This window comes from Burkholderia sp. Tr-20390 (genome assembly GCF_017104595.1).
Taxonomy (GTDB): Bacteria; Pseudomonadota; Gammaproteobacteria; order Burkholderiales; family Burkholderiaceae; genus Burkholderia.
Genome location: NZ_JAAGPC010000034.1, coordinates 1 through 57,671, shown reverse-complemented (window position 1 = coordinate 57,671; position 57,671 = coordinate 1). Strand labels below are relative to the sequence as shown.

The window sequence follows — 57,671 nt, the reverse complement described above, 5'->3', positions numbered from 1 at the left end:
CATCGTCATCCGTCAAAAACGGCCCGATTCCGGGCGGTTTCGTCGCGAAGCTTCGCGTTTCGCCGCCCCCGCGCCCCAGCCTCGATACGAGACACACGACGACCCATCATGAAACGATTCCTGCTGCTCCTTCCCGCCGCCCTGCTCGCCGCCTGCGGTTCCGCGCCCTCGTCCGACCCGGGCTCCGCCTCCGGTGCAGCGCCGATGATCTACGTGTCGTCGCAACGTCCGGCCTACGCGGTCGCCAACTGCCTCGACAGCCGCCTGTCGGGCACCGAGCAATCGCAGCACAACGGCGTAACCGACATCGCGGTCGGGTCGAACTCGTACTTCGTCACGTTGACGCCGTCGGGCAACGGTTCGGTCATCAAGGTCGTGCGCGGCTCGGGCAACGAGCCGGCCGAGGAAGCGATGCGCTTCGCGATCGCGCGCTGCGCGATCTGATTCGAACCCGCGGACGCCGGGCGCCCGCCCGGCTCGCGGCTGCGCGCCACCCCGCCGGCGCGCACGCCGAATATTTTCATCCGGGCAGCCGTCGATGAGAGAATCGCACCCACGATTCCCTTTCAACGGAGCCCGCATGAAGCACCTGCTGTCCCGCCTGTTCGTCAGCGCCGCGCTCGTCGCGCTTGTTCCGGCATTGCCGGCGCAGGCGGCCACGCCGCCCGGCATCTTCGTCGTCGCCACGCAGCTCGGCGAATTCACGACCCTCGACCCGAGCGGGATCTACGAGCTGGTGCCGTCCGAATACGTCGCGAACACCTACGAACGCCTGGTGCGCGTCGACCTGAAGGACCCGACGCGCTTCGACGGGCAGATCGCGCAATCGTGGACGGTCGGCGCCGACGGCGTGACCTACACGTTCAAGCTGCGCCCCGGCCTCACGTTCCACTCCGGCAACCCGGTGACCGCCGACGACGTCGCGTGGTCGCTGCAGCGCACCATCCTGCTCGACAAGGGACCGGCCGGCGTGCTCGCCGATCTCGGCCTCACGAAGGCGAACGTGATGCAGAAGGTGCGCGTGGTCGATCCGCAGACCGTCGTGCTCGAAACCGACCGCAAGTACGCGCCGAGCTTCGTGCTCAACGTGCTGAGCGCGTGCCCGGCATCGGTCTTCGACAAGAAGCTGCTGCTGTCGCATCAGCAAGGCAACGATTTCGGCAGCGCCTGGCTGCGGACCAACGACGCGGGCTCGGGCCCGTACCAGCTCGTCAAGTGGACGCCCAACGAGACCATCGTGCTGCAGCGTTTCGAGAAGTACCGCACGCCGTACCCGATGAAGCGCGTCGTGCTGCGTCACGTGCCCGAAGCATCCGCGCAACGCCTGCTGCTGGAGAACGGCGACGCCGACGCCGCCCGCAACCTGAGCCCCGACAGCCTCGCCGCGCTGACGAAGGCCGGCAAGATCAAGGTCACGTCGTGGCCGGTGTCCGCGCTGCTGTACCTGAGCCTGAACACGAAGAACCCGAACCTCGCGAAACCCGAGGTGCAGCAGGCGATGAAATGGCTCGTCGACTACGACGGCATCCAGCGCAACATCGTCAGCACGACCTACAAGGTGCATGAAACCTTCCTGCCCGAAGGCTTCCTCGGTGCGTCGAACGCGCGGCCGTACAAGCAGGACGTCGCGAAGGCGAAGGCGCTGCTCGCCAAGGCCGGCTTGCCGAACGGCTTCGACGTGACGATGGACATGCCGAACGACTATCCGTACCTCGAGATCGCGCAGGCGCTGCAGGCGAACTTCGCGCAGGGCGGCATCCGCGTGAAGCTGATTCCGGGCGATGCGAAGCAGGCGATCGGCAAGTATCGCGCGCGCCAGCACGACATCTTCGTCGGCGAGTGGTCGCCCGACTACATGGACCCGAACAGCAATGCGCGCGGCTTCGCGTGGAATCCGGACAACTCCGACCAGTCGCCGACCAAGATGCTCGCGTGGCGCAACAGCTGGGACATTCCGCAACTGACGAAGGACACCGAGGCCGCGCTCGTCGAGCCGTCGCCCGCGAAGCGCGCGCAGCGTTACGAAGCGCTGCAGAAGGCCGTACTCGCGAACTCGCCGTTCATCATCATGTTCGAGAAGGTCGTGCAGGTCGCGACGCGCCCCGGCGTGACCGGGCCGGAAATCGGGCCGATCAACGACCTCGTGTCATACCGCACGCTCGCGAAGTAATCGGGGCTGCCCGCGCGGCCGGCCCTGCCGGCGCGCGGGTAATCGCCGCCACCGCCGCACCGGCGCTAGGGCGTGGGGCGGCCGGCGATCTACAATGGCCGGCACCGCGGGGGCCAGCCGATCCCGGCGATGGCACCCACCACCGAATCCGGTTCGCGAAGGAAAACAGGATGCGCACGCTACAACAACTGAGAATGGCGTTTCTGCAGTACCAGATCGAACCGATCGGCTGGCTCGGCGACAGCCCTTCCCGCTTCGACTTCTATACGGAAACGGCGATCGGGTGCGACACCATCCTCGAGCTCGGCGTGTTCACCGGGCTGACCACGACGGCCTTCATGCTCGCGCAACCCAAGCGCCTCGTGTCGGTCGACATCTCCGACGAGCACTTCCGGATCCGGCACGAACTGGAGCAGGCCGCGAAAGACCTGTCGGTCGACTTCGAATTCAGGATCGCCGACGATCTGGCGATGGAGCCGCTGGCATCCGACCTGCTGTTCATCGACACCACGCACACGTACGAGCAGACGCTCGCCGAACTGAACCGCTTCGGCCCGCTGGCGCGCAAGAAGATCGTGCTGCACGACATGACCACGGCCGGCGTATATCAAGCCGTGTTCCAGTGGCTGTGGGACAACAAGCAGTTTCATATTACGTATCACGACAGCCGCGGCTGCGGCGCGGTCGTCTGCGAGCGCCACGTCGGCTACTGAGTCGGGCACGCCCACCGGGGAAAGAACATGCATTCGAGCGAGCACGCGGTCTGCGTGGCGATCAACGACAACAACCGCGCGTGGTACGAAATGCTCGTGCCGTTCCTGCTGTCGCTGCGGCACACCGGCTACGACGGCCGGATCGCGGTGATCGGCTACGGCCTCTCCGAACGCAAGCGGCAGATCCTGGCGAGCCAGTCGGTCGACGTGATCGAAGCGTCGGGCGCGTATGCGCTGCCGGTCGGCCGCTTCATCGAGGCGGCCGAGTATTGCGCTCGCCACCCGCAGATTCGCAAGCTCGCGCTGTACGACGCCGACATCTGGTTCTGCGCGCCGGGGTTCGACCTGTTCTCGCAGATCGGCGACGACCGGATCCACGCGTGCCCCGACCCGCTGTTCTGCACGTTCGTCGTCACGCCGCTGATCGGCGAGCGGCGCGACCATCACTGGCGTCTCGTCGTCGACGAAGTCTCCGCGCGCCACGGCGGCGCCTTGCAGGCCGGGCTCGTGGCCGGGACCGCCGATGCCTGGACACGCTACGCCAGCCACCTGCGCGACTGCATCGCCCGAATCGGCACCGATTTCCAGGAATGCTTCGGAATCGATACGACCTTCCTGCACCTGTGGAGCGCACAGGGTGAGACGGCGCTGCTCGATCCGGTCCAGAATTTCGTCAGCAAGTACGGCATTCACGAAGCGTTCGATGCGAGCACCGGCACGACGACGCTCCGGTATCACGGCGAGCCGATCCGCGCGCTGCACATGACCGGCGACATCCGCTTCCTCGACCGGTGGCGCTACTACCCGAACCACACCGACGCCGCGCTGCGCGACGGCGTGCCGTTCGCGCTGTCGGACGGCACACCGGCGCAATCCGACACGGTTGCCGCGCGCATCGCGGCGACCGGCTACGTCCGCTCGGCCGGGCTGACCGTCGCGGCCGCGGCGATCGAGGAAAGCACCGGCGCCTATCTGCAGGCGATCGACGAACCCGGCGGCACGATGCTGGTCGGCAGCGGAAACCACGAAATCGTGCTCACCGCGACCCGCGACATCGCGCGGTTGAACGTCTACGTCACGCATCCGTCCGGCTCGCCGTCGCCGCTGCTGTGCGAGGTGCTGGTCGACGGGCAGGCGCAACGCAAGGGCACCGAGCTGATGGCGCACTTCTGGTATCAGGTCGTGGCCGGCACCGTCATCACGCTGCGCTCGACGAGCCTCGGCGGCCAGCAATGCAACGTGATCTGGCGGCTTCGCGAGGCGCCGGACATGCAGCAGTAGGCGGCCGGCCCGCGGCCGTTCAATTGAAGGCCGCCCACACCAGGTACGCATTCAACCCGACGATCACGACCGTCGCCGCGCCGGCGACGATCCGCAGCGGCGGCCGCATCGCGTAGGCGCCCATCACGTCCGTGCGCGCCGACAGCAACAGCAGCGCGATCATCGGCAGCGGCAGCACGAAACTCAGCACGACCTGGCTCGCGACCATCGCGCGCGTGACATCGCAGCCGGCCGCGACCACCGCGAACGCGGGCACGACCGTCACCGCGCGCCGCACCCAGACCGGCATGCGGCGGTGGATGAAACCCTGCATCACGACCTGCCCGGCCATCGTGCCGACCACCGAACTCGACACGCCCGACGTCAGCAGCGCGACGAGAAACAGCGCGCCGGCCGCCGGCCCGAGCACCGGGATCAGCGTGTGATACGCGTCGCCGATGTCGGTCATGCCCGGCGCGCTCGCGTGAAACGCCGACGACGCCATCATCACCATCGCGAGATTCACGAACCCGGCCAGCCCGAGCGCGACGACGACCTCGCGGTTCGAGAAGCGCACGAGCCGCCGCCGCTCCGCGTCGTCGCGCGGCGCGGTGCGATCCTGCGTGAGACCCGAATGCAGATACAGCGTGTGCGGCATGATCGTCGCGCCGATGATCCCCACCGCGATCGTCAGCGCGGCGTGATCCGGAATCTGCGGGACGACCAGGTGGAACGCGGCCGCATGCCAGTCCTGCGGCGCGATCAGCAGCTCGCCGAGATAGCACGCGCCGATCACGCCGACCAGCGCCGCGATCGCGGCTTCCAGCGGCCGGAAGCCGCGCTTTTCGAGCGCGAGGATCGCGCCGGTCGCGAGCGCCGTCGCGATCATCCCCGCGAACAGCGACAGGTGGCACAGCAGCCCGAATGCGAGCGCGCCGCCGAGGAATTCGGCGAGGTCGGTCGCCATCGCGGCAATCTCGGACGCGACCCACATGCCCCACACGACCGGCGCGGGAAAGCAGTCGCGGCACAGCTCCGCGAGATTGCGGCCGGTCACGATGCCGAGCTTCGCGGACATCGCCTGGAACAGCATCGCGATCGCGTTCGCGGCCAGCACGACCCACAGCAGCCGGTAGCCGTACGCGGCGCCGGCCTGGATGTTGGTCGCGAAGTTGCCCGGGTCCATATAGCCGATCGACGCGATCACGGCCGGGCCGACGAACGGCAGCAGCGCGGCGACGCCGGTGCGGCGCCCTTCCAGCGCGGCGCGCGCCGCGCCGTCGGGGTGCCCGGTGGACAGGTCCGGCAGCGCGAAGCCGCCGGCAGGTTTGCTCGTGACGGGAATCATGGTGAGGTTCCGTTCGAATGAGGAAGGCTTCCTGAAGTTCGGGCGCCACGGCCGGCATGCCGCCTGCCGGCCACGGCGGCGGCGTTACAGCGGCACGACGCCGGGACGGTTGCGCGGAAACTGCGCGATCACGTCCGGTGCGACGTTCAGGTGCGCTTCGACGAGCTGCGGCGGCGTATGCGCGAGCCAGTCGGACAGCGACACTTCCGCATAGCGGTCGGTCTTGAAGATCTCGAGGAACACAAGATCGGTGCTGCCGGTGTTCTGCACGTAGTGCCCGAGGCTCTTCTTCACGTAGCCGACGTCGCCCGCGCGGAAGTCGGCCGTCTGCGCCTTCGGCCCCGTGTCGAACACGGTCATCCGTGCGTCGCCCTGCAGGTAGTACTGCCATTCGTCCGCGTTCGGGTGCCAGTGCAGCTCGCGCATGCCGCCCGGATGCACGGTGACGAGCGCCGCCGCGACCGTGGTCGACACGTTGAAGTTCGTGCTGTCCGCGATCCTCACTTCGCCGCCGCGGGTCTTCCTGACCGGCTTCATGTCGCCGAGCGAGAAGATGAACGGATGCGGCGGCGCCCCGGCCGACGACGCCGACGCGCGCTGGGCTTCCGCGAGCGGGCCCGGTTCGTCGCCCTGGAAGATCCACAGGTTGTCGAGCGGAATGTTCTTGAACGCGTCGGCCGGCACGCCGAAGTTGAGCGCAAGCACGTCGGGCGGCGTGTGCGCGATCCAGTCGGTCAGCAGTAGCGTGTTGAATTCGGACGCGCGGCCGTTATCGAACGCGAGCAGGAATTCGGCGCCGTCGGTACCGAGGCCCTGCAGCGAATGCGGCAGACCGGGCGGGAAATACCAGAGATCGCCGGTTTTCACGTCCTGCACCGATGGCCTGCCGAGTTCGTCGAGTACCGTGATCCGGCAGCGGCCGTCGAGCATGATGGCCCACTCGGCCTGCTGGTGCCAGTGCATCTCGCGAATGCCGCCGCGTGTGAGGCGCATGTTGACGCCGGAAATGGTTTCGGAAATCGCAAAATCGTCCTGCGTGACTTCACGTGCCCATCCGCCATTTTGAATGCGTTTATGGGCGTTATTGAATGACGCCCAGAATAATGGCATCCCATTGATATCGGTAGCCGGCGGATCCTGAAAGGACGGGAATTGATTGACGATTGCCGGGTTTTGGGGCCCCGGGTCGGTCAGGCTCTGGCGGTTGCGCGCATTCACCGCGCCTTCCGGCGGGCGGTCCGGATTACCGAACGAAGCAGCCTTGGCCGATACGGCGATACCCGCCGCGGCAATGGCGCCGGCCGTTCCAGCCAGCATCTTGCGTCGAGAAAGATTCGTCATGATTTCCTCTTCATGCCTGCGATTGAGCGAATTTCCATTTACGGAACACATGCCGTTTTTCGGATTATCGAAAATCGAACATCCCGTGACGCAAGTTAAATCCATATTCATCTAAAAATTAAATGAATTATTAACCTGAATTGATGAGTTAATCTGATTCGCTTTAATTTTGTAATGATTGAGGCGTGATGAGATGCGGGGTGCAGGCGGCCGATGCCGATGAATCGGTCGTGTCAGGTGGAGGTGGAAATGCGACCGGGCGCGGCGGCGACGCCCGGAATGGCGACAGGAAGAGGATGAAAAGTGTCACGCATGATCGCAATGCCGCGCAATCGCCATGGATCACTGATCATCTGAACGAAAGCGTGCGAATCCGAATACAACGAACGCCGGGTAACCCGTCCGGGATGCGTTTCATTCCCGCGGCATTTCGTCGAGCCGTTGCGCGGCGAACTGCAGTCCGCCCAGAATGCGTTCCGCGACCCGCGTCTGAAAACCGGCAGGCAGCGCCGCACCGACAGATTCGATCACCTGCGGCGTCATGGCGATGAGCCGCTCGACGATCGGCGTCGCGATATCACCGAGCAGGCAGTGTTCGGCCATCGCGCTGAAGTGCCGCCGCGTAATGTCGCGCATCGCGTAGTGCTTGCGTTTGCCGTGCACGGCCATCGCCAGCTTCGCCTTGTGCCATGACCACTGGTTCGCGCCGTCGCCTTCGACCGGCCAGATCGACATCACATCGTAGAGGGGCGTAAGGCGAAAGCGGCCGCCCGGCAGCAGGCGCAGACTGAAATTCTTCGCATGCCCGTCCGGCGCCGCGAGCATCCAGAAAACGATCAGCGCCGCGAACAGTGTGTCGAGGTCTTCCCGCGCCGTTTCCGAACGGCGCAGGAGACTTGCCAGGTCGGGCACGCCGGGGCCGCCGTGCGACTCGTACTTGAGGTGAGGCGGCACGCCGAGCGCCTGGCAGAAATCCTCCTGCGGCAACCGTAACAGCCACCCGCCGTCGCGATGCAACACGCGATCGAAACGCTCGACCGACAGCACCTTGTACGCGCCGAATTGCACGATTTCCGCATTGGCGGCCGGCAGGCCGAAGGCGCGCAGGATCGCAAGACACAGCCACTCGTTCTCGACTGAAGCCGTGAGGTCGGCCCGCTCGTTGCCAACCAGGCCGAGCGGCAACTTGAGAATGTGCGTCGTCGGTGTCGCGCCATGCGGGCGCATCCATCGCCCGTCGTGAAACAGCAGCGCGGTCTTTTCCTGTGCACCGGCCAGCGACAGCCGGAAATCGTCGTCGTCGCCGGCCGCGACCACCACGCCGCTGGCCTGGTCGAGCACACGTGCAACGTCGTCGTCCGACAACGGCGTGCCGTCGATACGATCCAGGCCGGTCGGCACGTCGTCTTCGCCGAGCAATTGCACCGCCCCGGCGCAGTCACGGCCGAGCGCGGCGAGAAGATCGAACGGCTCGGTCGTCGCTATGCCGAACCTTGCGGCCAAGCGGCGCCGAATGACGTCGCTGTCCGGAAGCAGGTTGTCGAAGTAGTGATTGATGCGTTCACCGCGCAGCGGCGCGTCGCCGACACCAAACGGCAACGACAGCGACAACGGGCGGCCGACGCTCGACTGCTTCCAGCCTGCGTCGTACAGCAGTTCCATGTCGCCGCGCGCGGGGATCCGCCAGGTGCCGACCCTCTGGCCATTTGCCCAGATCGACAATGCGCGAGTATGCGATTTGCGTCCCATCGCTTACCACTCGACGTCGGCGGAGCCGCGCCCGTCCTTCGTGCGGATGCTGAGCTCGAGACCGTACAACGCGGTCAGTTCGAGCAATTGGCTAAGCGACAGGCTTTCGGTACGCGTGGATTCGAGCAACGACAGGCGCGACTGGCCCACGCCGATCCGCATCGCTGCTTCGGCCTGCGTCAGGCCCTTGGCCTGACGCGCGGACGACAGAATCTCGCCCAGTTGCGCGGGCGTGTTGACGATGAAATTCACGGTGTGGATTCCTGGAGACAATAAACGCAGTATATTCCTGACAGGCATAAACGCAAATTATTCCTGTCAGACATAAACGCAAAATATGCCTGTCAGGAATAATCCGCCGCCCTGCTCATGCCCGCGCTCGCCCCTATCGCCTATCCTCACACCATAGTTTTTATCCGCTGGCGCAGATGATTTTGGCTTTGTTAGATGGATGACATTCGATCATCAGACGACAACGATCTAACAGCCGATGACCTGCGCGTTTGCCCGTACCGTCGAATCCCGCTATGCCGAGCTGACGCCGACCGCCAAGCGCATCGCGAGCTACATGCTCGCGAACCTCGACCGGCTCGGGCTCGAGACGGCCGACCAGATCGCGCAGCAGGCCGGCACCAGCGGCATCTCGGTCGGGCGCTTCCTGCGCAGCGTCGGCTACCGCAACCTCGACGACCTGAAGCGCGAACTGCGCGGCGGCGGCGACCGCCCGTGGATGATCACCGACCGGCTCGACGAATACCGCCGCGTCGCCGGCACGCATCCGGCCGAACCCGACGGCAACGGCCGCGAGCGGCCGCTCGCGTCGTCGCTCGAGCGCGAGCTCGATGCGATCCGCCACGTGTACCGGCTCGCCGAAGGCCCGGTGTTCGCGCAGGTGGCCGACCGGATCGCGCAGGCGGACGCCGTGTTCATCCTCGGCATCCAGTCGACGCGCGGGATCAGCAACGCATTCAGCAGCTACCTCGAATACCTGCGCCCGCGCGTGTTCTATTCGGACGGCCAGTCGGGCTCGTACGTCGATTCGCTGAACTCCGAATTCGAGCGGCCGTACTGCATCGTCACCGATACACGCGCGTATTCGCGCAGCGCGCGCCGCTATTGCCAGGCGGCCGCCGAGCGCGGGCAGCCGTTCGCGCTGGTCACCGATCTCTCGTGCCCGTGGGCGCGCGACTGGCCGGCCGACCTGCTGCAGGTGAAGACCGACGTCGGCCAGTTCTGGGATTCGCTCGCGCCGCTCACCTGCCTGTTCAACCTGCTGATCACGGCCGTGGTCGACCGCCTCGGCCCGGCAATCGACCGGCGCGTCGCGCGCAACCGCGAACTGCAGCGCACGTTCGATCAATTCGAATCCTGAATGCGAGTGCCTTCCGAACCGCCGATGAACGCTCACCGTCTCGTTGAAATCACGCCCGCCACGCATCGCGTCGACATCGATCTCGTCTACGCGACCGACCGCAACCTGACGGGCAAGCCGATCTACCGCCGCGCGCACTGCCTGCTGCTGGCGCCGGCCGAAGCCGCGCTGCGCCGCGCGGTGAACATCGCGGCGCAAGCCGGCTTCACGCTGCGCATCTACGACGCGTACCGGCCGCCGCAGGCGCAGCAGGTGCTGTGGGATTTCCTGCCCGATCCGAACTTCATCGCCGATCTCGGTCGCGGCTCGAATCACAGCCGCGGCACCGCGCTCGACCTGACGCTCGTCGGCGCGGACGGCGCGCCGCTCGACATGGGCACCGGCTTCGACGAGATGGTCGCCGCCTCCGGCCACTTCCACGCGGGGCTGCCCGAAGCGGTGCAGCGCAACCGCCTGCTGCTGCTCGGCGTGATGCACGCGGCCGGCTTCGCGCATATCGACAGCGAGTGGTGGCACTACGAATTGCCGGGCTCGCGCGCGCTGCCGCAGATCGACAACGCCGACAGCGGCCCGTGGCACCTGATGTGATGGCCCGACGTATTTCCCTCACCGTTCACGTTCGACGACTTCAACGATCTCAACGACAGATGGAGCGCACATGAAATTGCTGACATCCCGGCTCGTCGCGGCGCTGGCCGCCGCGTCCGTTCTCGCCGCCGTTCCGCTTTCCGCCGCGCGCGCGGAAACGCCGAAGGACATGTTCGTGATGGCCACGCTGCTCGACGAATTCACGACGCTGGACCCGGGCGAGATCTACGAGCTGGTGCCGGAGGAATACGTCGCGAACACGTACGACCGGCTCGTGCGCGTCGATCTGCGCGATCCGTCGAAATTCAACGGCGACGTCGCCCAGTCGTGGACGGTGAGCACCGACGGGCTGACCTACACGTTCAAGCTGCGCCCCGGCCTCAAGTTCCACTCGGGCAACCCGCTGACGGCCGACGACGTCGCCTGGTCGATCCAGCGCGCGGTGCTGCTCGACAAGGGCCCGGCCGCCGTGCTGACCGGCATCGGGCTCACGAAGGCGAACGTCGTCGCCAACGTGAAGAAGCTCGACGACCTGACGGTATCGGTCACGACCGACCAGAAGTACGCACCGACCTTCGTGCTGAACGTGCTCGGCTCGTGGCCCGCATCGGTGGTCGACAAGAAGCTGCTGCTGTCGCACCAGCAGGGCAATGATTTCGGCAACGCCTGGCTGAAGACCAACGAAGCCGGCTCCGGCGGCTACAAGCTCGTGAAATGGACGGCCGGCGACAGCGTCGTGCTGCAACGCTTCGATGGCTACCGTCTGCCGCTCGCGATGAAGCGCATCGTGCTGCGCCATGTACCCGAAGCGGCAAGCCAGCGCCTGCTGCTGGAAAACGGCGACGTCGACGCGGCGCGCGACCTGAGCCCCGACGATCTGGCGTCGGTCGTGAAATCCGGCAAGGCGAAGGTGTCGGCCTCGCCGCAGGCGACGCTGCTGTATCTCGGCCTGAACACGAAGAACCCGACGCTCGCGAAACCGGAGGTACAGGAAGCACTGAAATGGCTGGTCGACTATGCGGGCATCCAGGGCAACGTGGTGAAGACGACCTACAAGGTGCACCAGACCTTCCTGCCCGAAGGCTTCCTCGGCACGCTGAACGCGAACCCGTACAAGCTCGACGTCGCGAAGGCGAAGGCGCTGCTCGCGAAGGCCGGCGTGCCGAACGGTTTTTCGGTGACGATGGACGTGCGCAACGACTATCCGTACACCGAAATCGCGCAGGCCGTGCAGGCGAACTTCGCGCAGGCCGGCATCAAGGTGCAGCTGATCCCCGGCGACAACAAGCAGACGCTCGCGAAATACCGCGCGCGCCAGCACGACATCTACATCGGCGAATGGTCGGCCGACTACATCGATCCGCACAGCAACGCGCAGGGTTTTGCATGGAACCCGGACAATTCCGACAAGTCGAGCTATAAAATGCTGGCCTGGCGCAACAGCTGGGACATCCCGCAACTGACGAAGGAAACCGACGCCGCGCTCTCCGAACCGACCACCGCGAAACGCGCGCAACGGTACCAGGCGATGCAGAAGGAGATGCTCGCGCGCTCGCCGTTCGTGATCATGTTCGAGAAAGTCGCGCAGGTCGCGACGCGGCCCGGCGTGAGCGGGCTCGAAGTCGGGCCGATCAACGATCTCGTGTCGTACCGCAACCTGAAGAAGCAATAAGATTCGCCGCATGTCGACACCCGCCTCCTCCCTCGAAGCACTGCGCACGCTGCCCGCGCGGCGCCCGGCCGTGCGCTGGGCCCTGCGCGTGCTGCGCTGGGCACTCACGCTCGCCGTCACGTTCGCGGGGCTGCTCGCGCTGACGTTCGTGATCGGCCGCAAGGTGCCGATCGACCCCGTGCTCGCGATCCTCGGCGATCGCGCGTCAGCCGACGCGTACGCGGCCGAGCGCATCGCGCTCGGCCTCGACAAGCCGCTCGCCACGCAATTCCTGATCTATGCGCGCGACGTGCTGCACGGCAATCTCGGCATGTCGCTGCTGACCGCGAACCCCGTGCTCGACGACATCAAGCGCGTGTTCCCGGCCACGCTCGAACTGGCGACGATCGCGACGCTGATCGGCATCGCGATCGGCGTGCCGCTCGGCGTCGCGGCCGCCGTGAAGCACAACCGGCCGATCGACCACGTCGCGCGCTTCGTCGGGCTGATCGGCAATTCGGTGCCGGTGTTCTGGCTCGGGCTGATGGGGCTGCTGCTGTTCTACGCGCGGCTGCACTGGGTCGGCGGGCCCGGCCGGCTCGATCCCGTGTACGACGGGATGGTCGACACGCGCACCGGCAGCCTGCTGATCGACGCGGCGCTCGCGGGCGAGTGGGACGTGTTCCGCAACGCGGTGTCGCACATCGCGCTGCCGGCCGCGATCCTCGGCTACTACTCGGTCGCGTACCTGAGCCGGATGACGCGCTCGTTCATGCTCGACCAGCTGAGCCAGGAATACATCGTCACCGCGCGCGCGAAGGGCTTGTCGGAACGGCGCGTGATCTGGCGGCATGCGTTCGGCAACATCATGGTGCCGCTGCTCACCGTGATCGCGCTCACGTACAGCAACCTGCTCGAAGGCTCGGTGCTGACCGAGATCGTGTTCGCGTGGCCCGGGCTCGGCTCGTACCTGACCGGCGCGCTGCTGAACGCCGACATGAACGCGGTGCTCGGCGCGACGCTCGTGATCGGCGCGATGTTCATCACCGTCAACCTGCTGACCGACGCGCTGTACCGCGTGTTCGATCCGCGTGCGCGCTGAGGGCCGCCACGACATGACCGCTTCCACTCCGCTTCTTTCATCGCCCATGCCGAAGGTCGTCCAGTCATGAATGCCGAGCGTCTCACCCTGCGTGCGTGGCTTCTCTCCGACGCGCCCGCATCGCGCTCGCAGGCCGCACTCGGCCTCGCGTACCGGCGCTGGCGTCGTTTCGCCGCGAATCCGCTCAACCTGTTCGGGCTCGCGATTCTCGTCGCGCTGATCGTCGTCGCGATCGTCGGCCCGCTGATCATGCCGCACGACCCGCTGCGCCAGGTGCTGTCCGACCGGCTGCTGCCGCCCGGCTCGCCGTCGCACTGGCTCGGCACCGACCAGCTCGGCCGCGACATCCTTTCGCGGCTGATCGCCGGTTCGCGCCTCACGCTCGGCATCGCCATCCTCGTCGTCGTGATCGTCGTGCCGATCGGCCTCCTGATCGGCACGACGGCCGGCTACTGCGGCGGCTTCGTCGACAGCGTGCTGATGCGCATCACCGACATCGCGCTCGCGTTCCCGAAGATCGTGCTCGCGCTCGCGTTCGCCGCCGCGCTCGGGCCGGGCGTGATCAACGCGGTCGTCGCGATCTCGATCACCGCGTGGCCCGCGTATGCGCGGCTCGCGCGCGCCGAGACGATCCGCATCGCGCAGGCCGACTTCATCCACGCCGCGCGCCTGCAGGGCGCGTCGGGCCCGCGCATCCTGCTGCGCTACATCATGCCGCTGTGCATGTCGTCGGTGATCGTGCGCGCGACGCTCGACATGGCCGGCATCATCCTGACCGTCGCGGGCCTCGGCTTCCTCGGCCTCGGCGCGCAGCCGCCGAGCCCCGAGTGGGGCTTCATGGTCGCGTCGGGGCGCAACGTGCTGCTCGACGCGTGGTGGGTCGCGACGCTGCCCGGCTGCGCGATCCTGCTCGTGAGCCTCGCGTTCAACCTGCTCGGCGACGGGCTGCGCGACGTCTTCGATCCCCGCCATGGAGCGTGACATGCCGATGAATCCCGCCCCCTCGCCCGCACCGCTCTGCGAGATCGACGGCCTGAAGATCGGCTTTCGCGGCCACGACGGCACCGTCACCGACGCCGTGCGCGACCTGTCGCTGACGCTCGCGCCCGGCGAACGGCTCGGCATCGTCGGTGAATCGGGCTCCGGCAAGTCGCTGACGGGCCGCGCGCTGCTCGGCCTGCTGCCCGATGCCGCGCGCTGGTCGGCACGCACGATGCGCTTCGCGGGCCACGACCTGCTCGCGATGCCGCCGGGCGAACGCCGGCGGCTATGCGGCAGCCAGATGGGCATGATCCTGCAGGACCCGAAATATTCGCTGAACCCGGTGATGACGGTCGCGAAGCAGATGGGCGAGGCGTTCCGGCTGCACGAGCCGGGCCTGCGCGGCCGCGCGCTGCGCGAACGGATCGTCGACGCGCTCGCGGCCGTGCAGATCCGCGACCCGGCGCGCGTCGCCGATGCGTATCCGCACGAGTTGTCGGGCGGCATGGGCCAGCGCGTGATGATCGCGATGATGGTGTCGACCGGCCCGCGCCTGCTGATCGCCGACGAGCCGACGTCCGCGCTCGACGTCGCCGTGTCGATGCAGGTGCTCGCCGTGCTCGACGCGATGATCGCGCGACACGACACGGGCCTGATGTTCATCAGCCACGACCTGCCGCTCGTGATGTCGTTCTGCGATCGCGTCGCGGTGATGTACGCGGGCCGCGTGGTCGAAACCTGCGCCGCGCGCGACCTGCGCGACGCATCCCATCCCTATACGCGCGGGCTGCTCGCGGCGAACCCGCCGCTCGCGAACCCGCCGGACGAACTGCCCGTGCTGCGGCGTGATCCGGCGTGGCTCGAACCCGCGCCGCCTGCCGGCGCGCCCGCCGATCGACAGGAGGCCGCACGATGATCGACGTCGATCACGCATCGATCCGTTTCCCGACCCGGACGGGTCACGTCGACGCCGTGCGCGACGCGAGCTTCGCGGTGCGCGACGGCGAGGTGTTCGGGCTCGTCGGCGAATCGGGTTCCGGCAAGTCGACGCTGCTGCGCGCGCTGACGGGCCTCGTGCCGCTCGCGTCCGGCAGCCTGTCGATCGACGGCCGGCCGGTGGGCGGCACGCCCGATCGCGCCTTTCGCCGTCACGTGCAGATGGTGTTCCAGGATCCGTACGCATCGCTGCATCCGCGCTTCACGGTGGACCAGACGCTGCGCGAGCCGCTGTCGATCCATGGCATCGGCGACACCGATGCGCGCATCGCCCGCGCGCTGTCCGAGGTCGGCCTCGGCCCCGCGTTCCGGTTCCGCTATCCGCACCAGCTGTCGGGCGGCCAGCGGCAGCGCGTCGCGATCGCGCGCGCGCTGATCGTCGAGCCGCGCGTGCTGCTGCTCGACGAGCCGACGTCCGCGCTCGACGTATCGGTGCAGGCGGAGATCCTGAACCTGTTGCGCCGCCTGCATCGCGAACGCAACCTGACGATGATCCTCGTCAGTCACAACCTCGCGGTGGTCGGCTTCCTGTGCCAGCGCGTCGCGGTGATGCAGCATGGCCAGATCGTCGAGCAGCTCCGGATCGAGGACGTGCGCGCCGGGCAGGTGGCGCGCGACTACACGCGCACGCTGCTGAACGCGACCGAAGGCTACCGCCGTCTCGACCCGGTGGCGGGCGCGCCGGCGGCCTGACATCTGCGCGCCGTGCCGGCGTGCGATACTCGGCACGCCACGCGCCGCCCTGCCGCGCATGGAACCCTCGTGCGCCGCACGGGTCAACTTTCTTTCGTCAACAGCTCAACCGCAATAGGGAGGCGTTCATGCTGCAATTCATCGAAACCCTGGTCGTCGGGCTCATCGTCGGCCTCCTCGCCCGCGCGCTCAAGCCCGGCGACGACAAGATGGGCATCCTGATGACCATCGTGCTCGGCATCGTCGGCTCGCTGGTCGCCGGCTACGTCAGCCGCGCCGCCGGCTGGTACGCACCGGGCCAGGGCGCAGGCTGGATCGCGTCGATCATCGGCGCGATCGTGCTGCTCGTGGTCGTCGGCGCGGTACGCAAGCGCACGGCCTGAACGACGCACGTTCCGCTTCAACGCAAAATGGCCGCTCGGAAACGAGCGGCCGTTTTCTTTTGGATCGCCGATATTCACCTGCGCACCGCTTCCACGATCCGCAAACTCGTTGACTTCGCAACGACCTGTCGTGACGACCGGCATCGAACGTCCGCTTTCCGGTCGAGCGTACACCACCGGCATTACCCTGATTTGATATCTCGCAAATCAGGCATAGATTGAATTCAGCAATACGAAATCGTTTGCCCCTATCCCAAATTGGTAATTTTCCACTCAAGAGTTTCGATGGTTTTGCCGTTTACGCATACAGCATCGCAGCGTTAGACGGACTGCCACCCGAGCGGCCCCGCTGCGACGCGCTTCCTCTCTGGAGCCTGTCATGAAGCACCGCCCTATCGCCGCCTCGTTCGTCCTGGCTGCTTCGCTTCTGGCCACTTCCTCGTCCTTCGCCGCCGGCGCGTCCGGCGTCATCACCTTCTCCGGCATGATCGTCGAGCCGCCGTGCTCGTTCGCGGTCGATACGGCCGATCCCGCCCGTGGGCACGTGCGCCCCGATTGTCCGCGCCCGGCCTACGGCCAGATCGCGTTCGTCGACGCGGCGAGCCAGCAGGCCATCAAGACCACGACCTTTACTCAGGCCTCGCGCGCAATCGTTTTACCGAACCGTCCGGGCAACAACCAGGCGCCGATGATCGCCGTCGTGACGTACCAGTAAAGCCGTCCGCCGGCGCGGGATCCAACGCATTCCGCGCGCCGGTTCGGCGTACCTGCGTGGTCGCCGGTCAATCGCGATGGCGCGCGATCCAGTCGCTGAACGCGCGGATCTTCTGCTGGTTGCCGATGTTCTCGGGATAGACGAAGAAGTAGCGCGCGCCCGTCTCGAGCACGATATCGAACGGGCGCTCCAGCCGGCGCGCGCTGACGTCGTCGTCGACGAGCGTCACGTCGCCGATCGCGACGCCGAAGCCCTGCATCGCCGCGTTCGTCGCGAGATCGAGCGTGTCGAACGTCGGCCCGCGCGCGGGATCGACGCCGCGCTCGCCGGCATGATCGAGCCACGCGCGCCAGTCGCGGTGGTCACGCGTCGGATGCAGCAACGTATGGCGTGCGAGATCGCCGACCGCGTCGAGCGGCGACGTCTGCCGCAATTCGGGCGCGCAGACGGGCGTCAGCCGTTCGTCGAACAGCGGCAGCGCGAACACGCCGGCGCCCGGCGACGTGCCGTAGACGACCGCCGCATCGAACGGCTCGGTCGAGAAATCGACGACGTGCTGCCACGCGGTGGTGATCTGCACATGGAGATCGGGATGCTCGCCCTGGAAGCGCATGATGCGCGGCAGCATCCAGCGCATCACGCAGGTCGGCACCTTCAGCGCGAGATCGGTGCGCTGCCGCGTGAGCCGCATCGAAATGTCCTCGATCCGCGCGAAGCTCTCGTTGACCACCGGCAGCAACTGCTCGCCCTCCGCCGTCAGCGTGAGGCCCTTCGCATGCCGCTTGAACAACGGGAAACCGTAATGCGCCTCGAGCGTCTGGATCTGCCGGCTTACCGCGCCCTGCGTGATGCACAGCTGCTCGGCCGCGCGCGTGAAGCTGCGGTGGCGGGCCACCGTCGAGAAGATCTGCAGCGCATGCAGGGGCGGAAGTCGGCGCATGAAGAAGGCAAACGGAAAAACGGCGCGGAGGGACCGCGCGCCGACCCCGGCGCGCACTGTCCGACACGATAAGCCAAACGCCGGCTTTGCGCGAGGCGCGGGACGCTCAGGCCGTCGCGGTGAGCGCGCCCGCCACGATGCGCGCCGCCGACGCGACGACGTCCGCGCGGGCCGCTGCAGCGGCCTGCGGCTGCGTGAACGACACGGCCATCACGATCGGCGCACGCGACGGCGGCCACAGCACCGCGACGTCGGTCGTCGTGCCGTAACCGCCCGTGCCGGCCTTGTCCGCGATGCGCCAGCCGGGCGGCACACCCGCCGCGATGCCGGTCGCGCCGCGCGCGCCGCCGACCATCCATTCCGTCAGTTGCGCGCGCTGCGGCTCCTGCAGCGTGTTGCCGAGCAGCAGCCGCTGCAGCGTGTCGACCATCTCGACCGGCGTGGATGTATCGCGTTCGTCGCCGGGCGCGGCGTTGTTCAGTTCGGGCTCCCAGTGATCGAGGCGGAACGACATGTCGCCGCTCCCACGCACGAACGCCGTCACGGCCTGCGGGCCGCCGAGCACGCCCATCAGCAGGTTGCCGGCGCCCTTGTCGCCGGACTGCAGCATCGCCGCGCACAGCTGCTCGATCGTCATGCCCGTGTCGACGTGGCTTTCCGTGATCGGCGAGCCCGCAACGATTTCATAGCGGCGGTACAGGATGCGGCGCGGCAGCAGCGACGCGTCGAGCGAGCCGCGCGCGAGCATCGCGGCCGCCGCGGCGACCGCATACGTGCCGCACAGCGGAAAGCGCTCGCGTGCATGGTGCGCGATGCGCACGCCGTTCGACGTATCGAGCGCGGCGACGCCGAGCCGGCCATTCGAGGCCTTCTCGAGCGCGGTCAATTCAGCCTGGGCGGTGTGGGCGCGCCCCTGGTCGGCGACCGGCGCGGACGTGCACGCGGCGACGAACGGCGCGGCAACGGCGGCAAGCAACAGCGAGCGGCGTGTCGGAGAGTGTTCCATGAATGTCGTGGGTTCTGTCGGAATCGGTGGCACGAAGCAGCTCGGGCACGCGTTGAAGAAGCGTGCCCGTTCACGCCGGCGGCCGGCCCGCGACGGCCTGCGCCGCGCATCCCCGAAAGACGACCGCCGGCCCCGCGAAGCGCGGGACTTGCATGAACAGACCCTAGCGTAGCAGCGACCGCCGCGACGTTCCAGCGAAACGGCCCGGCTTCACCCTTGCGACGAAGGCAGGTACGGCATCGGATTGACCGGCTTGCCGTCGCGTCGCACTTCGAACAGCAGCGCGACACGCGAGTTGTCGAGGTCGCCCATCTCGGCGATCTCGTCGCCCTGGCGCACGATGTCGCCCGTCTTCACGAGCAGCTTGCGGTTGTGCGCATAGGCGGTCAGGAAATCCGCGTTGTGCTGGACGATGATCAGGCTGCCGTAGTCGTTCAGGCCGGTGCCCGCGTACATCACGCGGCCGTCGGCCGCGGCGCGGACCGGGTCGCCCGGCCGGCCGGCGATCTGGATGCCGCGGTTCTGCCCCGGCCGGAAGCCGTCGACGATCTTGCCGCTCGCGGGCCACTTGAGCGCGACGCCGCCCGCATGCCGCTTCGTTTCCTTGACGACCTGACGGTCGCTCGCGCTCGACGCGATGGTCTGCGTAGCTGCCGGGTTGCTCGCCGCGCCATTGCCCGACGCCGACGATGCGGCCACCTGCGTGCCGGGTGCACCCGGCGCCGGCAATGGCTGCTGCTTGACGATGCGCAGCACCTGCCCCATGCGCAGCCTGCCGTTCGCACCCAGCTTGTTCCAGGTGCGCAGGTCGGCAACGCTGCAGCCGTTCGCGGACGCAATGCCCGTCAGCGTGTCGCCGCGCTTCACGACGTACTTCTGCGCGACGAGAATCGGCGCCGGCGGCGGTGTATTGGCCGACGGCGCAGCGGCGGGCTGGCTCGACGGCGAAGGCTGTCCCGCCAGCGTGTCGCTCGGCGGAACGGACTGCGTGCTTGCACAACCGGCCATGACGAGCACGGCTGCCAGGCCTGGCAGCCACGCCGCGTTGCGGTGAATCTCGCGCGTTTTCATGGACGATCCGACTCCGGTTTGACAATCTTTCAAGCATCTCAAAAACGGAACGGCCGACGTGTAACCGGATGCAAACAATGATGACAAACGATCACGAACCGGATGCCGGCCGGCATTCGCTACCGGTAATACGGTCCGATTCAGGAAAACTTGATGGTCTTTTTGCAGGAAAGCGGAAGAATTTTCGTCTCGGAAAACTATGGCGGATTTGTTTTCAATAGGCACGAGGCGGCGATCGCCGCGACGTTCAACGCAACCACGCGGCGAGTTCGGAACCGGCCCACGCGATGCCGATGCACAGGAACAGCACGTGCAACGCGATCTTGAACGACACGCCCCACGACGGATCGATCTGCATGACAGGCTCCCCGGTTGATGTGCGGCCATGATCCGCCATCGATCGCGCCCCGAAAATGCGGAACCGACGAATCGGGCCTCAAGCTGTGCCTGAGACCCGGGCCTCGGTTCCCTGCTAACTTATCGGCCATTCCAATACGATCGCCCCACCCATCATGCGCTTCGACCTGACCGACCTGCGGCTCTTCCTGAACATCTGCGAGGCCGGCACGATCACGAGCGGCGCCGAGCGGACCCACATCACGCTGCAGGCCGCGAGCGAGCGCATCCGCGGCATGGAGGACGAGCTCGGCGTGCCGCTGCTGCACCGGACCAAGTCGGGCGCGCAGGCCACCGATGCCGGCCGCGCGCTCGAACACCACGCGCGCACCGTGCTGCAGCAGATCGACCACATGCGCGGCGAGCTGCAGCAATACGGCCAGGGGCTGCGCGGGCATATCCGGCTGCTGTGCAACACGGCGTCGCTGAGCGAATACCTGCCCGACGCGCTGGCCGACTACCTGCCGCATCATCCGAAGCTGTCGATCAGCGTCGAGGAGCGCTCGAGCCAGGAGATCGTGCATGCGATCCGCAACAAGACGGCCGAGGTCGGTATCGTCGCCGATTCGGTCGGGCTCGGCGGGCTCGAACAGAAACCGTTCCGCGAGGACTGGCTGATCGTCGTCGTGCCGGCCACGCATCCGCTCGCGTCGCAGGATAAGGTCGCATTCGACTCGATCGCCGATGCCGACTTCATCGGCCTCACCGACGGCAGCGCGCTGCAGGTGCATCTCGCCGACCAGGCGCGCGCGCTCGGCAAGCGAATCCGCTATCGCGTGCAGTTGAAGAGCTTCGATGCGATCTGCCGCGTGATCGCGAGCGGGGTGGGCATCGGCATCGTGTCGCGTCATGCGGCCGAGCGCGCGATGCAGACGATGGACGTGCGGCTCGTCGAGCTGTCCGATGCGTGGAGCCATCGTCGGCTGAAGCTGTGCGCGCGGTCGTTCGATGCGCTGCCGAAGTACACGCGGGAGTTCGTCGCGTTCCTGTCCGGCGAAACCGCGCCGCGGTGACGCGCGCCGCATCCGACTCATCCCGTCGATACAAGGAGGCACGGCCATGACCGACACCGATCTTGCAACCCGCTACCGCGCGTACATCGACTGCCTGAACCGGCAGGACTGGCCGGCGCTCGGCGAATACGTCTCCGATAACGTGATTCACAACGACCGGCCGCTCGGCCTCGCCGGTTACCGCGCGATGCTGGAACAGGACTTCCGCGACATTCCCGATCTCCGTTTCGACATCCGGCTGCTCGTGTGCGAGCCGCCGCGCATCGCATGCCGGCTGCGCTTCGCCTGTTCGCCGAGCGGGACGTTCATGGGGCTCGCCGTCGACGGCCGGAAGGTCACGTTCTGCGAGAACGTGTTCTACGAGTTTCATGACGGCAAGATCCGCCAGGTCTGGTCGGTGATCGACAAGGCCGCGATCGAGGCACAGCTTTAGGCTCGACGGAACGGCGTGGTTGCCGGTCGCCATCGCGCCCCGATGTCCGTCGAATTCATCCCGATTCTTATGGATAACGTTTTCTTTACAAATCCATCGAACCCGCATCGGCGGACATTCCTTCCGGCCGTCGTTTCCGCATCGACATCCTTCGCCGCACCCTGCGTTACCAAGAAGAAATCCCGGTAAATTCTGCAATATTCCGTTCCTCCCCTTCACTCCCGCCTTCCCACCATCCGGGTTTTTCCCGCCCCTTCCGACGTGAAAGTTCATTGACATCACGCCGATGGCTGCCTAAATTTGGAAAACGTTTTCCAATACATCCGCGCGACGCCGGTCACGGCCCGTGCAGGGAGAACGCTTGCCCGCTCGACAAGTGATTCAGGCCGTCCGTCTTCAGGGATCAGGGTTGCGAGACGGCGGCCGGGTACGGGCATCGAGCGCGGCACGGCTACACCCGCCCGTGCTTCATCACTATTCAAAACTGGAGACACAATGCATCCGCGCAGCAGATTCGCGCTCGGCGCCGCGCTCAGCGCCCTTTCCGTCCTGTTCGTCAGCGCCTGCGGCGGCAACGACGTGACCGACACGCCGCCACCGTCGTCATCTTCGCCGCCCCCGTCCACGACACCGACGCTCGCGTCGAACTCGCTGCAGGCGCTCGTCTACGGCGCGCCCGACACCAGCGTGCCGGCCGGCGCGAACATTCCGGTCACGATGATGGGCCAGATGCGCGCACTGTTCGACCTGATCCGGAAATCGCCCGACTTCACGCAGGTCGTGATGGATCTCGGCGACGGCACGCCGGTTCACGTGCTCGACACGAACACCGGCGACAAATTCCTGCCGGGCAAGCTCGCGCTCGGCCTGTCGTACATCCTGATCGACATGAAGTCGAAGAACGATCCGCAATACGCCAGCTACCTCGCGACGTACCAGACGATCACGACCGCGATGATGGCGCAGTCGGGCAGCAACTACACGTATGCGAATACGTCCTGGGGCGAGTACTACTACCTCGTCGCGCTGAACAACCTGAAGGCGCACGGGATGCTCAACGAAGTCTTCAGCGACGCGATGCTCGCGACCCTGCAGCGGCGGCTCACCTTCTGCGACATGTTCGGCCCCGATGCGAGCGGCAAGACCGATACGTGCCCCGCCGCCGGCACGCCGATCGACATCGCATCGCTCAACACCGCGCAGAACTACTATGCGGTGTCCTACGGAATCGCCGGGCTGCGCCAGAAGCTCGGCTGGAGCAGCCCGTCGTTTGCATCGAAGACCGATCCGTCGGTCGCGACGATGGGCGCGCGCGACGCGCTGCTGTACACGCTCACGAACCATATCCGCAACGACTCGTCGGGCGGGTTCTCGGACGAAGCGTCGAACACGCACACGACCTACTACGACCAGGCTCGCTTCGACCGCTACAGCACGCTGCTGATCGGCGAAGTGACCGAGCGCACGTTCGAGATGGGCAACGAGGCGAACCTCACGCCCGAGTTGAAGGGCTATCTGCGCAAGTCGGTCGACCTGATCCTGCCGCAGCTGAACGCGAACGGCCAGGGCTTCAACTACGGCCGCTCGATCGGCCCGTACGGCGATTCGGCGTTCATGGAGGTGCTGACGGCCGCGGCCAACGCCGGCGTGCTGACCGACCAGGAGAAGCAGGTTGCATACAAGTTCATCTATCAGGCCGCGCAGCGTTTCGACACATACTGGTACGACCCGTCGCTGCCGACGCCGTCGGTGAACATGTGGGTCAAGGGCCGCGGCACGGACGCGTATCGCGGCAAGCCGCGCGTGATGGGTGAGAACTTCAGCCTGCTGCACCAATACCTGTACGTGAACGCGTGGTGGAACAAGCTCGGCTTCGGCGGCAAGGCGCCGATGGCCGACACGGACTACAACGCGTGGCTCGACGCGCTGCCGCACTACACGCTCACCTGGTACAACCAGCCGGGCGACGCCGCGCATCCGTACAGCGCGGCGCTCGTTACCGTGCGCGACGGCCGGCGCGTGATCAACCTGAACCTCAGCCAGGCGCCCGACTACAACTCGTACACGCCATACTACCCGGTGCCGTTCTCCGACAAGCTGATCTACGGCACGACCGATCTCGGCTACGCGCTGCTGGTGCCGCAGGTGTCGTACAACGGGAAGACCTACATCCCCGTCACGTACTACAAGAACCTGAACGTCCAGCAAACCAACGGGCAGGTGATCGTGTCGTTCGATACCGCGAAGTTCCGGCTCGCGTCGAAGAATGCGGCGTACACGACGGATCTCGACCTGCAGGTGCATACGGTGCTGACGTTCGCGCACGGCTCGGTCGCACGCAGCGACACGCTGAGCACGAGCTCGCTCACCGGCAACCTGTCGGTCGAGACGGACTTCACGTCGTTCGCGGATTTCGCGTCGACGCAGGCGAACGGCGACGGCGTGTCGGTGACCTACGCGAACAGCGCCGCGACCGGCTATGCGGCGTCCGGCTTCGACACCTGCGCGCTGTCGGCCTTCGACACGGCGAACGGCACGACGAATCCGCTGTCGACGACGCCGGTCGGCCAGCTGCATTCGAACTTCGCCTGCACGACGAAGCCGTTTGCCCTCGGCGCGGGCGCGACCCGCACGTTCGGTTGGACGCTGAAGTACGCCGACCCGGCCTGAGCGAGGTGCCCCACGTCCGGTGAACGCGCCCGAAGGCCGCGGTTGTCGAAACCGGCCTCGGGCGCGTCACGGACAGCGGACAGCGGGCATCGCGCTCGTCAGCGATGCCCGCTTACAGCCACCCCGAAGCCGCCATATACGCGCCGAGCGCGATCAGCCCGACGAAGAAGCAGCGCTTGAACGCCTTCTCGCTCATCACGCGCCGAGCATATTGCCCGCCGACCATGCCCGCCAGCGCCGGTACGAGCGCGAGCGCCGACACGCCGAGATCGACCGTCTCCAGTGCGCCCGTCACGCGCAACTGCAGGCCGAGCACGATCGTCGATGCGGTGAACGACAGCCCGAGCGCCTGGATCAGGTCGTCCTTCGACAGCCGCAGCGCCTGCAGGTACGGCACGGCCGGCACGACGAACACGCCGGTCGCGGCCGTCACGACACCCGTGAGGTAGCCGACCCCGGCCGACAGCCATTTTTCATGGCGGCCCGGCGCGGGCAGCCGCGCGGCGGCCAGCCCCCACAGCCCGTAGAGGATCAGCACCACGCCGAGCGCCGCATGCGTCCAGGTGCTGCCGGCCGCGAGCGCGGGCAGCCCGCCCGTCAGCGTGCCGATCGTCAGGCCGGCGAGCAGCGGCCACAGCCGGCGCAGCAGCGGCCCGAACGACGGGCCGAGCCACAACTGCCACACATTGGTGACGAACGACGGCACGAGCAGCAGGCTCGCGGCGGCCGACGGCGGCATCGCGAGCGTCAGCAGCCCCATCGCGATCGTCGGCAGCCCGAGCCCGATCATCCCCTTGACCGCGCCGGCCAGCAGGAAGACCACCGCGATGATCGTCAGCGTATGAACTTGCATGAAAGGCGTTCCGTCCGGTTGAGTACGGCGCCGATGGTGAACTCCGATCGCGCCGCTCGCCATCTGGTTTTGCCTGAGGCTGGCTAGGGCTTGCCGGATGGGGCGGCGGCGCGATTGTGCCGATGGGCTGGCGCGTTGCGGGCCAGCGCAAAACGCGCCGCCGGCGTCAAGTCGGGCCAGGCCGGCCATGCACTTCAATCAGGGTTGCCGGCCCCGCTTCCGCCTCAGCCCCAGCCCCGCCCCAGCCCCAGCCCCAGCCCTAGCCCTAGCTCCAGCCCCAGCCCCAGCCCTAGCCCTAGCTCCAGCCCTAGCTCCAGCCCCAGCCTCAGCCCCAGCCCCAGCCCTCAGATTCGAGCCGAATACGGAGCCTGCACCGAAACCATTGCCGATCCGCGCCGATCAGTCCCCGTGAGGTGCCCCCCGCACCTGCTCGCTGTCGAGGTGCGCCATCTGTGCGGCCGGATAACGCTCACCGGCAGCCGCCCCGGCGGGAACCGCCGCTTCGATGCGGGCGATGTCATTGACCGTTAGTTGCATCCTAATCGCCTGCAACGCATCCTGAAGTTGCGTGCGCTTGCGCGCGCCGATCAGCGGCACGATATCGCCGCCGCGCGACAGCGCCCACGCGATCGCGACCTGCGCCGGATTGCTGCCCTTCTCGTCGGCGATGGCGCGCAGCGCATCGACGAGCGCGAGGTTGTGCGCGAGGTTCTCGCCCTGGAAGCGCGGGCTCGCCGCACGGAAATCGCGCTCGCCTTCCCGCGCCGTGCTCCAGCGTCCGCCCAGCAGCCCGCGCGACAGCACGCCGTAGGCCGTCACGCCGATCCCGAGTTCGCGGCACGCGGGCAGGATCCCGGCCTCGATGCCGCGCGACAGCAGCGAATACTCGATCTGCAGGTCGGAGATCGGCGCGACGGCGGCCGCGCGGCGGATCGTGTCCACGCCGGCTTCCGACAGGCCGATATGGCGCACGTACCCGGCCTTCACGAGATCGGCGATCGCGCCGATCGTCTCCTCGATCGGCACCGCCGGATCGACCCGCGCCGGCCGGTAGATGTCGATGTAGTCGGTGCCGAGCCGTTTCAGCGAGTACGCGACGAAGTTGCGGATCGCCACCGGCCGCGCGTCGTAGCCGGCAAACCCACCGGCCGGATCGCGCAGCGCGCCGAATTTCACGCTGATCAGCACCTGGTCGCGGGCCCGGCCGCGCAGCGCATCGCGGATCAGCATCTCGTTGTCGCCCATCCCGTAGAAATCGCCGGTGTCGAGCATCGTGATGCCGTGGTCGAGTGCCGCGTGCAGCGTCGCGATGCTTTCGTCGCGGTCGGCGGGCCCGTAGAAGTCCGACATCCCCATGCAGCCGAGCGCAATTGCCGACACCCGCGGGCCGGTCCGACCCAGTTCACGCGTTTCCATATCCGTTTCCTCGAGTGATGAATGAACAGGCCGGATTCTGGGCGCATCGCGGCGCGCGATAAACGCGAAACACTCAACCAAACCATTCGACGCTGATTAACAATGGAGCCTGCTCCCCCTCCACCCACGCACCCGCCCCGCATGGATCATCTGCAAGCAATGCGCATCTTCGCGCGCGTCGCCCATCTCGGCAGCTTCACGAAAGCGGCCGAGCAGTTGCAACTGCCGCGCCCGACGGTCAGCAACGCCGTCCAGTATCTGGAAAAGCACCTGAAGGTCCGCCTGCTGCAGCGCACGACGCGGCGCGTCGCGCTGACGGCCGAAGGCGCGACCTATTACGAGCGCTGCATGCGGCTGCTGGCCGATCTGGACGATGCGGAGACGCTGTTCGAGGACGCCGGCACGACGCCGCGCGGCGCGATCCGCGTCGACCTGCCCGAACGCTTCGCGCTGAACCAGGTGATTCCGGCGCTGCCGGGTTTCCACGCGCGCTACCCCGACCTGCGCGTCGTGATCGGCACGACCGACCGCTTCGTCGACCTCGTCGCCGACGGCATCGACTGCGCGGTGCGGGTCGGCGCGATGTCCGATACGTCGCTCGTCGCACGGCGCATCGGCGAACTGGCGCAGATCAATTGCGCGGCGCCCGCGTATCTCGAGCGGCACGGCACGCCGCGCTCGCCGGACGAGCTGCCGGACCACGTCGCGGTCGGCTATTTCTCGAGCCGCACGGGCCGCGAGCTGGACTGGGAATATGCGGATATGGATTCGGGCCGGCTGCACGCGGTCAAGATGCGCAGCGTCGTGTCGGTCAACAGCTCGCAGGCGTATCTCGCGTGCTGTCTGGCGGGCCTCGGGCTGATCCAGGCGCCGCGCGAAGGGCTCGGGCCGCTGCTCGCCGACGGCTCGCTGGTCGAGGTGCTGCCGGAATGGAACGCCGAGCCGCTGCCCGTGTCGGTGGTGTTTCCGACCGGCCGGCATCTCGCCCCGCGCGTGCGGATCTTCGTCGACTGGCTCGCGGAAACGCTCGGCGCCACGCCCCGGGCGGATTGACGGCAGGCGCCGGCGCACCCGCCCCGGCGCCGCTCGGTCAGAACTTTAGAACTTGTGGCGGATCGCGGCGCGCACCGCGAACTGGTTCGACGACGCCGACGGGCCGTCCGTCCCGACCACGTAGCCGCCGTCGGCCGCCGTGCCGGTCTTGTCGCCGCCCACCTTCTGCCACGCGCCCTGCAGGTACACGTCGGTGCGCTTCGACAGGCTGTAGTCGGCCATCAGGCCGACCGTGTGGTATTTCGGCTTGAACGTCCCGGCCGCGGCATCGTACTTGCCGTCCGTGTACACGTACTGCGCGCCGAGATAGAAATCGGGCGTGAGCTGGTACTTGCCGTTGATCTCGAAGTTCTGGAACTTCGTCGCGGTCAGCCCGAGGCCGGCGAACGTCGAAGCCGGCAGGTAGACGGTCGACACCGGGTTCTTCACGTCCGTCTTCGTGTAGACGAAGCCGACCGTGGCCGGGCCGAACGTGTAATTGACGCCGCCGCCGAAGATCCGCAGGCGGTCGGCGACGAAGTTCGCATCGTCGGCCGAAATCGCGCCCGCGCTGCCGATGCCCGGGTTGTTCGCCTGCAGGTACGCAGCCGCGACCTGCAGCCCGGCCAGCGAATACTGCGCGCCGAGGCTGTATTGACGGTTGTTCGAGAAGCCGGTGCTGTTGCTGAAGCTGTACGTGCCGCCGAACGTCAGGCCGTTCCAGTCGGCGCTCGCATACTTGACCGTGTTGTTGACGCGGAACGAGTTGTCCGTGTTGTCGTTGTCGAACGGGTGCGAGAACAGCGTGCCGCCCCAGTTGCCGTTGGCGGTGAGCGGCGCGAGATAGTCGACGACGGAATCGTACTGACGGCCGACGGTCAGCGTGCCGAAGCGCGGCGCGCTCAGCCCGACGAACGCCTGGCGGCCGAACATGCGGCCGCCCTGGCCGAGCCGGCCGTTGTTCACGTCAAAACCGTTTTCCAGCGTGAAGATCGCCTTCAGCCCGCCGCCGAGATCCTCGCTGCCCTTCAGGCCCCAGCGGCTGCCCTGCGCATAGCCGCTCGCGAGCTGGTAATTCGTTTTTCCGACCCCATTGACGTTCACGTTGTTCGTGTAATTGAAGCCTTCGTCGATCACACCGTACAGCGTCACGCTGTTCTGGGCGAAGACCGGCGCGGCGAAAGCGGCTAGCGCGGCGGCAAAAATGACGTGCTTCTTCATGACGGATCTCCGGAGCCGGGGGCCGGGCAGGGTCGAGCGCCCGGCGAATGTTTGGTCTGTTTTAGGTGTGGCCCGCAGGGCGGACGACGCGGTGTGCGGCCGCGTGAGGTCAAAATGGTGTCACGTCGCAAACCGTCCGTCCATCGGGGTAGCTGAACCCTGCGCAAACCGTTGCGCTCGTCCAACTGCCCCGTTGCGCAGACTGCCTGACCCGGCTTATCGGCAGCGGCACGACGGCCGGCCATCCGCGTAAACCCGATGCGCGCCGCATCGGTGGCACAATGCGCATCCGTTCGTCATTTCTTCACGAAGTCATGCTTCCCCCCGATTCATGCGCGGCGCGTGCCGGCCGCGCCCGCAGCCCGCGCCGGGAGGCGGTCCGATGACCGCACCGGCCCGGGCCGGCCGTTACGCCGAGCTCGATTTCTTCCGCGGCCTCGTGCTGCTCGTCATCGTCGTCGACCATATCGGCGGCAGCATCCTGTCGCGCGTGACGCTGCACGCTTACGCGCTGTGCGACGCGGCCGAGGTCTTCGTGTTCCTCGGCGGCTTCGCCACCGCGATCGCGTACAACTCGCTCGCCGAACGGCACGACGAAGCCGCCGCGCGCCAGCGCTTCATCCGGCGCGCGTTCGAGATCTACCGTGCGTTCCTCGTAACAGCCGGCCTGATGCTGCTGATCACGGCCGCGCTGAACGCGTTCGCGATCGACGGCCCGAACATGCCGACCAACGATCTCGACGGCCTGCTCCACAAGCCGCTCGCCGCGCTGCGCGACATCCTGCTGTTCCGCCGCCAGCCGTACCTCGCGTCGGTGCTGCCGATGTACGCGTTCTTCGCGCTGCTCGTCCCGCTCACGCTGCCGCTCGCGCGCACGCAGCCGTGGCTGCTGCTCGCGTTCAGCGGGTCGCTGTGGTACGCCGCGCCGCACGTCGCGCGCTTTTTGCCGACCGTCGAAGGCGCGCCGTGGGACTTCAATCCGTTCGCATGGCAGTTCCTGTTCGTGCTCGGCGTGATCGCGCGCTGCCAGCCCGTCTACCAGACGCTCGCGCCGAAGCCGCAGGGCTGGCTGCTGACGGCCGCGGCGCTCGCGATCGTCGCGGCCGGCGCGTACTACCGGCTGCGCATCGAGCCGTTCCCGACCGACCCGTCGATCAAGCAGAACCTCGGCGCGCTGCGGCTCGCGAACTTCCTCGCGATCGCATGGCTCGCGGCCAAGCTGGTCCACCTCGGCTGGATGAAGAAGGTTGCGCACGCGATGCCGTGGATCGGCACGATCGGCCGGCAGGGGCTGCTGTGCTTCGTCGCGGGCACCGCCATCTCGCTCGCGGTCGATTCGGTGCTCTACCAGGCGACCGAAGGCTATCTCGACGTGAAGCTCGGCCTGATTGCCGACGTCGTCGCAATGGGCCTGCTGTATCTCGTCGCCAAACTCTACGGGCCGCTCGTCGCGCGGCTGCCGTTCCGTTCGCGGCGATGACGCGCCGCGCCGTCATGCGCCGCTGCTACGATAGCCGGCGCCTCTCCTGAAACGATTCGACATGCGCCGACTCGCCCTTGCGTTCGCCCCCGCCCTGATCGCCGGCTCCATCGCCACCGCCCGCGCCACGCCGCCCGCGCCGGTGGCAGCGCCCGCGTCGCCGCCACCGGCCGTGCAGACCGCGACGACCCCGTCGGCCGCCCAGGAGCCCGCGCTCAATCCGGGCAGCAGCGTCGTGCTGCGCACGTTCCGGTCGGCGTCGCTGAAGCGCGACTGGTCGTACACGGTCTACCTGCCGCCCGGCTACAACCCGGAAGGCGCGCGCTACCCGGTGATGTACCTGCTGCACGGCAACGCCGGCAACGCGAACGACTGGGTCACGCAGGGCCGGCTGCAGGCCACCGCCGACACGCTGATCGAGCGCCGCGAGATCCCGCCGGTCGTGATCGTGATGCCGCAGGGCGGCACCGACTGGTACGTCGACCGCAAGGAGAAGATGCAGAGCGCGTTCCTCAACGACCTGCTGCCCGAGGTCGAAGCGCACTTCGCGGTGTCGAACCAGCGGGCGGGCCGCGCGATCGGCGGCGTGTCGATGGGCGGCTTCGGCGCGCTGCGCTTCTCGCTGCTCGAACCCGGGCTGTTCTGCGGCGCGATGCTGCTGAGCCCCGCGATCTACGCGAACGAGCCGCCGCTCAATTCCGCCGCGCGCTACGTCGGCGTGTTCGGCGACCGGCAGTTCGACCCGCGCGTGTGGCACGAGCTCAACTACCCGGCGCTGATGCGCGGCTATTTCGCGCGCAGCTGGCGAATCCCGATGTTCATCGCGGTCGGCGACGACGACCTGACCATCCAGGCCGAATCGAGCGTGCTGTACACGCAGCTGCGCCGCGCGCAGAACCCGGCCGAGCTGCGCATCGTCGACGGCGGGCACACGTGGGATGTATGGCGCGGGCTGCTCGGGCAGGGGTTGAAGTACGCGCTCGAATGCGTGAAGTGACGGCGGGCGGGCGTTGCCCCGCCCGTTTTCGTCAGGCCGGCCGGTGATCGGCGGGCCATAGGCCGTCGACCCATGTCATGCCCGACGAATGCAATCCCGACGAGCCTGTGGCGCCTGATGGCGCACTCGTGGCGCTGGCCGCCGCACCCCTGCTCCAGATTGGCAGACTCAAAGCCAAGTGCCGCCCTGCCGCTCGCTCGGCTCCCCCGCCAGCGCATCGAAATCGTGAATCCAGTCCAGGTGATGCAGCACGCTGTCGCGCTCGGCCAGACGCGCATTGCGCGCCTGCGCGGCCGGCCCGTCGGGCAGGTGCAACACATCGGCCACGGAGATCGACGCGTACTGCACCTTGCGCGTGCGACCGCGACGCAGCCGCTCATACGCTTCCTGTGCTTCGCGCCAGTTGCCTGGCCCGGCCTTGGCCAGTTGCTCGGCCAGCACCACCGCATCCTCGATCGACTGGTTCGCGCCCTGCCCGTGATGCGGCACCAGCGCATGCGCGGCGTCGCCGATCAGCGTCACGCGCCCGCGGCTCCAGCGGCCGAGCGGCGGCCGGTGGAACAACCCCCAGCGCTGGCTGATCGGCACGGCGGTGATCATCTGCACCACCGCCGGATGCCAGTCCCTGAACACACGCAACTGCTCGCCCTCTTCCGACGGCATCACCCAGTCGCGCGACGGCCACGGTGACGGATGACGCTCGACCAGCAGGAAATTCTGGTCGCCGTCGTCGCCGATCGGATAGTGCAGCAGGTGCCCGTGCGGCCCGATCCAGTACTGCAGCGTCTCGGGATCGGGCAGCAGGCTCAGCCGCGCGGCCGGCACCACGCCGCGAAACCCCGAACACCCCGAATACAGCGCATCGTCGTAGCCGAGCATCCAGCGCCGCGTGATCGAGCGCGCGCCATCCGCACCGATCACGAGATCGGCATCGACGCGCACACCGTTGCCGAACGACAGCGTGACGCGATCGGGATGCTGCGCGAGATCGGTCAGCCGATGGCCGAGATGGATGGCGTCGAGGCCGACCGCCTTCGACAGCAGCGCCTGAAGATCCGCACGATGCACGCCCCAGTACGCGCCGCCGAATTGCCGGCGATAGTCGGGGTCGCCGCGATGATGGCCGATCACCGCGCCGCTGCGGCCGTCGCGATAGACGAGCCCTGGAATGTCCGCGCACACCGCATCGAAGGCCGCCCGCAATCCCATCCGTTCGTAGAAGCGCGTCGCATTGGCCGACAGCGCGACGGCCGCGCCGACTTCGCGCAACACCTCCGTCTGTTCGTAGAGCTGCGCGTCGATGCCGTGCTCGCGCAACGCAAGTGCGAGCGTCAGGCCGCCGATCCCGGCGCCGACGATCGCAATCTTCAGGTTCGTCTGCATGATGAAGGTGTCTCCGATGTTCCGATGTGGGGTCTGCGGCATGCGCAGCGGTCATGTCGAATGCATGGGCCGTATCGGTATTCTCGGGAGCGGACTTTCATCCCGCAATAAAATGACCGGAATCTGCTTCATCACTGAATGCAATGAACCCGGCGAGGCCCGACCCATGGAACTGAGCGATATCGACCTCAACCTGCTGCTGCTTTTCCAGCGGCTGATGCAGGAACGGCGCGTGTCGAGCGTCGCCGAGCAGATGAACATGAGCCAGCCGGGCGTGAGCAATGCACTCGCGAAGCTGCGCCGCCGGCTCGGCGATCCGCTGTTCGTGCGCGGGCCGGGTGGCGTGGTGCCGACGCCGTTCGCGCTGCGCCTCTCGGAACCCGTGTCGCACGCGCTCGCGACGCTGCACGCCGCGCTCAACCCCGAGACCGGTTTCGATCCGCAGCGCGCCACGCGCACGCTGACGATCGGCATGACCGACATCGGCGAAGTCGTGTTCCTGCCCGCGCTGCTCGAACACCTGTCGCAAGCGGCGCCGGGCATCGCGCTCAATACCGTGCGCGACACGAGCGTCAACCTCGGCGACGAAATGGCCGACGGCCGCGTCGATCTCGCGATCGGCCTGCTGCCGCAGCTCAAGGGCGGCTTCTATCAGCGCCGGCTGTTCGATCAGCGCTATGTGTGCCTGTTCCGGCGCGGCCATCCGCTCGAGGACGCGCCGCTGACGGTCGACGCGTGGCGCAATGCCGAGCACCTGGTCGTGGTGTCGGCCGGCACCGGACACGGGCAGGTGGACGAATGGCTGAAGCGCCGCCGCGTGGCGCGCCAGGTGCGGCTCACGGTGCCGCACTTCATGAGCGTCGGCTACATCCTGCAGCGCACCGACCTGATCGCGACGGTGCCCGAACATCTCGCGCAGCAGCTCGCGGCACCGTTCTCGCTGGGCTGGCGCGCATTGCCCGTCACGGTGCCGGGCGCGCCGATTCACATGCTCTGGCATACGCGGGTCCATCAGGACGAAGGGAACAAGTGGCTGCGCGACGTGGTCGTCGATCTGTTCGCGGAGTCAGGCACGCGGGCGCGGAAGGCCACTCCCGGCCGGAAGAAGTAGCCGAGGTCATCACGCCATCGCGCGTGCCTGACGATGCCGCTTGAACATGGGCGCCGCGCATTTCGACTACATTGCCGAAGTGGCGATGATTCCGGTCGTCGGCCACCTCGCCCCTCTTTCAACCCGCAGGAAATCAAGCCATGTCTGTTTCGAAGAAATTCGCAGCCGTCACCGGCGCCGGCTCCGGCATCGGTCGCGCGGCGGCCATCGCGCTCGCCCAGGCCGGTTACACCGTCGCGCTGCTCGGACGCACCGAGGCATCGTTGCGCGACACGCAGGACGCGATCCGCACCGCCGGCGGCGACGCGCACGTGTTTCCTGCGGACGTCACCGACGAAGCCTCGGTCGACCACGCGTTCGCCCGGATCGCGCAGCAGTTCGGCCGGCTCGACGTGCTGTTCAACAACGCCGGCCGCAACGCGCCGCCGGTTTCCCTCGACGAATACGAATTCGACGTGTGGAACAGCGTCGTCGCGACCAACCTGACCGGTGTCTTCCTGTGCGCGCGGGCCGCGTGGCGCCTGATGAAAACGCAGACGCCGCAGGGCGGCCGGATCATCAACAACGGCTCGATCTCGGCCCATGCGCCGCGCCCCGACACGATCGCGTACACGGCCACCAAGCATGCGGTGACCGGGATCACCAAGTCGCTGGCACTCGACGGCCGCCGGTACAACATCGCGTGCAGCCAGATCGACATCGGCAACGCCGCGACGTCGCTCACGGAACGGATGACGCAAGGCGTCCCGCAAGCCGACGGCAGCCTCGCAGCCGAGGCGCGCATGGACGTCACGCATGTCGCGAACGCGATCGTTCAGATGGCGAACCTGCCGCTCGACACGAACATCCTGAACATGACGATCATGGCGACCGCGATGCCGTTCGTCGGTCGAGGCTGAACGAAGCGCTCGCGACGCCCGTCCAGGCCGGCCCGCAGCGGGAGACGTCACCCGCCGATGATTGCTGACGACGTCACGCGCTGTCGGGCGAACTCGAGCTTTACTTCGCACACGGCGAACCGACGCGGTTGCGCGCCGGTGAGCGCGCGCTGATCTCGTCGCATCGGCCGCATGCGTACGTGGCGCCGTCGCCTGAAGGCGCGACGCTGCTCGTGGTGCTCATGCCGCCGGGTCAGGCTCCGGTGAAGTCGCTGTCGCCGTAGCCTGGCGCCGTGTGTCAGCCGGTCCGGGTTTTCTTGGCGGCGGAAGGCGGCCTGGCGATGACGAACTGACGACGATCCTTGCCCCTGATCCAGAGCGGCGCATTGCCGCGCCCGCTCCACTCCTTTCCGCTCGCCGGATCGCGATAGCGCGCCGGCAGTACTTTCACGACGTAAGAACCCCGGCTGCCGTTGCGGCCGACCAGGTCGCGATGCTTGATCGCATAGGTATCCATCAACGAGTGAACCGCCGCGATCGCATCGACGCGTTCGCGCGCGCGTGCTCGCTCGATTTCCTCGTCCAGTTCGGCCAGCTCGACTACGAGCTGTGCATAGGTCTTGCTCGCGCTCATCTTCTTCATGCCCCGCATACACATCTGCATGCGAACCGCCATGATTCGCATCACTAACTGACTGTTTCACGACGCGCCGTGACGACGGTATCCACTCGATCGGCAAGCGGCTCGCGTCGGCGAGTCGGCGCATCGAAGCACGCGACACGCGGGCAACGACACACCGCCACGCACCGGAACACAGTGCGCGCGCCCGCGTCGCCCCGAACGTCCGCCCGGGGAATCCCCGCTGCAGACGTCCGGAGACACAATCGCACCCGGCATTTCAAATATCGAGTGATATCTGAAATGCGATCGTAATGGTATCTATCTCAAATATCAACTGATATCCTGCCTGCCATGAACATGCCCTCCCTTCCCCCGCGGCTGAGCCGCGAAGAAAGCCGACAGCAGACCCGCGCCCATTTGCTCGCCGCGGCGAAGCGGCTGTTCGTCGATCGCGGGTTCGGCGGCACGTCGCTCAGGGATATCGCGGCCGAGGCTGGTTATACGCAGGGCGCGTTCTATTCGAATTTCGCGAGCAAGGAGGAATTGTTCGTCGAACTGATGCGGGAGCGTTCGACGACGCAGGTGGCCGACATCGCGCGGGCGCTGAGCGACCCGTCCGCGTCCGGGGAGGACATCCTGAATGCGCTGGATGTCTGGTCGAGGACCGTCGATGCCGAGCCCGAGTGGTCGGTGCTGGGCGTCGAGTTCAAGCTTCAGGGGCGGCGCAACCCCGCTTTCGCCATCGCGTCGCAGGCGTTGCTGGACGCCCATCGCGATGGCCTCGCCTATTGCATCGAGCAGATTTTCGCGCGGCTGAAGAAAGTGCCGCCCGAGCCGCCGGCCGTCCTGGCGATTGCGTTCATGGGGCTCTCGCAAGGGCTGTCGCTGCAGCAGTCGATCCTGTCCGAGGTGCCGATCGGGCACATGATCATGGTGTTCCTGCGTAGCCTGCTGGCCACGGCCGAACCGGTGCGTTGAACGGGGAAGGTCGCGGGAGACTGGGAATGACCGGCTCCGCGCTGGAGCCGGATCGCGCGTGACGCCGTTTGCGTTGACGATGATCCGACATCAGCTCACGCACGACGATCCGGCGCACGCGTGGCTGCGCCGGCAGGTCAGTGGCAATTGCGGAGGAAATGGAACCGCAGCACGCAGATGCTCCCCCTGTAATCAGCGCGTCGACCAGCAGCGAAAACGCGGGAGACACTTGGCGGCGGCTCGGGTAGACAAGTAATACTGCAAGAAGGTTTTGCGCCAGCCCGACAGCATTTCGACCAGTTTACCGTCGACCTACACGCGTTGGTCTTTGCCTGCTTTCACGGACACTCGCGGGAAATACTCGCAGAGAGTCGGCAGGCAAAGGTTGAGGCTGAATTGACCGGTCAGGCTCCGCGGGTGTTTAGGTAGCGCCCGGCCGGCGAATTGCCTGACGACCCAACTACCGACATCAGATGCGGCGGGCTGATTTGCACGGCAATCATGTCTTGGGCGACGAGGCCGCCGCGCCGCACGCCCGCGGCGTAACGGTCACTGACGATGTCGGTCAACTCGTAATTGATATAGAGTTCCAAGCTCGGTTGGAGGTGTCAGTTCGCCGATGACCTCAGACTCTGTTCTGTATGCATTTGAACAGGCGTCGTAAGCTCGCCAAGCGAGCGAGGAATGAGCTTCGATTTGCCTCTCCGATAGGGAATCTCATGGCGGATTCAACTGGTCGTGGCAACGGAGTTCGCGGCCACGCAATGATCGATGATCTGCCATCTCTTCGTGTGGCGCTCTCCATCCGAGCGCAGGCACATGCCAGCGAACAACTGACGAAAAAAGCAACGGCCTACACAAGACTGAACTGATCTATAGGCAGGTCCCTTAGAAAACGAGCGAATCGAGCGAATTCGAAATGCCGAACCCACTATAGGTCGCTTATGGGTGAAATCTCAAACTTCGGAATCAATCCTTTTACTCGGCACGCCCCCCCTAATCAAGCGCATCGACGCCTTCCTATGAAACGCATCAGCTGCCAAAACATTGGATTTAAGTAGAAGCGTCTGAATTTGCCCTCCAAGCTCCTCGCGAACAATGATCGCAACACAAAACTCATCCAGATATATAGAGTTGCGCCGCAAAACAGCCAATGACTGATCACCCAAGATAAGGTAAACCAACTCCAACATAAGACTATCCAAGTACACCAAAACCGAATCGCCACTCATCCGACGAAATACGTTTCTTATAAAAATTGAGAGACAATTGAAAATATCACTCAAACACATACGATCTTCATAAAAACCATCCAGATCCATTATCCAATTTAGCTTTTCCTTACCACACACAACTTCCGGATCATAGTACTCCCTATCCAGCTCGAAGCACTCAACACCAAAACTATCGGCTACCTCTCTTACATATTTATATGCATCGCCCCTCCCAGTTAGCAACACCACATCCTGATGGGCATCAACAATCACCTTAAGATGCAGATTAAAATCCTTATCACGCCTCTCCCTAGCCCGCCTCATTAAAATAATTATCACACCGCCTCCAAATAATTATCAGACAAAACAACAAGATCCCTTATTTGCTCAATTTTTGTCGCCCCAACAATGCACGCCTTGGCTCCAACATGAAGCAGCGCGTAGTCCAACGCAGGCTTAAGAGGGACCAGCCCTCCCGCCAAACAATGCACTGCATATATCGGAGAAACGCCTCGGATTAATCTCAAAACATCATCATACCTCCTATCGCCAATATTAAGGATATTTACAGGCACTGACACCCCTGAAACCCACGAATCGTCAAGCAATGAAACAAATTCCCTGCTAGGCCGAAAACTAAGCAATATTTTCTTTATATAATCAGGAATTAAAATCCTAAAAATATCGAGAATTTCATATATCAAATCAACCCTCCCATGCGCGATCAAAATATCCAACCAATCACCACCAATAGTGACAGCATACGGCTGCGATATTTCTATAATATTTAAATCCTCATCTATTTGATAATCATTTCTATTAAATACAACATCTTGATCCACACAAAATCTATCCACATTACCCTGAACCTCCTTCACATCATATATACGCCCCCGGGAATTGCTAACATTCACCAAAAACCGCGAATGGTAAATGTGCCTAGACGAGCAACCCCTCCCAAACACCTCTGAAACCACACCCGCGGAACGTCGATCACCACTGGAAATCCCCATTAATTTGAATTTCGATACCTCATCAAATATTGACCTCATCTCTTGCAGAGAAAATTTACTTCCATATCTCCTCAAAAAACCTCGATCACCCAAATACACCCTTGAATCCAATGAATTCCCACTCAACATATAACCAACTCACCCACATCAATAATCTTGGAAAGGTAGAATCGATGATCAACAACCATCAAAGTATCCCCACTATATGCCGCGTACCTTTCAATTTCGCTCCGCAACTCGTCAAGAGAATCCACCGATATGGATCCACATATTTCATCAAGCAACAAAAGTCGATTTTTTCCTGCAGGCAACCTATCCCACAAGTTGGCGAGATCACCTGGAATTTTAATTTCAACACCAAAATATTCGACAACCTCTTTATTAATATAGAAAACCGAACAATCGACATTTCCACGAGATTCATTTACCTGAACATCAACAATACCAGCAACACCTTTCATATAATCACTTTTCCCACTCCCCGACCTCCCCGTCAACGAGTATGCGAAACCAGGAATCAGATTCTTTGAATGATATTCTTGGTTAGCCCGAAATCCACTTATAACCATTTTCCCGAATTCACACCTAACACTCACCCCTCTCCTATCACCAGCAAACTCCGCAATACGCCACACTGACATAGACTGCGACTTAAATCCGGTGATTGCAAGAAACGCATTAGACAAACCCGACTTTACCAACAGAAGTGCAGTTATAGCGAAAACCAAACTCGAATTGCCTTCACCAAAGAAGGCCCAAATTAGCGCAATCACAGTCATTGCGGAATCGCACACAAATGCACAACTGACCGACATCACGCTTCGGCAAATTACACTTCGCATACGTTTGACGTAGAAATCACCAATGTTTTCCACCAGCAAATTCTTTTTTCTCAAGATAAAATCAGGCATTGACCGCCCAAACTCCGTCTGACCAAACTGCGCAAATGCATCAGCAATACTCACGGCTCGCGTTAGCGAATCGTATCCATGCACGGCTTCCAATCTCGATTCAAAGAGTTCATCTATTGAAAAGCAATATAGCCCGAGCAGCGTCACACCAAGCATCGATGTAACTACAAGCCCATTTACACCAAAACCAATCCAAAGCGCAAAAATATTGCAAATTAACAACGCAGATATCCACGAAAAATCGTGCACATACCAAGATATCCTCTCAAATACAATAGTCAGATCCCTGGAAACCAACTGAACTAAATTAATGCTTCCTCCCTCTCGAATATCTTTTAACCCTTTCTCAAAGAGACGAGCAAATCGAGTTCGTATTTCTCTTTCAACAAATAGCCCAGCGGAAGCTCCAATTGCGACACCCAACAACGCATAAAAAACAATACTCCAAACATGAATTCCACGCCCGGGAATGGTCAGATTTGCCGAATAACTCAGCATAAATGCAGGAATCGCAAGAATGCCCACACCAATGACATATGCGACCTTCATTCCCTTTAACTCCGATCGCAGATAGGTCACCTCATCTCTGACTACTTCACTGCGAGCAAACGAATGTGTGTATGCAGTACTAAGTCGATATCTCTTTTTCAGCATAAAAATTGGCTTAGGCCCCAACACTACGTGCTCAACGCCTCGCAGATGGTCGACAATTGCCGCAGCGGCCTCGTAATCAATACAACCAAAATCGTCATCAATATAAAGAACAGCGTTGGATTTTTTAACACCAATAATTCCCCTGAACAATTGAAGCCTAAGCCTTTGTCCCTCAGAAATATTTCGCCCGTCCATTTCTATGTACTTCTCAAGAACTTCTTCAGCGCTATTTCCGAGCTCCGGAATAAGGCGCAGCACCTCCATCAGCCTATATTCCGAAATTACATCCGGGAATTGATGGTGATCGAAACAAACAAGCGCTTCGACCGATCCCGGCCAAATTGGCCAATTTCTATCGAAATCGATCTTTACAGCCTCCCCAGATTCCATAAAACGAAAACACGTCACCTCACCCACAACCTCTTTTTCAAATTTATCAATTTCAATCAATGACCTCGAGACAGATTTAAAATTAACATACGCGGCGGGAAACGACAGAACGGCTGAAATCAATGGAATACTCACCCACAAAATCGCCCCACTCCACGCGTCATCTCCAACTAGTCCCAGCATCAAGATCGCAACATAGGGCAATAGCCGGCCAAATCCGATAATATAATTATCCGCGCCACGCAAGATAGTATCGACGTTCCTGGCTTTAATTTCAGAGTCAATTGCAGTCTTGGCCAGCAAAAGATCGTCATTCTCTGAAAACTGCTTCTTTAAGGCCCCACCTTTTAGCCAACGCCCACATTTCTCTATTCTGTCAGCGGATAGAACCATAATTTTATCGTAATTTCGATCCGCCAATTTTGATAGAAAATAAGTAAAAGGCACCGCCATCAAAACAATGGCGATAGCCAAGAGCCCCTTCACCCCGTACAACACGACCGCTAAAAGAGATGAAAAGAAAATAAACAACGGAATCGAGATAACATCCATACCTGATGTTACATTATCAAGAACCACTATCAAATCACGAGAAGCCACTCGCTCCGATTTCGTCAATGATAGTGAAAAATTACTTTGACGCCTCAGCACCCCCTCGAAGGTCTTCACCAACCTTCCACTGAGAAATGCGTCTACATTAATTTTCAATATAGACATAAAAAACGCAGCAGCACCCAACAAAGCCAAAGCGACAACGTCGTGAACGTCTTCTCCATCACCCTCAGCAAGCAACCCCAGGACATACACGAACATCAATTGAATTGTGTAAGTAGCAACAGATATCGCAGGAATAGCAAATAAGGCCGGAGGGCAAACTTTCATCAAGACGGGAAATAAACCACCACCAAAAATTTCATCTCCCTCCTTGGGGCACACCTTCCCATAACCGATTCTCAATACCGGAAAATACATCCATTTCACAGCATGCCCTCCCAAAAAACCGGATGAAACTTCTCTTGATTCTGCAAAGCAGTTAGATAATTTTCAATTTTTTTAAAATCATAACATTCCGTCGGTATATTTCTATACGAACAATAAAGCTCGACTATAAAATGCAGCCTATCAAGAAATATTCGCCTCAGATTTTTATAACGACCTAATGAAAGAATATCGAACCACACACTTCTCCCAAATGAGTAAGTTTCCAAATCTACAATCACGAATTTATCGCCTGACATGAGGAGATGTTCAGATTTTACGTCGCCCACGCTGATGGCTTGGCACTCGTGACTATCCGCCTCCAATTCTGACCAGCAACAATCAACGACTATATCCATTTTCGACGCACAGGCTTGCCTAATGTTAGATATGGCCCTTGCGTGAAGCCACGCATACGAATGTATTGCTCTTTCCAAATTTTCTTCACTGGGATAAAAATAAGATCCATCAACCTTACTTAATATCAATATACCGTCACCAGGGAGCACCTCGATTAGATCAGAAATTGGCCCACCTCTAAATAACAAGTAGCCTGCTTTTTCATTTTCAAAGCCATCAGCCTCAAGATACTTTTTTATAACTACCTCCCTCCCCGTCCTAATATCCACCGCAAAACACACAATTGATTTTTCAGATTGAGAAACAACCTCAATCACTTCGTATTTCCCTTCAACCGAAAATATTATATTTTCAACCTGATGGCGAAGGGCGCCCTCATCCAGAAATCTCAACTCTATGTTAGAGAAAAACGGGGTATCCATATTTCATAATTCACACCTCGAAGATGTGCCGATAATTTTAATCTCGTTGCAAACTATAATTAAAGACCGCATCATTTTAATTCTGGAACCCAAAATGGACGACTGTCTTTCACACACTATAGAAATACCTCAATTGCACCCCACTTCCATAATTAGCCCCCCCCGCGCACTCGATAAGTGACACTTACTCATCACTTTACTGGCAAGTCTCTATTGATTAATCACCTTAGCTATAGAAGGCATGGGGTCATAGGCGTACCAGTCGAAAATTATCGAAAGGATGTCGTTGCGATTGCGACTCAAAATAGCAACCACCGCTGCAGCACAATGGGATCAGGTTCTCAGTTACAGCAACGAATCACGGCTTTCGCTGCTCACAAAAATTCCGCTTTACTCCCCTGCTCTGGAATCAGATCGATCCCGAAATTCAATGATGATTTATACGTTTTATATGCCAAATCGTTGTCGGCCTGCTCACCAAAATATTCCAACATGAAAGCCAATGGACTATCGTATCTATTGCAAACATACCACTGAGAAGCCGAAAAATTCATCAATTCCCAGACTTGTATTTTCCCTGAAAGCATATCCACGAAATCAGAATAATCCGCGATAATACCGAATGGATATTCCCTCATCGGATCATCACATCTCCCCACCTCATGAAAACTCACAGTCGACACGTCAAAAACGAAATGGAGATCTCCTTTTTCCGAAGTCAATACAATCACAACCTTCTTAGACCCCAAATCTCGGCCCAAATAAGTTTGCTGAGATAAAATCGCTTGCCCATATCTAGTTATAATCCACGACTTTGCCATATCATCGAGAGCAAGTTTGATTTCGTGTGATGACATGGAGACATTCCCCTCATCTTTACAGCGCCCTCCTTTCTCTTCTTCGTTATACTCTTCATGTCCAGGATCGTGAATCCATGATACCCCCTCAGAGATTGATTCAAATTCCATACAATATGAGAAACCCGGCGACAACGCTGATACACCACCTAAAATAGATAATTCTCTCGCAGCATTCGCCAATTTTTCATTAGACCAAATATGATCTATCGAATTATTATGGTTATTGTATCCGTTTCCAACTATCAGAATTCGAGGGGCGCTCCCAATACGCTTTATTGGAACGGAAATTAATGAATTCAATAGACGCAATCCAGCTGCCTTCTTATATTTCTCATCTTCGACCGGCAACAGATTGTCGAGTCCTATGGAGAATCCCTCTTTCGATCTCTGAAAATTATTGGTAACAATCAGTAGCGATGGCTTCAACGCCACCTTTTTAAGAATATCCGAATAATAATCATCTGAAATCAACGTGTCCGATTGAATTAATATAGACTCGCCCATCTCTTCGATGTATAGAGAAGAAACCCGACTATCCCAGAATAAAACATCTTTGTGCGGCATGTAAAATCGAAATCTCGCTCCCTCAAAAGCGAAATCCACTCCACACGGGATCCGTTCACATATAAACCCTAGTTCCTCAATTATTTTTTGAGCCGCTATCGGGAATAGCTCAGGAACAAAAACCCTAAGTTCCGCAATGCGCATTTTTTTCCTCACTTTCACTAAACTTCTCGGATGAAAATGTTGCAAATGCTCCGTCGTATATATAATTGCAGAGATAGGTGGCATCCCGTCAACGTCAACAACTCTCCTTGGCTGAATAGTGAATTCTCGACGACTGTCAGAGCCGAACCCATTTTCCAAGATGGGATCAACCAAGAAGTTGAAGCCCCGACAAGATACAAGCCAACTTTCATGACCAATAAATGTTACCTTCATCTTGTAACCCCCATCTTCACTAGCTCTCGATTTATTATTTTTCCAAGCAGTTCCGGGCTCCCATTTTCACCATAGTAGCTATAGAAAAATGGTATGAGCCCCTCGAAAATCCCACCCTCAAACCACGACTTTACTGAGACCCCGACGATATCCCATATTTGCAGATCTCCCTCGAACATTCCAACGAAATCGACCAACGGTATACTTACACCATATGGATATTTAATAATTGCATCACTTTCACTAATCCCTCGATCCTCTTCAAACTCACCCGTGATAAAATTCAATGCATAAGTAGACGATAGCCTCAAATTGTCCGACCGAAAAAAAAACGCTATCCGCCGGGAATCCAATGGCCTTCCTAGATGAGATTTCAATGCTAGTGCTTTCTTTCCGGTGATAAATAGAAGCAATGGCTTCCTGATTCGCCTTAGCTCTTTGCACGCCTTGCGAAGTGAAAATTCAAAATCCTCAATTCTTTCATAGTCATCTAGAACTGAGCCAACCACCATGACAGATCTTCGATTTTCGATAAAATCTTGCAACTCGTCAGTAAGGAATTTATGCTGGATTCGATTCACTTGAATCCAATCAACACTGCCACGAAGACTCGAGACATCGTTCAGATCAAAAAATTCACCGGGCAGCAAGCCGACAACATTGACATCAAGACTTAACGAATTCGCGAGAGCACTCATGCTTGGCTGCTCCGAAAATGGAAAGGCCGCGAAATTGCCGATCCTTTTTATAAACCCACCGCCACAGATCGCTATGTTCTCGGGAATATCCGGAAAATCATCAACATAGCTTGTGACCACTGAACTCAGTACGCCAATCCCGAATGGGCCGGTCTTTTTCGTGCTATCCGAAGAATTTCCCCTCCAATTTTCTAGCGATTGAAATGCGCCGGGCGGTGAAATACGAGAGTTATTTGATACTACAACCAATTTTGGCGTCTTAACGCCCCCTTCTTTCAAATGCCGCTTAAATACTTCAGATACCAGAGCATCGACAGCGATAAATATACCGCCGTCATTTTCCGTGCTCGTTTCAACGAGAATCTGCGTAACCCTATTTTCCCAAAATGCGGTTTTAGGATCGGCCGGATAAAATCTTAAAATTAAATCCTTAACCTGGATTGGATCGCTAGAATTAATTTCAGTAATCTGAAATCCCAATTTTCTTACACACTCTTTTACCGGATTAACTATTGATCCGCCGAGAAAAAATTTTGCAGTCCGAGGAAGTAAATTCAACGACTTTATATCAAAATGATCGGAATGCTCGTGACTTAAAAATATCAAGTCAACATCGTCAAGCGCGTCAGCATTGACAGTTCTTGGCGGATACACATCGATCCGCAGTCCATCAACCAACCCAAAATCCTCACAAATTAATGGGTCAATCAGGATTTTCGTGGATTTATATTCAATTAACCAAGTTTGATGCCCAATAAACGTTGCCCTCACAGCACCTCCATTAAAATTAGAATGCTTTAGTTAATCTGCCACACTACATAGTATTAAATACGCACTTCCCCTCGTGGAGCGTCTAGCGTCAATGCCCCCATTGCTGGGGGGGGGGGCGTTCACCTAAACGTACTAAACGCATTTCCACCTTAGTTGAGCACGCTATAAGGAACGATCTGATATTGCATCTAAAGCTGCGTCAGCGATGATAGCTGCCGTGATGCGCCTTCACGTCCGAGATCTTCGCCTTCGATTCTTTGATCAATTTACTAAGAGCTGCCAACTCCTCCTTGGTAAATTCCGGCTTCTTCACTACTTGAACGCTTTGCTTTTTCAGTGCATTGGATACGTTACTCACGGCTGTTCCTTGTAAAAAAATTCGACAAAATGCCACAAGGTGGCCAGATGAAAGTAACAGAAATGCAATGAAACTTGATTTGCAAAAATGCACCACCTTCCTGGCGAGTCTTTCCACGGGAAAGTTAAATTCTCCATCTCAAGGTTAAATCGCGAAATTTTTCCACCCATATACGCTACAGACGGAAATATTAATTTATATTTCAATTGGATTTGCGACCAATCCCACACTTTCAGAAAAAATTTCAAAGTAATTCAAAATGTCAAATGAGCTTGAGAAGTACCGAGCGGCGCACAGAGAATGGCTTGTAGTAACTCGACGCTAACGAATTCGGGGAAGTGCCTCCTCGAATGACAGCACTGACTTGGGCGGATTCGATGCTGTAACGTAGCCGACGTGTATGAACACTCGCTTCCCGTCGTTCGCATGTAACTTACCGACAGCGCAAGCGCGATCACCCTGCACCTCGACAACACTGCGGACGTCGAGATAAATGCCGCCTACACCGAACGTACCGTTTGCTCACTGGTGGAGTGAATTGCTGCCGTAGTCCACCTTGGCACGTATTAGCCGAATTACGCCGTAGCGGCGACACTGACCTGCTCTGGAATTTTCGGACCGACTGAAACTTGAGAGAATAGCTTCCAACGGAGAGAAGGAAGTCATGAAGAAGAGCCGGTTCACGGAAGAGCAGATGGTCACGATCCTGCACAAGACGGAACTGACTCATCGGCGCGCCCCTTGGAAAACGAGCGAATCCGTCGAACTGGCAACGCTGGAATGGGCGGCTTGGCACAACCATCATCGGCTGATGGAACCGCTCGGCTATATCCCGCCCTCTGAGGCTGAGGCAAACTACTACAAGCAACTCAGAAATGCCGCCGCTTTGAATCGATATAGTTTGAATTTGATACCGCGTCCAACAAAGAACCGGGGGCCCTCAAAAAATGAACAAATCGTAACCTGCCAAATAACGTGACCTTTACCATCCGGCCTTTACACATCCGGATCCGGAATCCGCGCCGACTGGATCACGACCAGCGTGTCCCCTTTCTCGATCCGGCACGGCGGGTCTTCATAGAACGAAAAGATCTTCCCGCATCGATCGAGCCCGACGACGATCGCGCCCGGCACGACGTTCGTCATGCAGCCGACCTCCTGCGGCATCGCCTCACGCTCGAGCAGCGTCGCGCGGCCGCGCGTCGACAGCATGTCGTTCACGAACGGCACGATATAGCGGCTATGCACGGCATCCGCGAGCAGCAGCGCGCCGATCTTCGTCGACGACACGATCACGTCGGCGCCCGCCTGCCGCAGTTGCCGCTGATACAGGTTCTCCTGGATCCGCACGACGATCTTCGTATCGGGCGCGATGCTGCGCACCGACAACGTGAGCAGGATCGCGGTCGGATCATCGGTCACCGAAATGATCACGGCCTTCGCTTCGCGCACCTGTGCCTGCTGCAGCAGATCCTCGTGCGCGGGATCGCCGAGCAGTCCCGCCACGCCGAGCGACGTCGCGGCCTCGATCGCCTGCTGCTGCGAGTCGATCACGATGAGCGTCGCGGGATCGACGCCGCTCTCGAGCAGTTCGCGCACCGCGATCGAGCCGGACAGGCCATAACCGCAGACGACGATGTGATCGGACAATTGCTTCTGCAGGCGTTTCATGCGGAATTCCTCGATGACGCGCTGGATCACGAACTGATACGCCGTGCCCAGGAAAATGAACCAGATGACGATGCGGATCGGCACGATGAAGAACGCATCGATCAGGCGCGCCCGCGCAGTGACGGGCACGATGTCGCCATAGCCGACCGTCGCGACCGTGACCATCGTGAAGTACACGAGATCGGCGACGGTCATCGGCGTGCTCTTGGTCGAATCGCGCAACCCGTCGCGATCGAGATACAGCACGAGGAACGCGAGCGTGCACAGCAGCACGACCGCGCCGATCCGGAACAGCAGCGTGCGCCGCGGCGACGTCGCGGGACGCGTGAACAGCGTGCGCGCACGCGGCGCCTGCCACGGGTTGCGGGCGCGACGCAGGCGTGAGCGCAACGAGCGGCGCTGGGCGGAGGGCGAAGCCAACGGGGGAATCTCCTGAAGGATGCGGGCTCGATTCTACGATGGGTCGGCCGTGGCCGACCGACGTCATCGCGTCGATGCGTCCGTTACAGCATGCTGCGCGGCCGCACCATCGTGCCGTCGACGAAGCGCTGCGCACGAAACGCCGCCAGGTCGAGCGACGGCGCGCCCGTGTCGATCCATTCGGCCAGCAGCCGCCCGACGATCGGCCCCATCGCGAAACCGTGGCCGCAGAATCCCGTCGCGATCGCGAGCCCGGACGGCGTGCCCGGCGCATCGATCACCGGAATGCCGTCGGGCAGCACGTCGATCAGGCCGGCCCAGGCCTCGACGATCTGCGCGTCCTTCAGCGCGGGAAAGATCGCCTTGAGCTTCGCGAGCGCGCGCGGCGCATGCGCGCGATTCGGCTGCGGCTGCGGATCGCGCGGCTCGATCGGCCCGGTCGCCCCGTTGATGCGGGCCAGCGCATCGCGCCACGCGGCCCCGTTCACGTGCAGCCGGAATTTGTCGCGCTGCGACCAGAACTCCGGCCAGAACAGGCTCAACCCGCGCAGGTGGCCGAGCGTCAGGTCGACGTCGACCTGCATGTCGTCGGCAAGATTGATCGCACCGTTCTTGCGCTGCCGGATACCGAGGCCGTGGCCCCACACCGTCGACGCCGACACCGGCGGCACCACATTGGTGCGCATGCAGGTGCCGCGCACGGCCTGTTGCGGGAGCCGGATGCCGACGCCATCGAGCAGCCGGAAGCTGGTCGCGCCGGCCGCGCAGATCACGCGCCGCGTGCGGATCGTGCCGCGCTCGGTCACCACACCGACCACCGCACCGCCGGCCGTCTCGATCGCGGTCACGCCGCAGCCTTCGAAGAAGCGCGCGCCCGCCTCCGCGGCACGCGCGGCGAATGCGGCGGCCGCGCGACGCGGCTCGGCCTGCCCGTCGGTCGCGGTGTAGAGCCCGCCGAGCGTGCGTGCCTGCGGCGAAAGGCCGCTGACGCGCTCGTCGATCTGCGCGCGCGTCAGCGTGCGCGTGTCGAGCCCGTGCTCGCGCGCGACGGCGAGCCACGCATTGAACGACGCCCAGTCCGTTTCGTTGTCCGCAATATAAAGACAGCCGCCCTGCCGCCATTCGAGATCGAAACCGAGGGTTTCCTCTAACCCCTCCCAGATCTTGATGCCGGCCATCATCAGCGGCACCTCGGCCGCTTCGCGCCCCTGCTGCCGCACGAAGCCCCACGCACGGGTCGACTGCTGTCCGGCGATGCGCGACTTGTCGAGCACGACGGCCTTCAGGCCGCGCAGGCCCAGGTAATACGCGGCTGCGCAGCCCATGATGCCGGCGCCGGCGATCACGACGTCGGCTTCGTGCGGGAATGGCGTGTCGGCGAAGGTCAGCGCATCATGCAGCGGATAGGTTGTCGTCATTGTTTCCTGTCAGGCGTTAATGCATCCGAATGTGGGCGGCGGTGGTAACGTCGTGACACACCTTTCACACAAACGCACCTTTCGCCACGCTGAATAACGACCATTTTGCGGTAAAGTTATCTTTTCCGCGCGTGGCCGGTCGGCTCGCCCCTGGACGTCATGAAGACTGTCCGTCGAGACTGCCGCAAGGCGTCGTTCTGAACGTCACGATCCGTTCCCGTAGCATGACCACTGAAGCAATCACCACGGATTCCCTCGCGGTTGCCGAGCGCGTGCGCGAGCTGATGACCCGCAACGGCATCGGCAAGCGCCAGCAGACCACCGAGCTGTGCCGCATCCTCGACCTGAGTTTCTCGCAAGGCCACCGCAAACTGCGCGGCAGCAGCCCCTGGACGCTCGCGCAGATCAAGAAAGTCGCCGAAGCGTACGGCGAACCCGCCGCGCAGCTGTTCGGCGCGCAAACGCTCGACCCCGGCATGGTCGGCGCCTATTCGCAGGAGGCCGTCCTTTACGCGGGCGTCGCCGAGATTCCGTGCACCGCCTGGATCGGCGCGCCGCTCGAAGCCGGCGCGCGCCCCGAATTCGTCGCGTACGAACAAAACGGCCGCTGGCGCGTGCTGCGCCACACCGGCGTGCTGTACCAGAACGCGTACGACGTGCACAAGATCGAGATCTATCCGCGCCGCGCGGAGAGCGACAAGCTCGTCGTCGCGGTGATCGACCCCGATCGCGTCAGCGCGACCGAGCTGTGCCGCTATCTCGAACGCCAGGGTTTCGCGACGGCCGCATTCGACGGCCTCGCGCCGTTCGTCGATGCGCTGCAGGGCCAGGCGTTCGACGCGGTGCTGACCGAATGGCTGTTCGACGACAGCACGGCCGCCACCGCGATCAAGGCCGTGCGCACATCCGACAACCCGGGCGCACCGATCTTCGTGCTGACCGGCGACCTGCTCACCGGCCGCGCGAGCGAGGCCGACATCAGCGAAGTGATCCGCGCGTTCGACGTCGTCTGCTACGAAAAGCCCGCGCGCATGGCGATCCTCAGCGCCGATCTCGCGAAACGGCTCGCCCGCGGGTAACGTCCCCGGGCCGTTCTTCCTCCTGACGGCCAACGTCCGCGCGGCACGGCGGTCGTGAACCGGTGCATAGCTCAGTACAATAGCCGCACCCGTTCACGCCCACGCCGGCTTCCGCCGCCCGACGCCATGGCCCGCCTCATCCCCGACGACTGGAAAAGCCTCGCCGCGACCGGCGCGGCCGAACGCGAGCGCGAAACGCTCGCCGCGCTCGAACACGCGCTGCCCGACAGCTACACCGTGTATCACGGCGTGCACTGGACCCGCGCCGACCAGGCGTTCTCGGTGTTCGGCGAGGCCGCGTTCGTCGTCGTGAGCCCGGCCGGCCGCGTGCTGCTGATCGAGCAGAAAGCCGGCTTCCTGCGCGAAACGCCGAAGGGGCTCGTGAAGGTCTATCTGCAGAAGGAACGCAATGTCCCGATCCAGCTCGCGCGCACGCAGGAAACGCTGCACCGGCGCCTGACGGCCGCGCTCGGCGCGGGTGTCTACGGCGTCGAGGCGCTGCTGTACTGCCCCGACTACTCGATTCGCGACGCGTCGATCGCCGGCGTCGCGGCCGACCGCATCGTCGATGCATCGCGCAAGGGGCAGCTCGCGCAGGTGATCCTGCAGATCCTGCCCGAGGACGACGAACCCTTTCCGAACGCGCCGAAGCTCCACCATTTCCTTGCGGACGAGCTCGCGCTCACGCCCGACACGAGCGCGCTCGTCGGGCAGGCCGGCACGCTCGTCACGCGGCTGTCGGGCGGGCTCGCCGCGTGGGCGCGCCAGCTCGAATTCGCGCCGTTCCGGCTGCGCGTCACCGGCACGGCCGGCTCGGGCAAGACGCAGCTCGCGGTGCAGGCGATGCGCGATGCGGTCGCGGCCGGCAAGCGCGTGCTCTACGTGTGCTTCAACCGGCCGCTCGCCGATTACATCGCACGCATCGCGCCGCCCGGCGCGAAGATCGCGAACTACCACCAGCTATGCGACTGGGTCGCGCGCGACGGCGGCTACACGCCCGACTTCCAGGTACCCGGCGAATTCGAGCGGCTCGAGGCGCGCTTCGCGGCAACGCCGATTCCCGAGCACTGGCGCTTCGACGTGCTGGTCGTCGATGAAGGACAGGATTTCCATGCGCCGTGGGCGGCCGCCCTGGCGCGCCTGCTGGCGCCGGAAGGCGCATGGTGGTGGCTGGAAGATCCGCTGCAGAACCTGTACATGCGCGAGCCCGTCGCGCTGCCGGGCTGGGTCACGCTGAAGGCGCTCACGAACTACCGCAGCCCGCGCGACCTGCTCGAATTCGTGCGCGACATCGTCGGCCGGGTCGAGCCGCTGGCGGCCGAGCTGCGCTCGGGCAGCCCGTTCGACGGTTCGGATCCGTCGGTGTCGTCGTACGGGGAAGAAGGCGCGTCGGCAGACGCACTGGCCGACGCCTGCATCGACGCGACCAAGCGGGCGATCACGCATGCGCTGTCGCTCGGCTTTCGCAAGCAGGACATCGCGGTGCTGTCGTATCGCGGCCGCGAAGGCTCGGTGCTCGCACCGCTCGACCAGCTCGGCCCGCACCGGCTCAAAAGCTTCACCGGCAAGTACGACCTGTTCGGCAACCCGGAGTATCGCGAAGGCGACGTGCTGCTCGATTCGATCTACCGCTTCAAGGGCCAGTCGGCGCCGTGCGTGATCCTCACCGAGGTCGACTTCGACACGCTCGACGCGCGTGCCGCGCGCAAGCTGTTCGTCGGCGCGACGCGTGCGACGATGAAGCTGCTGATCGTCGCGTCGTCGCGCGCGGCCGCGCAACTCGCGGCCGTCTGATGTAACGGGCGGACGGCAGGCGGGCAAGCGCCCGCCCGTCGCCGCCCTCGGTTGATCAGGCGACGCGGAACGCGCCCACCGCGCGGCGCAGCCCGTCGGCCTGCTCTTCCAGCGACGCGGCAGCCGCCGCGGCCTGCTCGACGAGCGCCGCGTTCTGCTGCGACACCTGGTCCATCTGCGACACCGCGCGGTTCACCTGCTCGATCCCGTCGCGCTGCTCGTTCGACGCCGCCGCGATCTCGGTCATGATGCCCGTCACGCGGCCAATCGCCTGCTGGATGTCCTGCATCGTCGCGCCGGCCGTGCCGACGAGCCGCGAGCCGGTCGCGACGCGTTCCACCGATTCGCCGATCAGCGTGCGGATTTCCTTCGCCGCCGACGCCGAACGTTGCGCGAGCGTGCGCACCTCGCCCGCGACCACCGCGAAGCCGCGGCCCTGCTCGCCCGCGCGCGCGGCTTCGACCGCCGCATTCAGCGCGAGGATGTTGGTCTGGAACGCGATGCCCTCGATCGTGCCGATGATGTCGGCGACCTTCTGCGAACTCTGGTCGATCTCGTTCATCGTGCCGATCACTTCGCCCACCACCGTCGCGCCGCGCGTGGCGATCTCGCTCGCGGTATCCGCGCAGGCCTGCGCTTGCATCGCATTGTCCGCGTTCTGCTTCACGGTCGCGGTGAGCTGCTCCATGCTCGCGGCCGTTTCCTGCAGCGCGGACGCCTGTTCCTCGGTGCGCTGCGACAGGTCGGTGTTGCCGGCCGCGATCTGGTGCGTCGCCGTCGAGATCGCTTCGGAACCCTGGCTGACCTGGCGGACCGTATCCGCGAGGCTGCGCTGCATGCCGGTCACGCCCTTGACCAGCTCGGCCATCTCGTCACGCGACGACCAGCGCACTTCCGACGTCAGGTCGCCTTCCGACAGGCGGCGGAAATGCGACAGCAGCCGGTTCACCGGCTGGGTGATCGCGTAATGCAGGCCGATCGCGCAACCGAGGCACGCGGCCAGGCCGAACGCGATACCGGCGATCGCACCCGCGCGCATCCAGCCGTAATAGGTCTGCGCCGTGTCATACACGTCCTTGCCGCGGGCGACCTGGTACGCATCGAGCGCATCGGTCGCCTGCGTGAGCGCGACCGACAGCGGCGGCGCAACCGACATCAGCAGCCGGTCGGCCTCGTCGCGACGGCCGTCGCGGACCGCGTCGATCATCGGCTTCAGCGCCTGCCCGATCAGCGCCTGGCGCGCGGCGTCGAGGCGGCTCGCGAGCGGGCCTTCGTCGCCGTCGTGCGGCATCGACGCGTAGCCGCGCCAGGCGGTGTCGGCCTTCGCGAGATAGCTCTCGGCCTTCTTGACGAGATCGGGCACCTCCGGCGCTTCCGGATGCAGCATCGCGCGGTCGAGCGTCGTGCGCACGATCGTCAGGTTCAGGCTGGCCGCCGACAGCGCGGTCTTCGCAGCCAGTTGCTGCGTATAAGCCTCGTCGAGCGCGCGGTTCGAGCTCTGCATGCCGGCGAGGCCGATCAGCCCCGAGACGACGAGCAGCGCGGCAACGAGGCCGAGCGTGGAGAAAATCCGCGTACGGATCGAGAAACGGGAAAACAGGGCGTTCAGGTTCATGACGGGACGAGAGCGATGAAAAGTGCCGCGGCAATCGGTCCGCAGCACTCTGGATTACGGTTTGCCTGCAAAAAACTTGAGTCCGTCCCCGCTTTCCCCTGATCCCGGTCAATTTTCCGGGCCGGCAATCTCCTGTTACGGTTGCAACACATCGAGGCTGAGCAGAAATTGACCAGTCAACTATCAATGGCTATATTCGACACAATTCCCTGCCATGGCAGATATCTCGATGACAACCGACACCCTCCTCACTCCACAGGCCGCCGAAACGGCCCGCCGCGACGCGCCGACCGGGCTGATCGTCGCCGCGCTGCTGCTCGTCATGCTGCTGTCCGCACTCGACCAGACGATCGTGTCGACCGCGCTGCCGACGATCGTCGGTGAGCTCGGCGGGCTCGACCAGTTGTCGTGGGTCGTCACCGCGTACCTGCTCTCCTCCACCGTCGTGCTGCCGCTGTACGGCAAGCTCGGTGACCTGTACGGCCGCAAGATCGTGCTGCAGGCCGCGATCTTGCTGTTCCTCGCGGGCTCCGCGCTGTGCGGCGTCGCCCAGGACATGACGCAGCTGATCGTGCTGCGCGCGGTGCAGGGGCTGGGCGGCGGCGGCCTGATGGTCGTCACGATGGCCGCGATCGGCGATCTGGTGCCGCCTGATCGCCGCGCGCGCTACCAGGGGATGTTCGGCGGCGTGTACGGCCTCGCGACGATCATCGGCCCGCTGCTCGGCGGCTTCCTGGTCGAGCACCTGTCGTGGCGCTGGATCTTCACGATCAACCTGCCGCTCGGCTTTCTCGCGCTCGCGGTGATCGGCGTCGCGTTCCGGCCGCACACCGCGCACGTGAAGCACCGGATCGACTACATGGGCGCCGCGTTCCTCGCCACCGCCCTCACCTGCGTGATCCTGTTCACGAGCGAAGGCGGCTCGCTGCTGCCGTGGACGTCGCCGCAGCTGTGGATGACGCTCGTGCTCGGCATCGTCGCGATCGGCGGCTTCATTTACGAAGAGCGGCTCGCGGCCGAGCCGATCATGCCGCTCGAACTGTTCCGCCATCGCACCTTCGTGCTGGTCAGCCTGATCGGCTTCGTCGTCGGCATCGCGCTGTTCGGCTCGGTCACGTTCATCCCGCTCTACCTGCAGGTCGTGAAGGGCTCGACGCCGTCGCAGGCCGGGATGCAGCTGCTGCCGATGATGGGCGGGATGCTCGTGACGTCGATCGTCAGCGGCCGGCTGATCTCGCGGCTCGGCTCGTACCGGATGTTCCCGATCCTGGGCACGCTGACCGGCGGCATCGCGATGGCGCTGCTGTCGACGCTGACGCTCGATACGCCGCTGCACACGATGTATGCGTACATGGCGCTGCTCGGGATCGGCCTCGGCATGGTGATGCCCGTGCTGACGCTCGCCGTGCAGAACACGGTCGAATTCCGGCACATGGGCGTCGCGACGTCGGGCGCGACGCTGTTCCGCTCGATCGGCGGCTCGCTCGGTGTCGCGGCATTCGGCGCGCTGTTCTCGCACGGGCTGCAGTCGCGCGTAATGGCTGCGCTGCCGGCCGGCACGGCGCTGCCGCCCGCGCTCGGCCCGGCCGCCGTGCACCAGTTGCCGGATGCCGTGCGCGACGCGTACCTGCATGCATTCGCCGGTTCGCTGCACGTCGTGTATCTGGCCGCGGCGACGGTTATCGCGATCGCATTCGTGCTCGCGTGGTTCGTCGAGGATGCGCCGCTGCGCAAGCACCACTGAGCCTCCCGTGGATCGCGATGCGAGCATCGAGCCGCATCGCGATCCCCATCCCCCGCCATCACGGCACCAGCACGACCCCACCCGTCGTCGCGCGCGACTCCAGCAACCGGTGCGCATCGGCCGCCTGTTCGAGCGGCAGCCGTGCGCCGATCTCCACGTGCATCCCGCCCGCCAGCCGCTCGAGCGTCGCGCGCGCAGCCTCCCGATATCCGTCGACGTCACGCGCGATGAAGCCGAGCACGCTCGGCCGTGCCAGCGCGATCGACCGTGCCGGCCCCAGTTCGTCGAGATCGAACGTCTGCCGCGCACCGATCGCGGCCACCTGCCCGATGCTCGCGACCATTCCGAACGGACGGACCGTGCCGAGCGTGCGCGTCAGCACGTCGCCGCCGATCCCGTCGATCGCATAATCGACTCCCGCGCCGCCGCCGAACGCGCGGGCCGCCGCGACGAAATCCTCCTCGCGGTAATCGACGACCGCGTCGGCGCCATGCTTGCGCACGAGCGCGGCCTTCGCGGCCGACCCGACCGTGCCGATCACCCGCGCGCCGAGCGCACGCGCCCATTGCGTCGCCAGCAGCCCGACGCCGCCGGCCGCCGCATGCACGAGCACCGTGTCGCCGGCGCCGACATGACGGACGCGATGCAGCAGCATGTAAACGGTGATCCCTTTCAGCAGCCCGGCCGCGGCGGCTTCGTCGCTCAGGCCGTCGGGAATCGGCAGCACACGCTCGGCCGGCATCGTGCGCAGGCTCGCATAGCTGCCGGTCGGCATGCCCGCATACGCGACGCGCTGGCCGGGGACGAGCTCCATCACGCCCGGCCCGACCGCATCGATCACGCCGGCCGCCTCGACGCCGAGCGCGTCCGGCAGCGCCGGCAACGCGTGCGCGCCCGACCTGAAATAGATGTCGACGAAATTCACGCCGATCGCGGTCTGGCGAATCCGCACTTCGCCGGCACCGGGCGGCGCGACGGGCGCATCGACGCGGCGCAGCACGCCGGCGTCGCCGTAACGGTCGATCCCGATCCGGATGGCGGTGGCAGTCTGGGTCATGACGTTCCTCGTAATCGAATGAAGTGACACGATCATCCCATCGTGCATAATCGAACGGAATTCCCGCCAACCGCCCATCTACTGTGCAAAATTCGACCGATCAGGATCCCGTTTCCGCATCCGCATTGCCGATGAGCTGGGACGACGTCCGTTATTTCCTCGCGGTGATGCGCGGCGGCAGCCTGTCGGCCGCCGCGCGGGCGCTGCAGGTTCAGCACTCGACGGTCGCGCGGCGCATCGACGCGCTGGAGTCCGCGCTCGGCATCCGGCTGTTCGACCGGCTGCCGCGCGGCTGGCCGCCGACCGACGAAGGGCTGCACCTTGCCGAGCACGCGGCACGCATCGAAACCGACGCGCATGCGTTCGCGCGCGCCGCCCAGGGCGCGGCGGCGCTCGACGGCGTGGTGCGCGTATCGGCGTCGCCGGTGTTCGCCAGCCACTTCCTCGCGCCGCGGCTCGCCCGCGCGCAGCGCGCATGGCCGGCGCTGCGGATCGACCTGCTGGGCGAGATGCACGCAGCGAACCTGTACACGCGCGAAGCCGATCTCGCCGTGCGGCTGTCGCGGCCCACCGAGCCGGGGCTCGCCGCACGCCGGCTCGGCACGATGCGCTTCGCGCTGTGCGCGTCGCCGGAATGGGCGGACGCGCCGCCCGACACCTGGCCGTTCGTCGGCTACGACGACGCGCTCGCGCAAACGCCGCAGCACCAGTGGCTCGCCCGCTTCGCGGCCGGGTGAGCA

General features: G+C 63.3%; 49 protein-coding genes and 2 pseudogenes. 27 read left to right on the top strand and 24 right to left on the bottom strand.

What is annotated here, in order from left to right:
• Nucleotides 1-108 precede the first annotated feature (108 nt).
• The 4 genes from G3N98_RS12585 (at nt 109) to G3N98_RS12570 (ending at nt 4,164) form a co-directional block, all read left to right on the top strand.
• Nucleotides 109-444 carry a sugar ABC transporter ATPase gene (locus G3N98_RS12585; RefSeq protein WP_089427240.1) on the top strand — a complete coding sequence of 112 codons (336 nt, stop codon included), beginning with the start codon at nt 109-111 and terminating at the stop codon, nt 442-444.
• 136 nt (nt 445-580) lie between these two features.
• The gene (locus tag G3N98_RS12580; RefSeq protein WP_089447887.1) at nt 581-2,170 is read left to right on the top strand and encodes an ABC transporter substrate-binding protein; all 1,590 of its coding nucleotides are present in this window, start codon (nt 581-583) and stop codon (nt 2,168-2,170) included.
• Nucleotides 2,171-2,340: 170 nt separating this feature from the next.
• Nucleotides 2,341-2,883 carry a class I SAM-dependent methyltransferase gene (locus G3N98_RS12575; RefSeq protein ID WP_144030323.1) on the top strand — a complete coding sequence of 181 codons (543 nt, stop codon included), beginning with the start codon at nt 2,341-2,343 and terminating at the stop codon, nt 2,881-2,883.
• 27 nt (nt 2,884-2,910) lie between these two features.
• Entirely contained in the window at nt 2,911-4,164 is a 1,254-nt protein-coding gene (locus G3N98_RS12570; protein ID WP_206148359.1) for a hypothetical protein, read from the top strand.
• 19 nt (nt 4,165-4,183) lie between these two features.
• Here G3N98_RS12570 and G3N98_RS12565 read toward each other — a convergent pair whose 3' ends face one another.
• From G3N98_RS12565 to G3N98_RS12550, 4 genes are all read right to left on the bottom strand, one after another.
• Nucleotides 4,184-5,491 (bottom strand): Nramp family divalent metal transporter, encoded by a 1,308-nt coding sequence (locus G3N98_RS12565; protein ID WP_206148358.1) that lies wholly within the window; start codon nt 5,489-5,491, stop codon nt 4,184-4,186.
• An 84-nt stretch (nt 5,492-5,575) separates the two neighbouring features.
• On the bottom strand, nt 5,576-6,832 hold the full coding sequence (locus G3N98_RS12560) for an oxalate decarboxylase family bicupin (protein WP_206148357.1): 1,257 nt from the start codon (nt 6,830-6,832) through the stop codon (nt 5,576-5,578).
• A 414-nt stretch (nt 6,833-7,246) separates the two neighbouring features.
• The gene (locus tag G3N98_RS12555; protein ID WP_206148356.1) at nt 7,247-8,581 is read right to left on the bottom strand and encodes a type II toxin-antitoxin system HipA family toxin; all 1,335 of its coding nucleotides are present in this window, start codon (nt 8,579-8,581) and stop codon (nt 7,247-7,249) included.
• A 3-nt stretch (nt 8,582-8,584) separates the two neighbouring features.
• Nucleotides 8,585-8,833 carry a helix-turn-helix transcriptional regulator gene (locus G3N98_RS12550; RefSeq protein WP_089442206.1) on the bottom strand — a complete coding sequence of 83 codons (249 nt, stop codon included), beginning with the start codon at nt 8,831-8,833 and terminating at the stop codon, nt 8,585-8,587.
• 238 nt (nt 8,834-9,071) lie between these two features.
• Here G3N98_RS12550 and G3N98_RS12545 point away from each other — a divergent pair, with 238 nt between their 5' ends.
• From G3N98_RS12545 to G3N98_RS12505, 9 genes are all read left to right on the top strand, one after another.
• Entirely contained in the window at nt 9,072-9,953 is an 882-nt protein-coding gene (locus G3N98_RS12545) for a MurR/RpiR family transcriptional regulator (RefSeq protein WP_206148355.1), read from the top strand.
• A 24-nt stretch (nt 9,954-9,977) separates the two neighbouring features.
• Nucleotides 9,978-10,541, top strand: a complete 564-nt coding sequence (ddpX, locus tag G3N98_RS12540; RefSeq protein WP_206148354.1) for a D-alanyl-D-alanine dipeptidase — start codon at nt 9,978-9,980, stop codon at nt 10,539-10,541.
• Between the two features lie 70 nt (nt 10,542-10,611).
• Complete coding sequence (locus tag G3N98_RS12535; RefSeq protein ID WP_206148353.1) at nt 10,612-12,213, top strand: ABC transporter substrate-binding protein; 1,602 nt, start codon at nt 10,612-10,614, stop codon at nt 12,211-12,213.
• 10 nt (nt 12,214-12,223) lie between these two features.
• Complete coding sequence (locus G3N98_RS12530; RefSeq protein WP_206148352.1) at nt 12,224-13,294, top strand: ABC transporter permease; 1,071 nt, start codon at nt 12,224-12,226, stop codon at nt 13,292-13,294.
• 66 nt (nt 13,295-13,360) lie between these two features.
• Nucleotides 13,361-14,275: a nickel transporter permease gene (gene nikC, locus G3N98_RS12525; RefSeq protein ID WP_069251831.1), complete on the top strand. Its 915-nt coding sequence runs from the start codon at nt 13,361-13,363 to the stop codon at nt 14,273-14,275.
• A 1-nt stretch (nt 14,276) separates the two neighbouring features.
• Entirely contained in the window at nt 14,277-15,191 is a 915-nt protein-coding gene (locus tag G3N98_RS12520; protein WP_206148351.1) for an ABC transporter ATP-binding protein, read from the top strand.
• Nucleotides 15,188-15,964 carry an ABC transporter ATP-binding protein gene (locus G3N98_RS12515; protein WP_089475097.1) on the top strand — a complete coding sequence of 259 codons (777 nt, stop codon included), beginning with the start codon at nt 15,188-15,190 and terminating at the stop codon, nt 15,962-15,964. Before G3N98_RS12520 ends, G3N98_RS12515 begins: the two co-directional genes overlap by 4 nt.
• Before the next feature lie 128 nt (nt 15,965-16,092).
• Entirely contained in the window at nt 16,093-16,347 is a 255-nt protein-coding gene (locus G3N98_RS12510; RefSeq protein ID WP_206148350.1) for a GlsB/YeaQ/YmgE family stress response membrane protein, read from the top strand.
• Between the two features lie 379 nt (nt 16,348-16,726).
• Complete coding sequence (locus tag G3N98_RS12505; protein ID WP_089475098.1) at nt 16,727-17,062, top strand: type 1 fimbrial protein; 336 nt, start codon at nt 16,727-16,729, stop codon at nt 17,060-17,062.
• 67 nt (nt 17,063-17,129) lie between these two features.
• On the opposite strand, the gene G3N98_RS12500 is transcribed toward G3N98_RS12505, so the two are convergent.
• The 3 genes from G3N98_RS12500 to G3N98_RS12490 all read right to left on the bottom strand — a co-directional run bounded on the left by G3N98_RS12500 (nt 17,130) and on the right by G3N98_RS12490 (nt 20,079).
• Nucleotides 17,130-18,002 carry a LysR substrate-binding domain-containing protein gene (locus G3N98_RS12500; protein ID WP_089475680.1) on the bottom strand — a complete coding sequence of 291 codons (873 nt, stop codon included), beginning with the start codon at nt 18,000-18,002 and terminating at the stop codon, nt 17,130-17,132.
• A 106-nt stretch (nt 18,003-18,108) separates the two neighbouring features.
• Nucleotides 18,109-19,008 carry a class A beta-lactamase gene (gene bla / locus G3N98_RS12495; RefSeq protein ID WP_206148349.1) on the bottom strand — a complete coding sequence of 300 codons (900 nt, stop codon included), beginning with the start codon at nt 19,006-19,008 and terminating at the stop codon, nt 18,109-18,111.
• Nucleotides 19,009-19,218: 210 nt separating this feature from the next.
• Nucleotides 19,219-20,079, bottom strand: a complete 861-nt coding sequence (locus G3N98_RS12490; protein WP_206148348.1) for a peptidoglycan DD-metalloendopeptidase family protein — start codon at nt 20,077-20,079, stop codon at nt 19,219-19,221.
• A gap of 512 nt (nt 20,080-20,591) precedes the next feature.
• On the opposite strand from G3N98_RS12490, the gene G3N98_RS12485 reads away from it, so the two are divergent.
• From G3N98_RS12485 to G3N98_RS12475, 3 genes are all read left to right on the top strand, one after another.
• The gene (locus G3N98_RS12485) at nt 20,592-21,488 is read left to right on the top strand and encodes a LysR substrate-binding domain-containing protein (protein ID WP_089475101.1); all 897 of its coding nucleotides are present in this window, start codon (nt 20,592-20,594) and stop codon (nt 21,486-21,488) included.
• 46 nt (nt 21,489-21,534) lie between these two features.
• Nucleotides 21,535-21,921: an ester cyclase gene (locus tag G3N98_RS12480; protein WP_089475102.1), complete on the top strand. Its 387-nt coding sequence runs from the start codon at nt 21,535-21,537 to the stop codon at nt 21,919-21,921.
• A gap of 495 nt (nt 21,922-22,416) precedes the next feature.
• A complete protein-coding gene (locus G3N98_RS12475) occupies nt 22,417-24,591 on the top strand; it encodes a hypothetical protein (RefSeq protein WP_206148347.1) in 2,175 nt (724 codons plus the stop codon).
• A 112-nt stretch (nt 24,592-24,703) separates the two neighbouring features.
• Here the strand turns inward: G3N98_RS12475 and G3N98_RS12470 are convergent, their stop codons facing one another.
• Both G3N98_RS12470 and G3N98_RS12465 read right to left on the bottom strand, forming a co-directional pair.
• Nucleotides 24,704-25,444: a sulfite exporter TauE/SafE family protein gene (locus G3N98_RS12470; protein WP_175237632.1), complete on the bottom strand. Its 741-nt coding sequence runs from the start codon at nt 25,442-25,444 to the stop codon at nt 24,704-24,706.
• Nucleotides 25,445-25,843: 399 nt separating this feature from the next.
• Complete coding sequence (locus G3N98_RS12465) at nt 25,844-26,860, bottom strand: aldo/keto reductase (protein ID WP_206148346.1); 1,017 nt, start codon at nt 26,858-26,860, stop codon at nt 25,844-25,846.
• 141 nt (nt 26,861-27,001) lie between these two features.
• On the opposite strand from G3N98_RS12465, the gene G3N98_RS12460 reads away from it, so the two are divergent.
• Nucleotides 27,002-27,913 carry a LysR family transcriptional regulator gene (locus G3N98_RS12460; protein WP_089427218.1) on the top strand — a complete coding sequence of 304 codons (912 nt, stop codon included), beginning with the start codon at nt 27,002-27,004 and terminating at the stop codon, nt 27,911-27,913.
• A 45-nt stretch (nt 27,914-27,958) separates the two neighbouring features.
• Here the strand turns inward: G3N98_RS12460 and G3N98_RS12455 are convergent, their stop codons facing one another.
• Entirely contained in the window at nt 27,959-29,113 is a 1,155-nt protein-coding gene (locus G3N98_RS12455; protein WP_206148345.1) for a porin, read from the bottom strand.
• A 382-nt stretch (nt 29,114-29,495) separates the two neighbouring features.
• Here G3N98_RS12455 and G3N98_RS12450 point away from each other — a divergent pair, with 382 nt between their 5' ends.
• Both G3N98_RS12450 and G3N98_RS12445 read left to right on the top strand, forming a co-directional pair.
• Nucleotides 29,496-30,593 carry an OpgC domain-containing protein gene (locus G3N98_RS12450; protein WP_046548090.1) on the top strand — a complete coding sequence of 366 codons (1,098 nt, stop codon included), beginning with the start codon at nt 29,496-29,498 and terminating at the stop codon, nt 30,591-30,593.
• Between the two features lie 61 nt (nt 30,594-30,654).
• Nucleotides 30,655-31,590, top strand: a complete 936-nt coding sequence (locus G3N98_RS12445) for an alpha/beta hydrolase-fold protein (protein WP_089475106.1) — start codon at nt 30,655-30,657, stop codon at nt 31,588-31,590.
• Between the two features lie 168 nt (nt 31,591-31,758).
• On the opposite strand, the gene G3N98_RS12440 is transcribed toward G3N98_RS12445, so the two are convergent.
• On the bottom strand, nt 31,759-32,973 hold the full coding sequence (locus G3N98_RS12440; protein ID WP_206148344.1) for an FAD-dependent monooxygenase: 1,215 nt from the start codon (nt 32,971-32,973) through the stop codon (nt 31,759-31,761).
• A 166-nt stretch (nt 32,974-33,139) separates the two neighbouring features.
• Here G3N98_RS12440 and G3N98_RS12435 point away from each other — a divergent pair, with 166 nt between their 5' ends.
• Together G3N98_RS12435 and G3N98_RS12430 are read left to right on the top strand one after the other, a co-directional pair.
• The gene (locus G3N98_RS12435; protein ID WP_206148343.1) at nt 33,140-34,084 is read left to right on the top strand and encodes a LysR family transcriptional regulator; all 945 of its coding nucleotides are present in this window, start codon (nt 33,140-33,142) and stop codon (nt 34,082-34,084) included.
• 140 nt (nt 34,085-34,224) lie between these two features.
• On the top strand, nt 34,225-34,983 hold the full coding sequence (locus tag G3N98_RS12430) for an SDR family oxidoreductase (protein ID WP_206148342.1): 759 nt from the start codon (nt 34,225-34,227) through the stop codon (nt 34,981-34,983).
• A gap of 277 nt (nt 34,984-35,260) precedes the next feature.
• Here G3N98_RS12430 and G3N98_RS12420 read toward each other — a convergent pair whose 3' ends face one another.
• Entirely contained in the window at nt 35,261-35,605 is a 345-nt protein-coding gene (locus tag G3N98_RS12420; protein ID WP_206148341.1) for an H-NS histone family protein, read from the bottom strand.
• A gap of 330 nt (nt 35,606-35,935) precedes the next feature.
• Between G3N98_RS12420 and G3N98_RS12415 the strand changes: the two genes are divergently transcribed.
• On the top strand, nt 35,936-36,562 hold the full coding sequence (locus G3N98_RS12415) for a TetR/AcrR family transcriptional regulator (RefSeq protein ID WP_206148340.1): 627 nt from the start codon (nt 35,936-35,938) through the stop codon (nt 36,560-36,562).
• 404 nt (nt 36,563-36,966) lie between these two features.
• Here the strand turns inward: G3N98_RS12415 and G3N98_RS12410 are convergent, their stop codons facing one another.
• The 8 genes from G3N98_RS12410 to G3N98_RS12375 form a co-directional block, all read right to left on the bottom strand.
• Entirely contained in the window at nt 36,967-37,155 is a 189-nt protein-coding gene (locus G3N98_RS12410) for a hypothetical protein (protein ID WP_206148339.1), read from the bottom strand.
• 363 nt (nt 37,156-37,518) lie between these two features.
• Nucleotides 37,519-38,115 (bottom strand): hypothetical protein, encoded by a 597-nt coding sequence (locus G3N98_RS12405; protein WP_206148338.1) that lies wholly within the window; start codon nt 38,113-38,115, stop codon nt 37,519-37,521.
• The gene (locus tag G3N98_RS12400) at nt 38,112-38,618 is read right to left on the bottom strand and encodes a hypothetical protein (RefSeq protein ID WP_206148337.1); all 507 of its coding nucleotides are present in this window, start codon (nt 38,616-38,618) and stop codon (nt 38,112-38,114) included. The genes G3N98_RS12405 and G3N98_RS12400 overlap by 4 nt, the downstream gene beginning before the upstream one ends.
• A 293-nt stretch (nt 38,619-38,911) precedes the next feature.
• Nucleotides 38,912-41,725, bottom strand: a complete 2,814-nt coding sequence (locus tag G3N98_RS12395) for a hypothetical protein (protein ID WP_206148336.1) — start codon at nt 41,723-41,725, stop codon at nt 38,912-38,914.
• Complete coding sequence (locus G3N98_RS12390) at nt 41,722-42,504, bottom strand: hypothetical protein (RefSeq protein WP_206148335.1); 783 nt, start codon at nt 42,502-42,504, stop codon at nt 41,722-41,724. The genes G3N98_RS12395 and G3N98_RS12390 overlap by 4 nt, the downstream gene beginning before the upstream one ends.
• A 374-nt stretch (nt 42,505-42,878) precedes the next feature.
• Nucleotides 42,879-44,306, bottom strand: coding sequence for an MBL fold metallo-hydrolase (locus tag G3N98_RS12385; RefSeq protein WP_206148334.1), 1,428 nt, complete (start codon nt 44,304-44,306; stop codon nt 42,879-42,881).
• Complete coding sequence (locus tag G3N98_RS12380; RefSeq protein ID WP_206148333.1) at nt 44,303-45,775, bottom strand: MBL fold metallo-hydrolase; 1,473 nt, start codon at nt 45,773-45,775, stop codon at nt 44,303-44,305. Before G3N98_RS12380 ends, G3N98_RS12385 begins: the two co-directional genes overlap by 4 nt.
• A 199-nt stretch (nt 45,776-45,974) precedes the next feature.
• Complete coding sequence (locus G3N98_RS12375; protein ID WP_206148332.1) at nt 45,975-46,133, bottom strand: hypothetical protein; 159 nt, start codon at nt 46,131-46,133, stop codon at nt 45,975-45,977.
• Between the two features lie 706 nt (nt 46,134-46,839).
• On the opposite strand from G3N98_RS12375, the pseudogene G3N98_RS12370 reads away from it, so the two are divergent.
• Nucleotides 46,840-47,004, top strand: a pseudogene (locus G3N98_RS12370) (IS3 family transposase); the annotation flags it as partial.
• Between the two features lie 125 nt (nt 47,005-47,129).
• On the opposite strand, the gene G3N98_RS12365 reads toward G3N98_RS12370, so the two are convergent.
• Both G3N98_RS12365 and G3N98_RS12360 read right to left on the bottom strand, forming a co-directional pair.
• On the bottom strand, nt 47,130-48,224 hold the full coding sequence (locus G3N98_RS12365; RefSeq protein WP_069251854.1) for a potassium channel protein: 1,095 nt from the start codon (nt 48,222-48,224) through the stop codon (nt 47,130-47,132).
• Nucleotides 48,225-48,307: 83 nt separating this feature from the next.
• Nucleotides 48,308-49,642 (bottom strand): FAD-binding oxidoreductase, encoded by a 1,335-nt coding sequence (locus G3N98_RS12360; RefSeq protein ID WP_206148331.1) that lies wholly within the window; start codon nt 49,640-49,642, stop codon nt 48,308-48,310.
• A 224-nt stretch (nt 49,643-49,866) separates the two neighbouring features.
• On the opposite strand from G3N98_RS12360, the gene G3N98_RS12355 reads away from it, so the two are divergent.
• Both G3N98_RS12355 and G3N98_RS12350 read left to right on the top strand, forming a co-directional pair.
• Nucleotides 49,867-50,721, top strand: a complete 855-nt coding sequence (locus G3N98_RS12355) for a helix-turn-helix domain-containing protein (RefSeq protein ID WP_006485970.1) — start codon at nt 49,867-49,869, stop codon at nt 50,719-50,721.
• A 126-nt stretch (nt 50,722-50,847) separates the two neighbouring features.
• Complete coding sequence (locus tag G3N98_RS12350; protein ID WP_206148330.1) at nt 50,848-52,515, top strand: ATP-dependent helicase; 1,668 nt, start codon at nt 50,848-50,850, stop codon at nt 52,513-52,515.
• A 55-nt stretch (nt 52,516-52,570) separates the two neighbouring features.
• Here G3N98_RS12350 and G3N98_RS12345 read toward each other — a convergent pair whose 3' ends face one another.
• A complete protein-coding gene (locus G3N98_RS12345; RefSeq protein ID WP_089427209.1) occupies nt 52,571-54,130 on the bottom strand; it encodes a methyl-accepting chemotaxis protein in 1,560 nt (519 codons plus the stop codon).
• Nucleotides 54,131-54,359: 229 nt separating this feature from the next.
• On the opposite strand from G3N98_RS12345, the gene G3N98_RS12340 reads away from it, so the two are divergent.
• Nucleotides 54,360-55,874 (top strand): MDR family MFS transporter, encoded by a 1,515-nt coding sequence (locus tag G3N98_RS12340; protein WP_206148329.1) that lies wholly within the window; start codon nt 54,360-54,362, stop codon nt 55,872-55,874.
• Nucleotides 55,875-55,932: 58 nt separating this feature from the next.
• On the opposite strand, the gene G3N98_RS12335 is transcribed toward G3N98_RS12340, so the two are convergent.
• Complete coding sequence (locus G3N98_RS12335) at nt 55,933-56,931, bottom strand: quinone oxidoreductase (protein ID WP_206148328.1); 999 nt, start codon at nt 56,929-56,931, stop codon at nt 55,933-55,935.
• 131 nt (nt 56,932-57,062) lie between these two features.
• Here G3N98_RS12335 and G3N98_RS12330 point away from each other — a divergent pair.
• A pseudogene (locus tag G3N98_RS12330) lies at nt 57,063-57,665 on the top strand (LysR family transcriptional regulator); the annotation flags it as partial.
• Nucleotides 57,666-57,671 lie beyond the last annotated feature (6 nt).

What these genes read in the sequence shown, in the direction of transcription:
- G3N98_RS12555 (WP_206148356.1), bottom strand. Translation starts at nt 8,581, where the DNA reads ATGGGACGCAAATCGCATACTCGCGCATTGTCGATCTGGGCAAATGGC.
- G3N98_RS12335 (WP_206148328.1), bottom strand. Translation starts at nt 56,931, where the DNA reads ATGACCCAGACTGCCACCGCCATCCGGATCGGGATCGACCGTTACGGC.
- G3N98_RS12530 (WP_206148352.1), top strand. Translation starts at nt 12,224, where the DNA reads ATGTCGACACCCGCCTCCTCCCTCGAAGCACTGCGCACGCTGCCCGCG.
- G3N98_RS12455 (WP_206148345.1), bottom strand. Translation starts at nt 29,113, where the DNA reads ATGAAGAAGCACGTCATTTTTGCCGCCGCGCTAGCCGCTTTCGCCGCG.
- G3N98_RS12445 (WP_089475106.1), top strand. Translation starts at nt 30,655, where the DNA reads ATGCGCCGACTCGCCCTTGCGTTCGCCCCCGCCCTGATCGCCGGCTCC.
- G3N98_RS12505 (WP_089475098.1), top strand. Translation starts at nt 16,727, where the DNA reads ATGAAGCACCGCCCTATCGCCGCCTCGTTCGTCCTGGCTGCTTCGCTT.
- G3N98_RS12415 (WP_206148340.1), top strand. Translation starts at nt 35,936, where the DNA reads ATGAACATGCCCTCCCTTCCCCCGCGGCTGAGCCGCGAAGAAAGCCGA.
- G3N98_RS12520 (WP_206148351.1), top strand. Translation starts at nt 14,277, where the DNA reads ATGCCGATGAATCCCGCCCCCTCGCCCGCACCGCTCTGCGAGATCGAC.
- G3N98_RS12460 (WP_089427218.1), top strand. Translation starts at nt 27,002, where the DNA reads ATGGATCATCTGCAAGCAATGCGCATCTTCGCGCGCGTCGCCCATCTC.
- G3N98_RS12340 (WP_206148329.1), top strand. Translation starts at nt 54,360, where the DNA reads ATGACAACCGACACCCTCCTCACTCCACAGGCCGCCGAAACGGCCCGC.
- G3N98_RS12450 (WP_046548090.1), top strand. Translation starts at nt 29,496, where the DNA reads ATGACCGCACCGGCCCGGGCCGGCCGTTACGCCGAGCTCGATTTCTTC.
- G3N98_RS12430 (WP_206148342.1), top strand. Translation starts at nt 34,225, where the DNA reads ATGTCTGTTTCGAAGAAATTCGCAGCCGTCACCGGCGCCGGCTCCGGC.
- G3N98_RS12385 (WP_206148334.1), bottom strand. Translation starts at nt 44,306, where the DNA reads ATGAAGGTAACATTTATTGGTCATGAAAGTTGGCTTGTATCTTGTCGG.
- G3N98_RS12360 (WP_206148331.1), bottom strand. Translation starts at nt 49,642, where the DNA reads ATGACGACAACCTATCCGCTGCATGATGCGCTGACCTTCGCCGACACG.
- G3N98_RS12570 (WP_206148359.1), top strand. Translation starts at nt 2,911, where the DNA reads ATGCATTCGAGCGAGCACGCGGTCTGCGTGGCGATCAACGACAACAAC.
- G3N98_RS12390 (WP_206148335.1), bottom strand. Translation starts at nt 42,504, where the DNA reads ATGGATACCCCGTTTTTCTCTAACATAGAGTTGAGATTTCTGGATGAG.
- G3N98_RS12545 (WP_206148355.1), top strand. Translation starts at nt 9,072, where the DNA reads ATGACCTGCGCGTTTGCCCGTACCGTCGAATCCCGCTATGCCGAGCTG.
- G3N98_RS12475 (WP_206148347.1), top strand. Translation starts at nt 22,417, where the DNA reads ATGCATCCGCGCAGCAGATTCGCGCTCGGCGCCGCGCTCAGCGCCCTT.
- nikC (WP_069251831.1), top strand. Translation starts at nt 13,361, where the DNA reads ATGAATGCCGAGCGTCTCACCCTGCGTGCGTGGCTTCTCTCCGACGCG.
- G3N98_RS12355 (WP_006485970.1), top strand. Translation starts at nt 49,867, where the DNA reads ATGACCACTGAAGCAATCACCACGGATTCCCTCGCGGTTGCCGAGCGC.
- G3N98_RS12480 (WP_089475102.1), top strand. Translation starts at nt 21,535, where the DNA reads ATGACCGACACCGATCTTGCAACCCGCTACCGCGCGTACATCGACTGC.
- G3N98_RS12485 (WP_089475101.1), top strand. Translation starts at nt 20,592, where the DNA reads ATGCGCTTCGACCTGACCGACCTGCGGCTCTTCCTGAACATCTGCGAG.
- G3N98_RS12420 (WP_206148341.1), bottom strand. Translation starts at nt 35,605, where the DNA reads ATGAAGAAGATGAGCGCGAGCAAGACCTATGCACAGCTCGTAGTCGAG.
- G3N98_RS12500 (WP_089475680.1), bottom strand. Translation starts at nt 18,002, where the DNA reads ATGCGCCGACTTCCGCCCCTGCATGCGCTGCAGATCTTCTCGACGGTG.
- G3N98_RS12580 (WP_089447887.1), top strand. Translation starts at nt 581, where the DNA reads ATGAAGCACCTGCTGTCCCGCCTGTTCGTCAGCGCCGCGCTCGTCGCG.
- G3N98_RS12350 (WP_206148330.1), top strand. Translation starts at nt 50,848, where the DNA reads ATGGCCCGCCTCATCCCCGACGACTGGAAAAGCCTCGCCGCGACCGGC.
- ddpX (WP_206148354.1), top strand. Translation starts at nt 9,978, where the DNA reads ATGAACGCTCACCGTCTCGTTGAAATCACGCCCGCCACGCATCGCGTC.
- G3N98_RS12435 (WP_206148343.1), top strand. Translation starts at nt 33,140, where the DNA reads ATGGAACTGAGCGATATCGACCTCAACCTGCTGCTGCTTTTCCAGCGG.
- G3N98_RS12515 (WP_089475097.1), top strand. Translation starts at nt 15,188, where the DNA reads ATGATCGACGTCGATCACGCATCGATCCGTTTCCCGACCCGGACGGGT.
- G3N98_RS12465 (WP_206148346.1), bottom strand. Translation starts at nt 26,860, where the DNA reads ATGGAAACGCGTGAACTGGGTCGGACCGGCCCGCGGGTGTCGGCAATT.
- G3N98_RS12535 (WP_206148353.1), top strand. Translation starts at nt 10,612, where the DNA reads ATGAAATTGCTGACATCCCGGCTCGTCGCGGCGCTGGCCGCCGCGTCC.
- G3N98_RS12510 (WP_206148350.1), top strand. Translation starts at nt 16,093, where the DNA reads ATGCTGCAATTCATCGAAACCCTGGTCGTCGGGCTCATCGTCGGCCTC.
- G3N98_RS12440 (WP_206148344.1), bottom strand. Translation starts at nt 32,973, where the DNA reads ATGCAGACGAACCTGAAGATTGCGATCGTCGGCGCCGGGATCGGCGGC.
- G3N98_RS12560 (WP_206148357.1), bottom strand. Translation starts at nt 6,832, where the DNA reads ATGACGAATCTTTCTCGACGCAAGATGCTGGCTGGAACGGCCGGCGCC.
- G3N98_RS12490 (WP_206148348.1), bottom strand. Translation starts at nt 20,079, where the DNA reads ATGAAAACGCGCGAGATTCACCGCAACGCGGCGTGGCTGCCAGGCCTG.
- G3N98_RS12575 (WP_144030323.1), top strand. Translation starts at nt 2,341, where the DNA reads ATGCGCACGCTACAACAACTGAGAATGGCGTTTCTGCAGTACCAGATC.
- G3N98_RS12470 (WP_175237632.1), bottom strand. Translation starts at nt 25,444, where the DNA reads ATGCAAGTTCATACGCTGACGATCATCGCGGTGGTCTTCCTGCTGGCC.
- G3N98_RS12585 (WP_089427240.1), top strand. Translation starts at nt 109, where the DNA reads ATGAAACGATTCCTGCTGCTCCTTCCCGCCGCCCTGCTCGCCGCCTGC.
- G3N98_RS12565 (WP_206148358.1), bottom strand. Translation starts at nt 5,491, where the DNA reads ATGATTCCCGTCACGAGCAAACCTGCCGGCGGCTTCGCGCTGCCGGAC.
- G3N98_RS12345 (WP_089427209.1), bottom strand. Translation starts at nt 54,130, where the DNA reads ATGAACCTGAACGCCCTGTTTTCCCGTTTCTCGATCCGTACGCGGATT.
- bla (WP_206148349.1), bottom strand. Translation starts at nt 19,008, where the DNA reads ATGGAACACTCTCCGACACGCCGCTCGCTGTTGCTTGCCGCCGTTGCC.